Below are 57,671 nucleotides of genomic sequence, written 5' to 3' on the forward strand. Positions count from 1 at the left end.
TAATTTCTGCAGATATACTTTGTATTTATGTTTCGCATACAGGTAGTAAAGGTTTACTAAAGTTTATAGACACACATCCGTCGGTATACATGATTGCCGGTTTTGTAATTTTTATTTACGGATTATACAATATTCTTTCAAAAGGTAATTTGCATATTAAAACAGATGCTAATATTGCGACTACCAATTATTTTAAAACCTATATGAATGGTTTTTTACTTAATTTGGTGAATATTGGTGTTATCGTATTTTGGCTGACAACAGTTGTATTAATATCCGCACAATATTCAAAACCTTCCGATTTTTATTTATACATAACCATTTTATTAATTACTATGGTGTCTGTTGATATGTTAAAAATATTTTTAGCTTCTAAGTTTAAGCATCAGCTGACCGATCAACTTGCCTACAAAATAAAAAAAATTGTAGGTATTGCCCTTATCGTATTTGGCATTATTATCTTTGGTAAAAGCTTTATAAAAACTAAAACAGAAAATCCTTTTGAATTAATCGAAAATAATAACTTCCGAAAGAAAAAGTAACACTAAAAAATAACTCTTCTTATTTACTTTACGATGTAACCTTTCAGTTTTAGCTTTGTCTATACTGAAAATAAAATTAATAAATGACTTCAAGTAAATCCATACTATCAACATTTTGTTTAGTACTATATACCTTTATATTTTCACAAAACATTGTTATAACAGGAACCATAATTACAGATAATAACCGTCCCGTACCCTACAGCAGCATTACTTTAACCAATTTAGAAGATACTTCTAAAGTATTTGGAGGATTGGCTGACGAAAAAGGTAAATTTTCTGTTAAAGTAACACCGGGAGAATATGAATTGGTGATAGATCAGGCGGGATTTGATTCATATGTCGATCAAAAATCGCTTCTTCAATCAACTTCCTTAGGAAATATAAAGATTGAACAAACGGCTAAAGAATTGGAGGGAATTGTTGTAGAAGGAAAAAAGCCCTTATATAAAATTGAGTTGGATAAAAAAATATATGACGTATCTCAAGATTTAACTGCCAAGTCAGGAACTCTTTCAGATGTTATGCAAAATGTTCCATCGGTGACTGTAGATGTAGATGGAACGGTTAGTTTACGAGGTAATGACAATGTTAAAATTTTAGTTGACGGTAAGCCTTCTGCTATGTTGGGAATTAATGATACTGCCGAAGCTTTAAAATCCATACCGGCTGATATGGTTGAAAAAATCGAAGTAGTAACCAATGCTTCTGCTCGTTATGAATCTTCAGGAACTGCCGGTATTATAAACATAATTACCAAAAAAAATAGAAAAAAAGGTGTTACCGGAAGTATTCAAATGTCCGGAGGATCTCCACAATCGTACGGTACATCCATTAATTTAGGATATGGCAAAAAAAAATGGAACTGGTTTACTAATATCGGTTTTAGGTATGGTAAAAATAAAGGTAAAGAGAAAAAAAATTACATTGGTTATGATATGAACCACCTTATGGATGAAAATTCCCTACAAGATTCTAAAAGGAATAGAGAAAGAACTTCCCTAAATGCAAGTACGGGATTTAATTTTACTTTTGACGAACAAAACTCATTATCTACATCTATAGGATATAATTATAATACCAGCAATTATTTAAGTACCACCCATTATAATACTACATTATATCCCTCACTTATACAAAGCCTTACAGAAAGAAAAGAACGAGAAAACAGAAATAATTACGGAATCGACGGAAACCTAAATTTTACGCATAATTTTTTTAAAAAAGGAAATATACTAACCGTTGACGGATACTATTCTTATAATCTAAAAGATTCCGATTCTAAAATTTTTGACCGAATTCCCGGTTTAAATACCAATGATAATACGCAAACCAAAATAATGTTGAAATCTGATTATGTATTGCCTTTTAAAGAAGGTTCTCAATTAGAAGCCGGAATGAGAGCTGATTATTCTAAAATTAAATCAGATTTTTCTTTAAATGAATTTATAAATAATTCGTGGGTAGTGAATCCTGATCAAACAGACAATACGGTTTATCAAGAAAACATTTTATCTTCTTATTTACAATATGGAAATAAATGGGGGGGATTTTCATTTTTAGCAGGATTAAGAGAAGAAACGTCAATTATCAAGGTTGTTTCTCGTCAAGCTAATTCAACCATTACTAAAAATTATACGGACTTATTCCCTACTCTGCACCTAAATTATGATCTAACGGAAAAAAGCCAATTGCAAATCAGTTACAGCCGAAGGATATTTCGTCCGGACAGCAGAATGCTTATCCCCTATAAAAACATTTCTGATGACAGGAATACTCGTCAAGGAAATCCGGACTTAGACCCGTCTTACATCAATTCTTTTGAATTGGGATACAACCTTCAACAAAGTAATTGGGGAATTACTCCTTCTTTATATTATCAAAGAACTCAAGATCCTTTACAATTCATAACTACATCAGACCCTTTAGGAAATTTAAATACCATGCCTACCAATTTAGGACATGAAAATAGATACGGTGGAGAATTGTCTTATTCTGTAAATCCTTATAAATGGTGGAAAATTTTTGGAGATGTAAATTTATTTCAATACGAAAGCTATGGGAATTATTCGTATGAAAAAATTAATACTATAACCGGAAGTACCACCTTAGTTACCGAGAATTTAGATAAAAAAGGGTTTACATGGAGAACTCGTATGAGTATGACAGTAAAACTCCCGGAAAATTTTAATTTTCAATTACAAGGAAATTATATGGCACCTTTTAAAAATGGACAAAATAAAAGTAAAGAAATGTACGGAATGGATTTAGGAATCAGCAAAGATATATTAAAAGGTCAAGGGACATTCCTTTTCAATATTCAGGATGTTTTTGATTCTAAAAAAAGGAAATTTAAAACATACGGAGACGATTTTTACAGATACTCGGAAATGCAATGGCGTCCAAGACAATTTACCCTATCTTTTACTTTTAGATTCAATAATAGTAATGATAAAAGGAGTAATAATAAAAAGAATCGCCAACAAAATAATACTGATACTAATTCCGATTTTGACGATATAAATATGTAATCCTTATTTTTTAAGTATTTACATCACAAAAATCGCATGGGGTGATTTCATAACTTCATAAAAACTATTAGTAGCCCTTTAACTTTTGTAATGCATTATATGCGTTTTCAGTAATGGTTATTTATAAACTAAAAAGTTCTGAACTTTTAATTACTCGAAGGAATCGCCGATATTTATGTAATATAAATCTGTTTCCTACTTATAAATTCATTATAAAAACGATGTAAAGGTGCAATATCACTTAAACAGTATATTCTAATATCAAATCTGTACAATGGAATGATTGATATTCGAAAGTTACTTAATAAACTCCTTTTGCTCTAAATTTACTTATTACTTAGGTATATTTACATAAAAATACAACATATGTTTTTAAAGGATTTAATTTGTGCTAAATTAGAATTAGCAACTCAATATTATACCAGATTATCGGAATTGCTGGAAGTAAAAACATTGTTTAAAAAAGATTTTCTAATAGAAGAAGGAGAAATTTGTTCTTTTATTGGTTTTGTGAAAACCGGAGTTCTAAGATCTTATTTAGATAAAGATGGAAAAGAATTTAATATTGACTTCTATTTCCCAGAATCAATAGTAACTTCATACAGAAGTTTCTTAACAAGACAACCAAGCATTGGCAGTATACAAGCATTGGAAAATTCAACTATTTTATGTCTTTCTCAAACTAATTATGATTTGCTTCTCAATGAATCAAAAGCATGGTTTAAAGTTGCAAAATACATATCAGATATTTTATTCGTTAAAAAATGCCAAAAAGATATTTCTCTTTTAATGAATACTGCTTATGAAAGATATAAATTATTGCTACAAACATATCCAAATGTGGAACAATTGGTACCACAATATCATATTGCTTCTTATATAGGAATTGAACCCGAATCATTAAGCCGTTTAAAATCTCTTAACATAAGTCAATGAAAAAATAATTATATACAACTACCTTTGGATCAAATTAATTTAATAAGCACATAATTACTTAGTGCTTTTTATTTAAATATATAATCATGTTAAAAAGTAATGTTACAAGAAAAGATCTAAAGACTGTTGTATTAAAGAACCAAACCGTTTCAAGAATTGAAATGAAGGAAGTCATCATCCCTCCAAAAGGAAAAGCAGATTATCACCTTCATCCCTGTCCGGTTATCGGACATGTATTATCCGGAACCTTGTTATTCCAAATTGAAGGACATGAACCGGAAATCATTAAATCCGGAAATGTGTTTTACGAACCTAAAAATCAACCTATTAAACATTTTGACAATGCTTCTGATTCAGAAAATCTTATTTTTTTAGCATATTATTTACTGGAAGATAATGAAGATCTAATAACTATATTATAAAAATAGTAGACAATGTTTAATAAACATGTATAAATTATCATAAATACAAGAAAAAAAACACATAAAAATCACTTCTTTCCTATCATGATAATTATTAAGTTTTAAAATTCAACATTTGGAAAAATTATTATTCTCTAATTAGTTGCATTAAAACAATACTTTATATTTTCCTCAAATTATATGATTTGGGGATTTTTAAATATTTATACTATATCTTGTTATTTTATCGTTACTAGTAACATTCCTTTTAAGGATATAATTTTCTTACTATAAAACATTTCATTAACTTAAATATACGCACAAATGATAGGATATTCCTGCAAAAGTTAAAAAATTATTGAAATGTAATTTATTGCTTATTTAATAAAATTAATCTTTAACTTGCGTTAAATCAATTTTAATGAAAAAAATATTTTTTATTTGTTTCCTAACCTTAGGATTACTATCTAATTCACAAATAAATAAATACTATCAACAACAGGCAGATTATAAAATGAATATTGATGTTGATGTTAAAAATTACCAATATAAGGGTCATCAACAAATTACTTATACAAACAATTCCCAAGACACACTTTCTGTTTTCTATTTCCACTTATATTGGAATGCATTTCAACCAAATTCAATGATGGATCAGAAATTACAGGAACTAAATAAGACTGCTGACAAACGAATGATTACCGGTGAAGGGAAATCACGAATCTCATCGTTGAAATCTAATGAAATAGGGTATCAAAAAATTAAATCCTTAAAACAAGAAGGTATACCGGTTACGTTTACTGTTGAAGAAACTATTTTAAAAGTTCAATTGGCAAAACCTATATTACCCCATACCACCACTCATTTTGAAATGGAATGGACCTCACAGACTCCTCCGGTTATTCGAAGAGCCGGAAGAAATAATTCCGAAGGCATTGATTTAACCATGACCCAATGGTACCCGAAAGTAGTAGAATACGATTATGAAGGATGGCATACCTTTGATTATATCGCAAGAGAATTTCAAGGAGTTTTTGGAAATTATGATGTAACGATAGCAATTGATAAAAATTATATTATTGGAGCCGGTGGAGTTCTCCAAAACCCCAAAGACGTTAAAGGATATCTTGCAGATGCTCAACCGGTTGTTAAAAAAAATAAAACATTCTGGCATTTTAAAGCAGAAAATATTCATGATTTTGCCTGGGCTGCCGATCCTGATTATACAGTTGATTCAATCTCCATAAAAAACGGACCTTTGGTTTATTTGATTTATCAGAAGTCTGAGCAAACCAATTATTGGGAAGAATCTAAACCTTATATCAAGAAATACTTTTCTCTTATGAAAGAAAACTTTGGAGCCTATCCCTATCCAACCTATTCTTTTATTCAAGGAGGAGACGGTGGCATGGAATATGGGATGTGTACTATGATCATGGGAAATGCAAAATCTTTGGAAGGACTTGCCGATTTGATGTTTCATGAAGCCTCTCATTCTTGGTTTCAGCATATACTTGCTTCCAATGAAAGTATGAGAGCTTGGATGGATGAAGGATTTACTTCGTATGCAGAACATTTAATGATGGCTAAAATATTTCCTGACTATGTAAAAAATTATCCAACCCCTCATTATAACAGTGTTGAATTTTACACAGAATTTATAAAAACTAGACAGGAAGAAGTAATGGGTATTTTTTCTGATCATTTTTTAACTAATAATGGCTATAGTGTTGCTGCCTATATTAAAGGCGAGTTGTTTTTAGTGCAATTAGAATATATTGTTGGTAGACAAACTTTTTTCAAAATAATGAAAAATTACTTTGAAACATGGAAATTTAAACATCCTACCGACAGGGATTTTATACATATTGCTCAAAAAATATCAGGCATGGATTTAAAATGGTATTGGAACTATATGACTTATACCACTCGAACTATTGATTATGCTATTAAAAGCGTAGAAAAAGAAGGAAAAACCACTAAGGTAACACTTGAAAATCTGGGTTATTTTCCGATGCCGATAGATGTTAATGTAACATATTCAGATGGTTCAAAACAAATATATAATATTCCTTTAAATATGATGCATAATTATAAGAAACAAGAATCTGATGTTAATCAGAAAAATCTACCTTATTGGAAATGGACACAAAAGGAATATGAATTTAGTCTGGATGTACCACCTGAAAAAATTAAATCTATTGAAATTGACACGACCAATCGAATGGCAGACATCAATAGAGAAAACAATATTTATCCTAAATAAAATATACATATGCTTTTAGTAGTAAACATTGGAAATAGCAATATACGTTTTGGAATATTTCAAGAAGAAGAGTGTATTAATTCATGGGTAATGAATACTAAACCTTATAAGAGTGAAGATGAGCTATTTTCTCAATTTAAAATGACTTATCAAAACTATGGGATTAATCCCAATGATATTACCGAAATAGCAGTAGGCTCCGTTGTACCCCATTTAACATATCCTGTAAGAAAATCGCTAACCCGTCTTCATAATATAAAAACGGTTCAAGTAACCAGAAATACCCCTACAGAGTTAACGTCTAGCACCCCGCAAATGGGTACCGATCTTTATGCCAATGCATATTATGCATATAAAAAATATAAGGGGACAAAAATTATCGTAGATTTCGGGACTGCATTAACTTTAACTTGTGTCGATAAAACCGGAGATATAAAAGGGGTAATTATTGCTGCCGGTGTCATCACTTCTTTAAATTCTCTAATTGGAGCAACTGCACAACTTTCAGATATTGAAATGCGCACTCCTAAAAGCGTACTTGGTAAAACCACGGAAGAATCTATGCAAAGTGGTATGGTGTTTGGTTTTTTAAGTATGGTTGAAGGTTTAATTGATCGGATTAATAAAGAATTAGGGGAAGACACTTTTGTAATAGCTACCGGAGGACTCGGCCATCTATTTGCTCCCTTAACAACTAAAATTCATATTTATGATCGTTTCCATACCATAAAAGGCTTACGGGAACTATACTTAAAACAAACCTTAGAAAATGAAAATTCTAAATTTTAGTTACCCATTTTGTATGTATAATTATAGATAATAATGCATACCTTTTTCTATTTTAAACTTTGTGATATATCATAAATCTAAAAATACACACAATACATAAAATAGTTGTAGTATCATTTTATAAAAATATTTACATAAATAAAATTAGAAGTTATCCCCTTTTTTACAGTTACTATTATTATTAATTAATTCTTAAAATATCAATAATTTTAACTCCAAGATTATTTGGTAATATAGGTAAAGCTGTATCGGCTCGAAACATAATCTTATATCCTTGACTAATTGAATTTGAATCGGAAAGTGTAGGAAAAGCTATTTGAAATTTTACACTGCTGCCGACATTAGTTCCTGCGGGAACAATAATTGCATCTGAATAAACCGTTTCTCCGGTAGCATTGGATACAATTGAGACATAAAATATACCATTAGTAATCGGTTGTCTGTTTAAAATTTGATATTCAAAATTAATACGGAAAAAATTGGCTTGATCAGCCAGTTTGTTTTCAAAAAGTAGTGTTCCTGAATCACCATTTTTAGGACTGAGAATATCTATCGGCGAACTTGATGGTGAGGGCCAAGTACCATTTACAAATTGAGGATTTACTGCGACTGAATTATTTTGAAGTAATAATCCGTACGATTGAGTACCTGAAAGTGGAACATACCCCGATTGATTAATGCTTATTTTTACACCTACTAAATTTTTACCATCTGAAGGCGAAATACTATTGTTGTTATTACTGGAATAAAGGCGTTGCCATTCATGTCCATTAAACATATAAACTCCGGCTTCTCTAGTATAAACTTGATTATTAATTGTTTCTGTAAATCCATCCGGATCATAAATAATTAAACCGTTTGCAGGTTTTTTAATTGTAACGGTATCTTTTATAGAAGTAATATTTACTCGAGGAGGTAAAAAACCTTTATTAGAAGATTTTATGTCTAAAATGGAAGAGCTGTCCGGAGTTTCTGTACCTATACCTACTTGTCCAAAAAGAATAATTGCATGCACAACGAAAGCGAAAATTGATAAAATTTTCTTCATAAAATTAAATTTAAAAAATGTTATTTTGGGTAAAAATTGAGAACTTTAAATCTACTCAGACAGATAATTTAGATGTAGAGGCATTTAAATAATTTACAAATATCATGCCCATATAATGCTATGTATGAATTATTTACAATTTACCAACTATACAATTTGAAGTAAAAAAACGTTTCGTTGTAGGATAGATGCAATCCCGCTGATCTTTATTCGATGATGGTATATTTTTTCTAAAAGATATAACTATGAAGTTATGTAAAAACTAATTATTATTTAAGTAATATACAGATTTCAACGATTTATTGCTATTCTTTAAATTCCACAATAGCCTTAATAAAAGCCTCAGCATTTTCTAAAGGGACATTTGGTAAAATTCCATGACCTAAATTGGCTATATATCGTTGAACACCAAAATCACGGATCATTTGTTGTGCTTCAGAATATATTTTTTCAGGAGAAGACAGCAATTTAGCCGGATCAAAATTTCCTTGTAATGTAATTACGCCGCCCGTAAATTCTCTGGCTTTTTGAGGCGTAATAGTCCAATCTACTCCTAAAGCAGAAGCCTTAGATCGGGACATGGTTTGTAATGCATACCAACAGCCTTTTCCAAATACTATAACCGGAACTTTGGGCGCTAAAGATTCAATAATCTGATTTATATAGTACCATGAAAATTCATCATAATCTTTAGGAGATAGCAAGCCTCCCCAACTATCAAAAATTTGTACGGCATCTACACCATATTCAACTTTTTTTAATAAATACCGGATGGTATAATCTGTAATTTTTTGCAATAATACATGAGCCCGTTTTGGATTTTTAAAGCAAAACGATTTAGCTTTATCAAATGTTTTAGAACCTTTTCCTTCGACTGCATAGCATAAAATCGTCCATGGGCTTCCTGAAAAACCGATTAAGGGAATTTGATTATCTAGAAGTTTTTTAGTAAGGGTTATAGCTTCCAATACATATCCTAAACTTTCTTCAATCGGAGGATTTTGCAATCTATCAATATCAGATTCAGAAGTGATAGGATTTTCCAAATAGGGGCCTACGGATTCCTTCATTTCAAAATTCAATCCCATGGCTTGAGGAACTACTAAAATGTCTGAAAATAAAATAGCCGCATCTATAGGAAACCTTTTTACAGGCATTAGAGTTATTTCTGCTGCCAATTCAGGAGTTTGACAACGGGTAAAAAAATCATACTTATCTCGTAAAGCTCTAAATTCAGGTAAAAATCTACCAGCTTGACGCATCATCCACACCGGCGGACGTTCGACATGTTTACCTTTTAAAGCATCCAGAAATAAAGTATTTTTAATCATTTATTTTCTTTTTTATTAGTTCAAGTAAGGATTCCTTTGTTGTATCTTCCGGATAATATATTTTGTATTCTCCCAGTGTACTAACCGTTTCAGCGGTGGTTTTACCGCTTGTAAATATAATAGTTTCCTGCGGAATCTCATTCATGGAACTAAAGGATCTTACTGCAGAAGGACTTGTAAAAACAATAGCATCATATTGCTTATCTATTTTATGAGGAGTTAAAAGGGTTTTATAACATTCTATTCCAACAACTTCCACTCCATTTTTACGTAAAGCGTCCGGTAATATGGTGAGCGACAAATTTCCTTTAAAAAAAACATATTTTTTTATATCTGTTTCCAGCATTCTTTCCAACAAATCTTCAGCATAATTGGTTATAAATGCAATATCTCTGTTCTGTCCGTATAATTCTTTTGCGGTACTTTTTCCTACTACAAAAAATTTACCTTCCAGTTCTATATCCTTGATCGCTTTTGCAGAATTTTTACTGGTTACAATAAACGAATCAACATCTAAAGGAATTTGCTTAATAAATTCATAATAAGGATAGATTTCTACATATATAAAAGGAATATAATCAATTTCATATTCCTGCTCATAATCATCCGGAATTGAGAAAGAAGAAGTAAATAATATTCTTTTCATATTAAATTGATTTATACAAATATACTGTTATTAAATGCACTTAAAAAATCAACAACTAAAAATATCATCGTTTTGTAACAAAATTCATACATTTTATTATTTTTTTATCCTTATTACTGAGTTTTTAAAACAATATTGCTTTTAGAATCATTATTTTTAAAGTATAATTAATAGGAAATTCAACCTACTATACTAAGTGGCTAAGCAATAACGATTATTTGGTAAATCTATAATGAGATTTTTAACTATTAGTTAATTAAATTTATTATCCAATAATTTCTGATATTCATAAAATTGTAAAAAACACCCTTTGCCAATCGGTAATGATTCATCACTAATAAACCAAAATCTTTTAAATTTTGAAATACTTTCCACGAGATAATGACTACCCATAAAATAGCTTCTTATTACTTTTACAGGAATACCCGATTGAGAAATTATAAATTGATGTGGATAAATTAGAATTTCATCTTCTACTAAATCTTCAAACAGGTTCGGAAAATCTGATCTTTTTAAAATGGTATTTTCACCAAATAAATTGGCAACATAGGTATTTTCGGGATTTCGATATATATCATGAGGATTGCCTTGTCGTATAATTTTACCTTCTTTAACAATCATCATTTCATCTGCATATGCCAAAGCGTCTTCTATTTCATGGGTGGCTAAAATAATGGAAATATTATTTTCTTTAGCAAAATCAAAAACAGCTCTTTTTAGTATATTTTTCTTAAAAGTATCGACTTGAGAAAATGGTTCGTCTAATAACAATACTGAAGGAGTTTGAGCTAAGGCTTTCGCCAATGCTACTCTTTGTTTCTGTCCTCCGCTTAGTGAGATAGGTTTTTCATCTACATAATCCGCCATGCCCACTAAATCGAGCAAAAACATAATCCTGTTTTGCTTTTCTTTCAAATCTATATTAGAAAGGAATTTACCCACATTTTCTCCAACGGTTGCATAGGGCATAAGCCCGAAATCTTGTTCCAAATATTTAAATTCAGGTTCTCCGGGAACTAAATTTCCTTTAAATCCTGCTAATTTTTTTCCTCTATAAATAACTTCTCCACTCTCCCATTCCAACAAACCATAAACTAACTTTAAAATGGTACTTTTACCGCTTCCACTTTCTCCTACAAGTGCCAGCATATTTCCTTGCTTTAAAGAGAAAGAAAGAGACTCAATTATTTTTTTATCTTTAGTGTATGAAAAACATAGATTCTTAACTTCTAACATATAGACTTATTTGTAAAATTCTCTGATTATGATTCAATGCTACAAATGATACTGGATTAAGCATAATTTCACAAATTTAAACTATTAATGCTAAAAACATCTTTTAAACTTTTATTTATTTTACTATAAATTTAATGCGATTTCAACTGTTCTTTGGAAAAAATTTTGAATATAATTTTTATAATTAATATCAAATATTGTTTTCAAATCATAAATTATTCAAATGCTAATCCGACCTTTTTTAAAAGATCAATTACTTAGTATACTTAAAAAATTGCAATTTTGCAGGAAAAATCCTTCCATCAGTAATGATTGTATGTATAGCTGAAAAACCAAGCGTCGCTAAAGATATTGCTCAAATTGTAGGGGCAAAAGAGAGAAAAGACGGATTTTACCAGGGAAACGGTTATCAAGTTACCTGGACTTTTGGTCATTTGTGTACATTAAAAGAGCCTCATGATTATAACCCGAACTGGAAGTATTGGTATTTGGAAGACCTTCCTATCATTCCGTCTAATTTTGGGATTAAGCTTATTTCCAACAAAGGGGTGGAAAAACAATTCAAAGTAATAGAAAGCCTGGTTGCTGAATGTGAAGAGGTAATCAATTGCGGGGATGCCGGACAGGAAGGTGAATTGATCCAACGGTGGGTATTGCTTAAAGCAAAATGTAAAGTTCCCATAAAACGATTATGGATATCATCTCTGACAGAACAGTCTATAAAAGAGGGATTTGAAAACCTTAAGGATTCTTCCCAATATGAAAATTTATATGCTGCCGGAAGTGCCCGCGCAATCGGTGATTGGCTTTTGGGAATAAATGCTACCCGACTTTTTACTAAAAAATTTGCCATAAACAAAACTTTGTTATCAATCGGTAGAGTTCAAACGCCAACGTTGGCAATGATAGTACAACGGCAAAAAGAAATTGATTCTTTTGTTATTGAGGAATACTGGGAATTAAAAACCATGTATAAGAATGTGGAATTCATTGCTGATATCGACCGATTGAAAAGCGAAGACCGAGCTAAAAAAGGATTAGAATATTTACAGAAATATCCTTTTGAAATAGTTTCTTTCGAGAAAAAAGAGGGAAAAGAAAAGAATCCTCGTTTATTTGATTTGACTTCTCTACAAGTAGAGGCAAATAAAAAGTACGGTTATTCTGCTGATAATACTTTAAAATACATTCAAAGCCTCTATGAAAAGAAATTCGTTACCTATCCTCGGGTTGATACCACTTATCTTTCGGAAGACTTATATCCTAAGATTTACGGAATTCTTTCCGGCATGAAATATTATGAAAATCTTATTGCTCCTCTTTTAGAAAATCCGATACCAAAATCAAAAGCTGTTTTCGATGACACTAAAGTTACGGATCATCATGCTATTATACCTACCGATATTTTACCCGAAGGTATCTCGACTGATGAAAAAAAGATTTATGATCTTGTTGCCCGAAGATTTATTGCTGTATTTTATCCTGAATGTAAAATTTCCAATACTTTGGTAACTTCAAAAGTTGGTGAAGTACCCTTTAAAGCAAGCGGTAAACAAATTTTGGAACCGGGATGGAGAATCATCTATGAAAAAGATAAAAAAAATGAAAAAGAGGAAAATTTAATTCCGGTTTTTGAAGTTGGAGAAAGCGGTCCTCACGATCCATTCATTCATCAAGGAAAAACTACACCTCCTAAGTATTTTACCGAGGCTACTTTATTAAGAAGCATGGAAACCGCGGGTAAACAAGTAGATGATGAGGAGATGAGGGAAGTAATGAAAGATAATGGTATTGGACGCCCTTCTACTCGAGCAAATATTATTGAAACTTTACTACACAGAAAGTATATCGAGAAAAAAAGAAAAAATATTTATGCCACCTCAACGGGAATGGATCTGATCGACACGATACAAAGCGAAATTTTAAAAAGCGTGGAGCTTACAGGTCTCTGGGAAAAAAAACTCAGACTCATTGAAAAAGGGGAATATTCTTCCGATCTTTTTAAAAAGGAACTTATCGAAATGGTAACCGACCTAACCCAAGAAGTTAAAAGCAGTCAATACAGACGAATATCCATACAAGAGAAAATAAATCCTGAAATAAACGAAAAATCTAAAAAGCAAACCAACCCCCTACGACCTGTAGAAGATTTATTTTGTCCAAAATGTAAAACTCATAAATTGATCAAAGGAAAATCTGCTTACGGCTGTTCCGATTTTAAAAATTGCAGTTTTACTATACCTTTTGAAATATTCGGCAAAAAATTAACTTTAAAACAAATATCCGATCTAATAGGTAAAGGTAAGACAACAAAAATAAAAGGATTTACAGTTCCCGAATCTCAGGAGAAAAGGGACGGTATTTTATTATTTGATGAAAATTTCGGAATAGTATTTGAAACCTAACCAAATCAGCATATATTATGTTAATTTGAAATTTAATTTATTTTTGCAATTATAATTAAAATTATTATTTATGAGTTTAATAAAAGAATTTAAAGAATTTGCCCTAAGGGGAAATGTGGTTGACATGGCTGTCGGTGTAATAATCGGGGGCGCATTTAACCAGATTATCACGTCTTTAGTTGAAGATATTATCACCCCTCTTGTTCTCACTCCTGCATTAAAGATGGCTGATTTGACCGATTTGGCTAAATTAACCATTCCGGGAACAGCTATTAAATATGGTAACTTTTTATCCACTTGTCTATCATTTTTAATTATTGCTTTTTGTTTATTTATGATGATAAAAGTGATCAATAGGCTTAATAAGAAAGACGAAGAGAAAAAAGAACAAGATAACACACCTAAACCACCTTCTCAAGAAGAATTATTAACTGAAATCAGAGATTTACTCAAAAATAAATAAAAAAAAATCCTAACAAAAGTTAGGATTTTTTATTGTGAATATATTTTTAAAACCTCATACCCAAAGTTAATACAAAATTATTTTGGATATTATTAACTTTTCCTAAATACGGTTTATCTAAACTTATTGCAAGATTGGATCCACCTACCGTATAAAAGTCACCGGAAAGGGTCGTGCGATAATCTGTTTTAATATATTGATATCCCAGGTCCACAAAAAATTGACCAATATCATATCCGGCTCCAAAAGATAATTTATTTTTTTCACCTGCCAAGTAATTTTTCACAAATACAGGATCGCTGTTTGTATCCCATATTCCTGATATAGAGTTACTTTTTACAGGAGAAGAAGCATAAGCGTAACCGGCTCGTAATTTAAGTTCTCTAAACCTATACTCAATACCTGCGCGGTATTCTTGGGAATTTCTTACGTAATCATTAACAAAATTATTATTTAACCTATAGTCAACATCTCCTTTAAATTCCATGTCTTTATTAAAGTAATTAATAAAATCAAAATTAAAGGCCAAGGAATTATCATCATCCACGATATTGGAAGCAAAAGCGCCACTTAATACCAATTTTCCAGGAGATACATTTTTATAATGATCATAATAAACATAATCTTCTACGAATTGTCCTTTATCATCGTATCCATATATCCATCGGTAATCATCCATATCAGACCACCAAATAGGAGAATGATAGGCAGCCCCTAAACGAATCTCAGGTGTAATTTTACCGATTACCCCCACATTTAATCCGAAACCGTTGGCTTCTTGACTATAAGGCGTTAATTGCTCATTGAATTTCATATATTCCCCATCTACTGTGTTTCTATGACCATATTCAGAATTGCGATCAATATTTAAATAATGCCAATCTAATCCAATACCGAAATATAATCTATCCATGTAATTGGTTGCCAAACTGAATTTCATTTTTGATTTATATCCATTGGTATACTGATCATAATTGACCATTTCATAAAGTTGATCTACATTATCTTTATTAGGATATAAATAATTTAATTTGGTATTTCTGGAAAAATTTACGTCGTTATCTACTCTTTGATAAGAAAAGTTTACTCCAACGTTTACTTTAAATATATCTGCTTCATCACCTAAAGCCAATGCAACTCCGGCACCGGGAACATTAAAATTGGTATCGGTATTGGAATTTACTCCGTTGCCCATAGTAGCTTTATTTTTATTCGATAAGATACTCATTGAAATATTCGCTACAGAATTTCTAAAAATACCTAGACCGGCAGGGTTTGTTTCAACGGCACTAAGATCACCTCCTAAAGCTCCCATAGATCCCCCCATACCTATATATCTGGCAGTACCTGTTGTATTATTGGAATTATCACCAAAAATGGTAAAAGCATCGGACACATCATTGGGATAAAATCTATTGGTTTGTGATTTACCTATCAAAACCATGGATGAAAGGATAAAACCGTATAATAACTTCTTTTTCATAATTTGAGTTTTATTATTATATATTATCTTCTACCACCTATAACGCCTCCGCGACCACCACCCAGGGAGCCTCCTCCAAAGCCGCCACGACTGCCACTACTTATGGAACCACCTCCAAAGCCTCGATTACCTCCTCCAATTATAGATCCGCGAGAACTTTCGCGACTGCTTGAACTTGGGGTTTGATAGTTCGGTGAAGATATTCTAGAAGAACCTGATTCGTAATTTCTGGATCCTCCCATAATTCCTGTACTGTTTCTAGATCCTCTTATTGTACCTGAATTGGCTGATTCTCTTCCAGTTCCGGAATTTCCAATTCCCACTTGATTTCTTGATCCTTCCAATGTTCCTACACTATTTCTGAATCCTCTAATTATCCCAGTGGATCTTGATCCTTCTGAATTAGTTATCGTATTATTTCTTGAGCCTCCAATTACAGCCCCGGAATTGTTTCTTGAATTTTCGGGAGTAACAACTGCGGCATTAGCTCTTGAGCCGCCTATAATTGAACCGTTTCTTCCACTTTCATTGTTTCTTGAAATAGTGGATGTAGAACCTCTATTGATTCTTGAATTACTTATCCCATTGCTTCTGCTTCCCGAAATAATGGAGTTTCTACTATTTTGTCTTTGTATGTCTTGTATTTGTCTAGAACGAGACGTTCCGTAAGATCTTGAAATATATGAGTTTCCTCTTGAACTATTCAAATAGGAAGATCTTGATCCGTAATTGGCATAATATCTTGAACAACACCAACCATTATCCCAATAATGGTGATGAGGTCTCCAATAACCCGGATAATTCCAACCCCAGGATGGACCCCAATATGAAGGATAATCCCATCCCCAGCCGGACCATCCCCATCCCCAGCCTACTGAAACACCCCAATTCCATCCATAATAGGGACTCCAATAACTTCTCCATCCCCAATATGGGGCGCCCCAATAATAGGAATAATAAGGACTGTAACCTCCGTAATAATAATTATTAACTACTGTTCCGCCATCATCTCCCCAACCGTCTCTGTTATAATTATTGGAATACGATTGATTGATATCATCACTGTAGCGATTGACAGTATTGGAAGAAGCATCACTATGGTTAGAATCATCATCGTATAATAAATCACTGGCATTAGAAGTAGGGTCAATATATTTTTTACCTATTCTTACTTGACTGTCTGAATATGAATTGGATGAGCTTGTACCCTCATCATATACGTAATCATAAGACTTTTGTTTATTATTTTTTCGAGTCTTATTTGAATAATATACACTATCCTCACCGGCATATGAAGACTGGCCGACATAACATGATGTTAAAAAAACCGACACCCATAAGAGAGCACCAACTTTCATGAAAACTCGTCCTAAATTACAACTGATATTCTTCATGATATTTTTTTAGTAGTTTATATATTTATTATAATTTTGTTCTTGAATCATTTTAAATTCGCAAAAGTCGTACCAATTAAGAAATACCTATTTTGCTGCAATAGTAATGTGACAAAGTATCTTAATAATTATGACAGTTATAATTACAGAAAAGTTTAAAACAGTAGAAAAGCATTATGGCAACACTTACATCAAGAGAAGAAGATTATAGTAAATGGTATAACGAACTGGTAATAAAAGCCGATATGGCTGAAAATTCCGGGGTTAGAGGATGTATGGTTATAAAACCTTATGGATATGCTATTTGGGAAAAAATGCAACGTCAATTAGATCAAATGTTTAAAGATACCGGACATGAAAATGCCTATTTTCCTTTGTTTATTCCCAAATCTTATCTGTCTAAAGAATCGGATCATGTGGAAGGTTTTGCCAAAGAATGTGCTGTGGTTACTCATTATCGATTAAAAAATTCTCCTGACGGAAAGGGAGTGATTGTTGACCCGGATGCCAAATTGGAGGAAGAATTGATTGTTCGACCAACTTCTGAAACCATAATTTGGAATACTTATAAAAATTGGATTAAATCTCATAGGGATTTACCTATTTTAATTAATCAATGGGCTAATGTAGTTCGATGGGAAATGAGAACTCGATTGTTTTTAAGAACTGCTGAATTTTTATGGCAAGAAGGACATACCGCCCATGTATCCAAGGAAGAGGCTATTGAAGAAGCTGAAAAAATGTTAAATGTTTATACCGATTTTGTTGAAAACTTTATGGGTATTCCTGTAATTCAAGGGGTAAAATCTCCTGCGGAAAGATTTGCAGGTGCTGAAGAAACTTATTGTATTGAAGCTATGATGCAAGATGGTAAAGCGTTACAAGCCGGAACTTCTCATTTTTTAGGTCAGAATTTTGCTAAAGCATTTGATGTGAAATATCAATCAAAAGAGGGTAAACAAGAATATGTTTGGGCTACCTCTTGGGGAGTATCTACCCGTCTTATCGGAGCTTTAATCATGTCTCATTCCGATGACCATGGATTAGTACTTCCTCCCAATATAGCTCCAATCCAAGTAGTTATTGTACCTATTCATAGAAATGAAGAACAATTAAATGCAATTTCTGAATTAGCAGATGCACTTATCTCTCAACTTAAAAAGTTGGGAATTAGTGTTAAATTTGATGATAGAACTGAATATAAACCGGGTTGGAAATTTAATGAATATGAGTTAAAAGGCGTACCGGTTCGGGTTACCATTGGCCCTAAGGATCTTGAAAATAAACAAGTTGAAATAGCTCGAAGAGATACTTTAGAAAAGCATCAACATTCTGTAGATGGTTTAGCTGAACATATTCAAGATTTATTGAAAGAAATTCAACAAAATATTTTCAATAAAGCAAAATCACACAGAGATTCTTTAATTACCGAAGTAAATTCTTACGAAGAATTTAAAAAAGTATTGGACGAAAAAGGCGGATTTATTTCTGCTCATTGGGATGGTTCGTTAGAAGTAGAAGAAAAAATAAAAGCTGAAACGAAAGCAACCATTCGTTGCATCCCTTTAAATGCTAAAGAGGAAGAGGGAGTTTGTATATATTCAGGGAATCCTTCCAAAAGAAGAGTCTTATTTGCGAGAGCTTACTAACTTATAGTACTTTTTATCGAACAGATATTTGTACTATTTTCAAATATTAATTTATTTTTCAACTCAAATATGAATAAAAATTGCCTTAATTGAATTAAGGCAATTCTTTTTAAACTAGTGTTTTGAAAAAAGTTAAATTTTTAAATAACAGTAACAGATAAATTTTGAATTCATTTTTATATTCTTTCGGCATTAAACTCATGGGAGCAGGAATGAAGATTGCTTCTTTATTTCATCCTAAAGCAAGACTTTGGGTACAAGGAAGGGCTCATGTCTTCTCGGAAATACAAAATAAAATTTCACCAACGGATCAAGTGATTTGGATGCATGCATCATCTCTTGGTGAATATGAACAAGGACTTCCTGTGTTAACTGCTTTAAAGAAAAAATTTCCAAAACATAAATTTGCTATTAGTTTTTTTTCTCCTTCCGGATATGAAGTGGTTAAAAATAATTGCATAGCCGATCTTATATTTTACATTCCCTTAGATACTCCATCAAATGCCAATCAGTTAATTGAACTCTTACATCCAAACTATGCTATTTTTGTAAAATATGATTTTTGGTATCATATATTGCAAGCACTTGCGGCAAAAAAAATACCTACTTTGTTTATCTCTAGTATTTTTCGTCAGGACCAGATATATTTTAAGCCAAACGGAAAATGGTTTGTATCGATTTTAAAGAAAGTAACTCATTTTTTTGTACAGGATGAAAATTCAAAAAAATTATTGAAATCCATCGGCATTCAACAAGTAACGGTTTCAGGGGATACACGTTTTGACAGAGTTAAAATGTTAAGTAAACAGAATAACCACTTAAGCTGGTTGTCTTTGTTTAAAGGAACTAACACCTTAATTGTTGCAGGAAGTACATGGAAAGAAGATGATACGCTGTTAAAAAACTTTATTAATTCTTCTTTCTTTATGAATTGTAAGATACTTATAGCTCCACATAATATGAATCATGAATATTTTCAGAAATTAAAAGCGGAGTTATTACCTAAAACGGTATTATTTTCAGAATTAAGTCACACCCATCCTGCGGACTATCAAGTACTAATTTTAGATACGGTTGGTATATTGACGAAAGTTTATTCCTATGCCGATATTTCTTATGTGGGAGGTGCATTTGGTAAAGAAGGGGTACACAACGTATTGGAGCCGGCCGTTTTTGCTTCTCCAGTTTTATTCGGACCCATTTATGATAAATTTATCGAAGCCGTAGAATTAATCCAGTGTGGAGGAGCAAAAGTAATTCACAATCAAAATGAATTTAATGAAGAACTCGTTGAATTACTTACAGATACAAATAAAAGATATAGAATGGGTGAAAGAGCTCGCGAATATGTCTTTAGTAAACCTGATTCGGTTCAAATTATTGTTGATTATTTGGTTCACTTACAATAATTGACTTAAAACTTAATTTTATAGGTCATAACATTTTATTTAAAATTATAGTCAATAAAAAATTGATCATATAAATTTTAATGATTCTGTTTATGGTTGGTTGTGAAAAAAATAATAACTGGAAGCAATGAAAATTCCGGCAGTTTCTGTCCTCAAACGATTTGCTCCTAAACTAACCCCTATAGAGCCTAAAGAATAAAGCTCTTCTACTTCTTTTTTAGAAAAATCTCCTTCCGGTCCAACCATCAAGGTTATTTCTTTTTCTCTGTTTAACGTTTCGTTTAAAGTGATCTTCTCATATTCTTTATAACAATGGGTAAGGTATAATTTTGTATTCGAAGATTGTATAAAATCCTTCAAAGGTGTCAATGGATAGAGTTCAGGAAAATTTATTCTCAAAGATTGTTTACAGGCGGTTTCAATTTGTTTCTTGATTTTTTCTGTATTTAAAACCTTCCTCTCTGAATTAGTACATAAAAGTGGGGTAATTTTAGATACTCCTAATTCAACTGCTTTTTCTACAAAAAACTCAAATCTGTCTATATTTTTGGTTGGAGCAATAGCAATATGTAATCCATTTTGTCCTCTATTTGAATGGGGGAAAGTTTCAATTATTTGAACCTTAACTTTCTTTCCTGTTATTAGTAATTGTCCTTTTATTAATGCTCCTTTTCCATTAGTCACATAGACCATATCTCCTTCTTTCATTCGCAACACTTTTACTATATGGTGTTCTTCTTCTTCCCTTAGTTGTACTTCATTCGGATGTATCTCTCCTATAAATAATCTCATAAGATCAATCTTATATTTAACAAATGTAATTATTTACCGGTGAATTGAGATGATAGTATTTATTGAATTTAAGTTGTATAAATCTTTTAACCATTTGCTTCAATTTCAACATAATCTCAAATTTCACTTTCTATTATCACTTAAATTTATTCAATTCCACTACTTTTTTAAATTTAGGAAAAAAGGACAGATTAATATAATTAAATCTGTCCTTTACTATCATTTACTTACTATAGTTTAGTTACTTAGCTTTTGTCTTATGATGCTATAAAAGTCCTAAATTAAATTTAGCTTCTTCGCTCATCATATCTTTATCCCAAGTTGGTTCGAAAGTAATTTTTACATTTACTTCTTTTACTTCATCTATAGCACCGATTTTTTCTTCTACTTCCATGGGTAATGTTTCTGCCACGGGACAATTAGGGGTTGTCAAGGTCATCAATATTTCCACGTCTCCATCTGTACTAATCTGTATATCATAAATTAATCCTAGTTCATAAACATCCACGGGAATTTCAGGATCGTAAACCGTTTTTAATTTTTCAACGATTTTTTCGGAAAGGGATTGTATTTGTTCTTCGTTTAAAGACATGTTAGCAAAATTCAGCGTATGCTTGTTTTAAATTTTCAGCAATTATTTCAGGAGAATGACCTTCAATATGATGTCTTTCTAGAAAATGAACCAATTCTCCATCTTTAAAAAGTGCTATGGACGGAGATGAAGGTGGAAAAGGGGCAAGATGTTCTCTAGCGGTTTTAACTGCATCCACATCAAATCCTGCAAATGAAGTTGTTAAATGATCCGGTTTTTTTCCTTCGCCTTCTACAGATAATATTACTCCGGGACGAGCTCCTCCGGCAGCACATCCACAAACGGAATTAATTATTAATAATGTTGTACCGGGTCTTTTTAATGCTTCTTCTACTTTTTCTGATGTATTTAAATCTTCAAAACCTTTATTTGTTAATTGCGCTTTCATTGGCGCAACCATTTCTTCTGGATACATATTTTATATTAGTTTTTATTGTTATACAAAATTAATTAATGTTTATGATTATTACAAATGCCCTATCTTTGACAAAACATTTCTTGAAATTTTATGTAATCAAAAGTCTCAATAATATCATCTTTGGGAATGGTATTGTGATGAAATGCATATTATATGAACCAAAAGTATACGAAAGAAGAACATTTAAAAGGATATAAGCTTATTAAATATTTGTTTGAAAAAGGAACATGGAATAAAAAATATCCTTTAGCTATGGTTTATTGTCCTTCTCCTGAATTTTTGGAAACCCATAAGGTTGGAGTGTCCGTTTCTAAAAAAATTTTTAAACATGCAGTGGATAGAAATCGGGTAAAAAGACTTTTGCGTGAATGTTTCCGCTTGCATAAAAATGAGCTAAACAACACTTTTACAAAATCTCATTTACTAATGATTGTCTATAATGGTAAAGACAAAAAAATACCTGCCTATAAAGAATTGGAGAGTTGTTATTTGAAATTGCTTGAAAAAATTAAATTTTCAGATTAATTTATTTGGTTTGAGATAATTTTTTTAGTCCTTTTATTATGAATACTATTAAAATGCCTACAATAGCAAATAAAATTGAATAAAAATATTTATCGTTTGGATCGGTAGTTATCCCGTAACTATAATTAATTCGCGTTGCATTAAAAATTATTAAGAGGACAAAAGCTAAAAGAGTAAGATTTAAAAAATATTTCATCTTTATATTTTTACAAATATACAAAATGAGATCTTATTTTTTAAGGAGATACTTTTTCTAACAAAGAAGTTATGTTTGCAGTAAATAACTTAATGGAAATAGCTAATAAGATAATACCGAAAACTTTTTTCATAATTGAAATTACTCCTTGTCCTAAAATTTGTTCTAATTTACCCGAATATCTTAATACTAAATATACGACTACCATATTAAGAAGTATGGCTATGATAATATTTTCCGTATGATATTCTGCTTTTAAAGCCAATACGGCGGTTAAAGCTCCTGCTCCTGCTATTAAAGGAAATGCTAAAGGAATTATGGAAGCTGAATGCGGCTCATCGATTTTATTAATTTCAATGCCCAAAATCATTTCCAGTGCAATAACAAATAAAACTAAAGCACCTGCTACAGCAAATGAATATACATCAATTCCTATAAGCTTTAGTAATTTATCTCCAACGAACAAAAAGGATATCATGATTGCACATGCAACCAATGTTGTTTTTTTAGCCTGAAGATAACCAACTTTACTTTTTATGCTTACTATTACGGGAACACTGCCAAAAATATCTATAATGGCAAATAAAACCATAAAACAACTTGCTATTTCCTGGATAGAAAAATGTAAAGGCATAGTAAAATTATATTTTTAAAGAATTTTGTTAATTAAATTACCTAAAAAGTTTTTAGGCGCTCTATTTTTTTATATTTAATTTCTTAATTAAGTCTTTAGCTTTTGTATACACAGATTCTAGGGATTCTTGTTCTGTTACACTTGAATATCGTTCAATTTGAGATTGAATAACCATATTTTTCCATTCTTCTGAAATTTCATCTCCTAATCTTTGAGCTAATTCATCTTCTAAGTCTGAAGTAGAAACAAAACTATCTTTTTCTAAATTTAAAAATTGTTTTGCTGCTTCTATCAAAGTCTTTTCTAAAAGAATGTAAAATTCTTTTTTATCTGTTCCTTCTTGTGCTAAATGATTTAATTGTGATAATTCATTTTTAAAATCATTAGTAATGTTAGAGCTTGTATAAGGTAAATTACGTGATGTAAATTTTTTTTCTTTATTTAATGAATCAAACGATTGTTCTTCTTCTTGTTTTTTTAGCTTATTTTTTTTATTTCTTTTTATTATTAATATACAAATTACCAGAATAACTATAATTGATATAACTCCTGTAAATAATATAATTATCAATATTTTTCCTAAGCTGTTATGGTCTCTTTTCAACACTTCAGTGACCTTATTTTTAATAGCAGATTTGGGATCATATTGGTCGACATCACTAGTGTCCTTTTTGATAACCGTACCGGTTTTTTCATCATTTTTTGCTAAAGTATTAGCTGATACTTTAATAGGAATTGGCTGTACTATTAAACTTTTATATTTCTCATCTATGGGATCAAAATAGCTAATTGATTCTACATTTATATTATAAGTACCCTCTTTTTGAGGAACTAATATGGTAGACGTATTTAATTTTCCTTTTATGCCTTGTACGGTTGCCTCTGAATCAAATTTACTTTTAGGGGTATATTGTTCTATATCATCAGATATTAGAAGTCCGGGAGATTTAAGAAGCGTAAGATTTCCCTTACCATTTATTTCTACATTTACAGTTACAGCTTCTTCTGCTTGTAATTCTTTTTTGTTTGCTGAAGCCCTAATAGTAAATTGACCTACCAGCCCATGAAAATCTTCTGGAGCATTATCAGGAAGTCTCTTAACTTGTAATGTAACCGGTGCCGATTTTATATTTAAGTCGTGTTCATCAAAAAATCCATCCGGAATTGTTAATGTTAAGGTAAACGGATTTATGACAAGGGTTCCCGATTGAGTTGGAAACATAACATAAGTCCCTATAACTCTTGAAAAATAGGATTCTCCATTAATTATTTCTTGTTCGTAGGTATTGCTTCTTTCTTTTACCGGCTGTACAAATACCCCCTGCCAATCCGGAGAAACCAGATTGGTCATACTATTGAGTAATTCAATCCTTCGAGTATAAAATTTTAAATTAGCAACTACCCCTTCATTTTGATACGGATTCTTTTCTGATACTTTAAATTTAAGAAATACTTCACCCAATTTTGAATTAAAAGCTGTGTCATCTTCACTTCCACTAGGATTTCCTGACACAGTTATTACGGTGGGCTTGGTCTCATATTTCCTATTATTAACAGTTATTTGAGCGGCATCTATACGGATATTCCCCTTTTTAACAGCTCTTAATATAATTTCAATTCCATATTCGAAAACACTATTCCCTTCATCATCAAAGCCTTGGTTCTGAATTACCTGCCTGCCAATTACCTGCGTATTTGAAAAAGAAGGTAATTTTAAACGCCCCATATTTTTAATTTCTTCATTTTTTATGGAAAGTAAAAATTGTAAGCGTACAGGTTCGTTGACTCCTACCTCATTTTTTTGGGGTATGAGTTGAAATGAAACCTGAGCTTTTGCCCAAATTCCGCTTAAAAAGATAAGTAAAAAGAGTATTACATATTTCTTCATCACCAATCTTTGTTACTTTGTCCTTGATTTGAATTAGCTCTTTTATTAATAATCTTTTGATGCGCTCTTTTTTCTTGTTCTTCCATTGCTCCTAAAATATTTTCATAATGTTGATTAGAGGCATCTGACAGATTAGCATTATTTGTATCTGCTTGTGATTTCTGATTATTTATTGAATTTTTTTCATTTTTATTGAGCTGTGTTTCTTTATTATTTAAAGAATTATCTTTATCTTTTTTATCGGTTAAATTATCTGTTTTATCTTCTTTAGCATTGGATGAATTCTGATGATCTTTTCCATTTTGCTGAGAATTATCCTTTTTATCTTCTTTATCTCCTTGGTTCTTATCTTGATCTTTGGAATTTTGCTCTTCTTGTTCTTGTTGAGCTTCTTTTACTTTTTGTTTTGACATCGTATAATTATACCTCGCCTTATCATCTTTCGGATTTAATTTCAAAGCATTTTTATAAGCTTCAGCTGCTTTTTCATATTCTCCTTTTTGAAAATAGCTGTTTCCCATATTGAATAAAGCATTGGCTTTTTCCGATTGATTTGCTGCCAATTGGAGTGATTTTTCATATTGAATCAATGCGTCATCATATTTTTTTAGTTTATACATGGCATTTCCTAAATTGTAATTAGATCTATATGAATCTTCTCCGTCTTGTATCGAATATAAATAATTAGCTGCTGCATCCTTATAAGATTCAGCCAAATATTTATTATTACCCGCTAATAAATGCTTTCTTGATGCTTTAGTCTGAGCTTGAAAAATATTAATTAGTGAAATAAAAATTATAACTAAATATTTATTTTTTAAATACATTTTAACAAAGATACTAAGATTAAATCATAAAATCTCTCCTATAATTTGTTAAAGAAACAATAAAAATAACTAAAAATGCGGCTCCTATAAAATAATGAAAATACTGTTTTGTGTCGTAATTAATACTTACGGATTGGTTAGTTTTGTCTAAGGTAGACATGGATTTAAATAACTTAGTAACAACATCTTTTGTATTATGACCGCCATAGAAATATTTACCTCCGGTTCCTGCTGCCAATTGTTTTAATGTACTTTCTTGCAATTTCGTTAATACAATATCCCCATTATCATCTTTTTTGTATTCTGAATATTTACCTTCATAAAATAAAGGAATGGGGGCTCCTTGAGTTGTACCTACCCCTACGGAAAATATAGATATTTTATTTTTCTTTGCCGTATTTATTGCCCGTTTAACGTCTCCTTCGTGGGCTTCTCCATCAGATATTATAAAAATTACTTTGGATGTATTGGAGGTTTGAGATAAAAGAGTAGAAGCTTTTAAAACGGCATCTGCTATATTTGTTCCCTGGGTTGTAATAAGATTAGTATCTATACCATTTAAGTAGAGCTGAGCAACGCTATAATCACTGGATAAAGGCATAATGGGATAGGAATTTCCTGCAAATGCTACTATTCCTACTCGATCCCCACCTAGTTTAGATAAAAAATCACAAACAATTTTTTTGGCTTTTTCCAATCTTGAAGGAGCTATATCTTCTGCATTCATGGATTTTGAAACATCTATTACAAAAACCAAATCAATTCCTTCACTCTTTACTTCTTTTTTCTCTGTTCCTCCTAAAAAGTTAGCTAATCCTAAAATCATCAGGATATAGGCTATAATTATTCCTATATTACTTAAAATAAATTTTGAATAATTTTCCTTTCCAAAAATCATTTTTTGAAAACTTGGTTCAGCAAATTGATTTATTTTGGACTTTTTCCATTTTATGAGATATAGTAATCTCCATAATAGAAAGGGTATGAATAACAATAAATAAAAATATGATATTTTCTCAAACTGCCAATTCATAATATCTTTTTAATTTATACTTCTAACTACAAAGCCTCTTAAGAATAATTCTAGTAACAAAAGTATTAATGCAGGAAATAGAAATATTCTATATTTCTCTTTATAATTATAATATTTTAAATCATTTATATCTGATTTTTCTAATTTATTTATTCTATTGTAAATATTTTGAAGACTTTCCGAGTCAGTAGCTCTAAAATAGGCTCCGCCTGTTTTTTGGGCTATTTTCTTTAATAAATCTTCATCAATTTCCACTTTTTGTTTTTCAAAATAAATTTTTCCGGTAAAGCGGTCTATTTGAGTAGGAAATAATGCGTAGCCATTAGTACCGATACCTATGGTATAGACTTTAATTCCTTCAGCAGCTGCAATATCTGCTGCAACAATTGGCTCTACATATCCGTCATTATTTACTCCGTCTGTCATTAAAATAACTACTTTACTTTTTGCCTTACTTTTTTTAAGATGATTGACAGCTGTAGCTAAGCCCACCCCTATAGCCGTTCCTCCTTCCAATGTCTGCGTTCTTAGATTTTCAATTTGTTGAATAAGAATTTTTCTGTCTACCGTAAGAGGAACCATAGTAAGTGCTTCCCCGGAATAAGCAATTAACCCGATTCGGTCAACATATCTTTCTAATGCAAATTTCTGCGCGACTTTTTTAAGTGCTGATAATCTATCCGGATTCAAATCCTTTGCTAACATACTTAAAGAAACATCTACAGTCAGCATGATATCTATCCCCTTATCGCTCTGGTAAACTTGCGAGGTGCCTATAACTTTAGGTCTTGCCATGGCAAATATTAAGAGCGCTAGGATAAGCAAACGTATCCAAAATAATAAAGGCCTTAAATATGTTTTATAATTTTTTTCAGATTTAAAAGCAGAGACATTCGGTATCGATACGGCCTTTGTCTTAGCTTTCGTTCTAAATTTTAAATATATAAAAATGGGTATTACCAGTAAAAGAAGCAACATCCAAGGATAACCAAACAGTATATTATGATTCATCTTGCAGCTTTATTTTAGGTGAATCTGTTTTAGTAAGATTTATGAAATTAATTGCCTTTTCCATATGTAATTTCGCTTCTTCCGGAGTTGGTTTATATTTCGCAAACTTTGCCAAGTCTGAAGTTTTGAAAATACCGCTCAGATTTTCAATTTCATTTTCATCTATCAATTTTTCTTTTTTTAAATACTCCAACAAATCATCAGATAAAAGTTTGGTTGCCGGAAAATTCCAACGAGCTTCCATATATTCTTTTATTATGGATGTTAATTCTGAATAATATTTTTTATATAAATCCTTAGCTATATAATTAGATTTCTTGAGCTTTTTCAATCTTTTAATGGCTAATACATCCGGTTCGCTTTTATAGGTTTCCGATTTTTTCTTTTTTCTTCTTATAAAATAGATGATTACACAAACTAGGATTACAAGTAATATTAGTACATACCCTAGATAAGGCTGTATATAATCCCATACATTTTTAGGAATCTGTACAATACTATTAATATCGAATAAAGGAGTTTTTACGCTATCCGTAACAACAGGAGCTACCGTGACTTTATAGGAAGGAGTAAAATATTCTTTTGAATTGACTAAAATTCTTTGAGGCGGAACCGAAAAAGTTCCTTCTTCATAAGCTGAAAAAATTATACTGTCATTTATAAAAATAGAATTGTTTTTACTTAACGTATCTTTTTTTTGTCTTAAAACTTCAAATTTTTCACTGAGTGTATCTGTAATCGTTGGAAAAATTATGGTATCCTTTTGACCGGTTTTAACTGTTATTTTTAAAACAATAGGTTCTCCAAATTTTATATAATCTGTAGAAATTTTGGAAACAGGGATTTGTGCATGAATAAGTATTGCTGCTATAAAAAAATATACTATGAAAATTTTAAACTTCACAATTAATGATGTCCTCTAAAATAATTAAACAATATTTTTATATAATCACCTTCGGAAGGAATATTTACAAAACCGGCACCATTTTTAATAAATGCATTTTCTGTTGTAGTAGTTAATCGCTGATAATATGCTGAATATTTATCTCGAACAGTTTTTGAAGAAGTATCTACCCATTGCAATTTTCCTGTCTCTAAATCTTCAAGATAAATTAAGCCCATATCGGGAAATATTTTCTCCCAACGATCGTAAACTCGAATCCCTGTAATATCATGCTTTTTAGTCAATATCCGTAAATTTCTTTCAAAATAGGTGACATCAAAATCAGATATAAGAAAAATGGTAGATTTTCTTTTTATAGTTTTTATAATAAAATCAAAAACTACCGATAAATCTGTTTTAGTATGTTTAGGCTCTGCTTCTAAAATCGTTTTTATGATTCTTACAATATGAGCATTTCCTTTTTTGGGAGCAATAAAATAATCAATTTTATCCGAAAATAAAACCAACCCTACCTTATCATTATTTTTAATGGCAGAAAGAGCAAGAGTTGCTCCTATTTCAGCAACCAATTCTTTTTTTAATTGTTTTTTGGTTCCAAAATTCATCGAGGCGCTAATATCTATTAAAATCATAGATACCATTTCTCTTTCCTCTTCAAATATTTTTACAAAAGGTTCATTAAAACGGGCTGTTTTATTCCAATCAATTTTTCTGACATCATCACCAAATTGGTATTGACGAACTTCTGAAAATGTCATTCCTATGCCCTTAAAAGAACTGTGATATTCTCCTAAGAATATTGAATTAATTCTTCTTTTAGACTTTAGCTCAATAAGCCTTACCTTTTTTAGAAGTTCTTCTGTCGTCAATTTTTTTGTTTTTTATAATACTATGGAGCTTTTACTGAATTGAGAATTTGATCAATAATATCCTCGGAAGTTATATTTTCTGCTTCTGCCTCATAGGTTATTCCGACGCGATGACGAAGGACATCTTTGGCAACGGATTTAACATCTTCTGGTACTACAAATCCTCTTTGGTTTAGAAAAGCATTTGCTTTTGCCGCCAATGCCATACTTATGCTGCCTCTAGGGGAAGAGCCGAAAAGTATGTAAGGTTTAAGATTTGGCATATTATATTTTTCAGGATAACGGGTAGCAAATATCACATTTAGGATATAACTTTCAATCTTTTCATCCATGTAAATTTCTTTCACCAACTCCCTCGCCTCAAATATTTTTTCTAAAGTGATAATTTTCTTAACCTCATGTTTTTCTCCTGAAATATTTTGTCTAAGGATTGTTCTTTCTTGTTCAAAATCAGGATAAGAAACAACGCATTTTAACATAAATCTATCGACTTGAGCTTCAGGGAGTGGATAAGTACCTTCTTGATCGATAGGGTTTTGTGTTGCCAAAACCAAGAAAGGTTCTTTCAATTTAAATGTTTCATCTCCAATGGTTACCTGTTTTTCTTGCATGGCTTCCAACAGAGCTGATTGAACCTTAGCCGGAGAACGATTAATTTCATCTGCCAAAATAAAGTTAGCAAAGATAGGCCCCTTTTTAATAGAAAAATCGTTTTCTTTCATATTATAAATTAAGGTTCCTAAAACATCCGCAGGTAATAAATCAGGCGTAAATTGAATTCGAGAAAACTCTCCATCAAGAGCCTCTGCAAGTGTTTTTATTGCCAAAGTCTTTGCTAATCCGGGAACACCTTCCAATAAAACATGACCGTTACTTAATAAACCAATTAACAGGCGGTTAATCATGTATTTTTGACCAACGATCACCTGATTTATTTCTTTACTTAGCAAACTAAAATCTTTGCTTTTTTCCCGTACTTTTTCAATAATAATTTTTATATCTTCGGAAGTCGATGTATACTCCATGCTTTCTAAAAATTAGCTAGCTGCAAAGTTCACTATTTTATTCTAATTGTTCTGCTAATAAATCGTTAAAATTTATATTAAAACTCCTAATTTTATATATTTATAGCAGTATAATTATATAATTATATTTTTTTTATATTTATAGCTTAAATAATTATCCGTAATAAAGTTACTAACTTTGTACGATATAAATTTGTTTTATGGACTCGTCAACAATAACAAAACCTAAATGGATTCGGGTTAAGCTGCCTTCCGGTAAGAATTATAAAGAACTTAGGGGAATTGTAGATAAATATAAGCTTAATACGATTTGCCAAAGTGGAAGCTGTCCAAACATGGGAGAATGTTGGGGTGAAGGCACGGCGACATTTATGATTTTGGGTAATATCTGTACCAGAAGTTGTGGGTTTTGCGGTGTTAAAACAGGGCGACCTTCCGAAATTGATTGGGAGGAACCCGAAAAAGTTGCGCGTTCAATTAAATTAATGAAAATTAAACATGCGGTATTAACTTCCGTTGACCGTGATGATCTTAAAGACATGGGATCTATTATTTGGGCAGAAACCGTAAAAGCGGTACGCAGAATTAGTCCCGGCACAACCATGGAAACTTTAATTCCTGATTTCCAGGGAATTCACAGGCATATAAATAGAATTCTGGAAGCTGCCCCTGAAGTCATATCTCATAATATGGAAACGGTTAGGAGATTAACCCGTGAAGTACGTATACAAGCAAAATATGATCGAAGTTTGGAAGTTCTCCGATATATGAAAGAACAAGGGCAACGAAGAACAAAAACAGGAATTATGCTAGGTCTTGGAGAAAAGCCTTCTGAAGTTTATGAATCTATTAGAGAAATACATGACGCCCGAGTTGATGTAATCACGATCGGTCAATATTTACAACCTAGTAAAAAGCATCTTCCTGTAAAGGAATTTATTTCGTTGGAACAGTTTAAAGATTATGAAGATTACGCTAAAAGTTTAGGAAATTTCAGACATATTGAAAGCAGTCCACTAGTTCGTTCATCTTATCATGCTGAAAAACATGTAAATTAAACAACCCCTTAAGATAATGTATATAGAGTATGAAATGATGTGTTTTTCTAAAATTATATTTCAGCTATAATCACGATCCACTAAAAAATCATTTCACTTACTTCGTAAATTCAACTTTGTAAATTTTAGACCATAGTTTTCCGGTAATTAAGAAAGTATCACCATCAACATAGGCAATCCCATTCAAAACAGCCTCCTCATTGGTTTGGTTCATTTTAACTAAATCCGAAAAATCTGCTTTAGCAACCACAATTCCTGTACTAGGATCAATTTTTAAAATGATCGGTTCATCAAAAACATTGGCATAAATAAATCCGTTAGCGTATTCCAATTCATTAATCCTAGAATAAATATTTTCATAACCAATTACTGAAATACTCTTTTTTAAATTAAAATCTTTATCATAAAATTTTAATTCTGAAGATCCATCAGAAACAACCATTTCATCTCCTATGGTTGTTGCTCCCCAACCTTCATATAAAGTCCCCGGATAGTTGAATTCTTTTAAAAGTTTAAAATCTGATGCATTATAAATGAATCCTTTTTTCTCCCTCCAAGTAAGTAAATATAATTTCTCATTTAGCAAAGCAAACCCTTCTGCAAAAAATTTAGGGTCTATTTTAACGCTTTGAGAGTAAGAAGTTGAGCCTAATTTATATTTAACTAATAATGATTTTCCATAGAGTCCTGAACTTTCCGTAATCCATCCGTCTTTATAGATAAATCCTTGTGTAAATAATTCCGGATTGTGTGGAAATTCTTGGATCAATTTATAATGTAGATCCTTTTCTTTTTCGTTTGGAAACACGGTAAAAGTTGCATCAATTTCTTTTTTATATTTTCCGTTATAATTGATCGTGAGTACTATATAATTTGTACCCAACTTAGCATTGGATTCATTTAAAGTAATATTTTTTTTATCGTATGTTTGATTATTCAACTTAATACTATACGAATCAATAATTCCATCTTGTGTATTAAATTCTAAAGGTAATTTATCTCCTATGTGTAAGGGTTTATCATCTAATTTATCGAAATTGGTACTAATACTTATATTCTTAGGATCTTTACAACCCACTATACTTATAACAATCAGCAAACATAGTATTAATTTTGTTATTAGATTTTTCATTTTATATTGCTTTTGATGTATAAATCCTATTTTTTGCGGTCACTAGTATGCAAATTCCTGCGATAATAAAGGGTACACTTAACCATTGTCCGGTATTTAATCCCAGCCAATTAATATATTCTTCTCCCTGCGGTTCCTTAAAAAATTCTACGATAAACCTGATACCGAAAAGTACAATTAAAAAATACCCAAATATCCAACCCGAATATTTCTTTTTATCGGTTTTTAAATAGATAAACATAAGGGATATAAACAAAAGTAAATAGCCAAAGGCTTCATATAATTGAGAGGGATGGCGTGGAACAATACTTCCGTATTCATCGGTATCCTGTTGTATAAAAAGTACAGCCCATGGAAGTGAAGAAGGCTTTCCAATAATTTCCGAATTAAAAAAATTTCCAAAACGTATAAACATTCCTCCTATGGAAACCGGAATAACTATTCTGTCTAATATCCAATAAAAAGTTCGTTTTAAATATTTTCTTGTAAATAGATATAAAGAAATTAGAATTCCTATAGCAGCTCCATGACTGGCTAATCCTGAATAGCCTGTAAATTCAAAATGAGGTTTAGTTCGTATGGGTAAGAAAACCGCTAATGGATCTTGTATAAATAATTGTTTTTGATAAAAGAGTACATGCCCCAATCTAGCTCCTATTATAACGGCCAGAAACATATAGATGAACAAGGGATCTAATAATTTTTTATCTTCCTTATCTTTTTTAAAAATAAACTCCATGAGATAAAAACCTAAGCCAAAAGCAATAACATACATCAAGCTGTAGTATCTTAAGGTAAAGCTGCCTATATGTATACCTAAACTCGGATCCCAAGTAATATATAAAAGTTGATTCATCTAGTTTTAATTATGTTTTTTATGTGGCACCGGATCGTACCCCTCTCCTCCCCAAGGATGACAACGAAAAATACGTTTACTTCCCAACCAAAATCCATAGAACAGTCCATGAATTTTTAATGCTTCCAACATATATGCGGAACAGGTGGGAGTAAACCTGCAATTATTTCCCATCCAAGGAGATATAGCGATCTGATAAAAGCGTATTAATACAACTAGTGGGAATATTGCTATTTTCCTTATCATTATATCAATTTCTTTACAAAGATACGGTTTTCTCTAAGATGATATTATGCGTTAATAAATATTTAACAGGCTAAAATTAACCGGGAAATATTGAAAGGTTTTAATCATGGTTTACCAACCTAAATAAAGGCTTCTTTTTATATAGGTTATATTTATTATTTTTGCGTAAAATTTTAATTCAGTAATGACAGAAAGTGGAAAGATAGAATTGATGTGTCCGGCAGGTAATTTTGAATCATTGCAAGCAGCTTTGGATAATGGTGCAGATTCAATTTATTTTGGAGTCGAGCAATTAAATATGCGTGCGCGTTCATCTGTTAATTTTACTTTAGACGATTTGGAAGAAATTTCCAAAAGATGTTCTCAAAAAGGGGTACGAACGTACTTGACCTTGAACACAATTATTTATGATCACGATTTATCCATAATAAAAACTGTCTTGGATCGAGCAAAATCTGCTTCTATAACAGCAGTTATTGCCATGGATCAAGCGGTTATTGCATATGCAAGACAAATTGGAATGGAGGTTCATATTTCAACTCAAATAAACATTACCAACATTGAAACGGTAAAATTTTATTCTTTATTTGCCGATACTATGGTTTTAAGCAGAGAATTGAGCTTAAGCCAAGTTAAAAAGATCACTTCTCAAATTAATAAAGAACAAATTAAAGGCCCGGGTGGAAAATTAGTTGAAATTGAAATTTTTGGACATGGCGCTTTATGCATGGCTGTATCGGGGAAATGTTATTTGAGTCTACATTCTCATAATTCTTCTGCTAATCGGGGGGCTTGTAAACAAAATTGCAGAAAGAAATACACCGTTATCGATCAAGAATCCGGTTTTGAGATTGAAATCGATAATGAATATATGATGTCCCCTAAAGATTTATGTACAATTGATTTTCTTGATCAAGTTATTGATTCCGGGTTAAAAGTATTGAAAATAGAAGGTAGAGGAAGAGCACCGGAATACGTGGCTACTGTAACTAAATGCTATCGTGAAGCCATTGATGCCATTGCTTCTGGATCTTTTACTAAAGAAGCTGTAGCCGAATGGATGAAAAAGTTAGAAACTGTTTATAACCGAGGATTTTGGAGCGGTTATTATCTTGGGCAAAAATTAGGGGAATGGTCTGATAATCCGGGATCTAATGCTACACAAAAAAAGGTTTATATTGGAAAAGGTCGACATTTTTACCCTAAAACTAAAATTGGTGAATTTGAGATTGAGGCTTATAGTTTAAATGTTGGTGATAAAATATTAATTCAGGGACCTACTACCGGTTCACAAGAAGCTGAAGTTTCTTCGATGATGGTCGATGATATACCCGCTCAGGAAGCTAAAAAGGGAGATATACTTACTTTACCTATTGGTTTTAAAATACGTCCGTCCGATAAATTATATAAAGTTGTTAAAGCGTAGATTTTCGATTTTTTTAATTAAAATATGGTAATCATTACATTGCAAAGAGATAAATGCATAGGATGCAATTATTGTTCGGAGTTTGATCCTGAAAATTTTCGCATGTCTAAAAAAGATGGAAAATCTGTTTTACTTAGGTCTATTGAAAAAAAGGGTTTTTTCACTTTAAAAAATCCTGATAACTATTGTTTTGAGGCTGCAGATAAAGCGGCTAAAGCCTGTCCTGTTAAAATTATTTCTGTAAAAAAAATATGATTCATGTTAAAAAAAGAGGCTCGTAAGAATTTTCTAATGTTAAGATCTTTGCTTACGAAAAAGCAGGTATTATCTAAATCTGAGCAAATTTTTTTACAGTGGAAAAATTCTATTTTGTCCGACTACAATTCTTACCATATTTTCTTAACTATTTCTGATAAAAAGGAGATTGATACTTCTTTTATACTAAATTATTTGTGGGCTAATCAAAAAAAGGTTTATTGCTCCAAAGTACATCATAATTCTTTATTACATTTTGAACTTACTCCTGAAACTAAACTTGAAAAAAATTTGTGGGGAATCCCTGAACCGATAGATCAAGATAATATACAGATTATGAATATAGATTGCATTTTTACTCCTTTATTGGCTTATGATATTTTAGGAAACCGCGTAGGATATGGTAGAGGATATTATGACAACTTCCTTATAAATCACCTTTCCTCTACTAAAGTTGGACTTTCTTTTTTTGAACCCTTGGATTCAATTAACGATATTTCAAGATCGGATATACCTTTGGATTATATTATAACTCCCAATTATTGTTCGGTTTTTCCAATTGAGGTAAAGTAAAATTTAAATTCCGATTTAAATTTTTCCGGATTCTTTTTTAAAATATAATTTGCTTGGGATCTCTGAGTAGAGAAATATTTTTTCTTATTATTATAATAATGAACCTTATAATGTACTACTCCTATTGAATCATTAAGAATCGTAGTGGTATCAGATTTTTTCTTTTCAAGTTCAATTGTAACATATTTTACCTTTAAAGAATCCAAATTATTCACAATTTTACTCACATACACCGTGTCTTTTTTAGGAAAATACCCTTTTAATTGTGAAACTATAAGTGTATCAATCTCTTTGTTTGATTTATTTTCAGTTGCTAAAATAGCTAAATCATAAACTTCTTGTAACTTTTGTTCTGTTATATGTGATATTACTGCCAATGAATCCATTTTTTCAGAAGCATAATAATTTTTATTGTTATATTCTTTTATTTTAATAGGATCTTTTTCTCCTTCGTAATATTTTTCCTTCTTACAAGCTACAAAACCTATTATCAGAAAAACTATAATAATTTGAATTATATGCTTATTTTTCATTTTTTTGTATTTTGAATTTTATTAAATCTATTTTTTTGTTCTTATTAATCTGGCTGTTAATCAGAATATAATTTTTGAGTGAGGTAGTAGGTGTAGTCATAAAGTCAATGTATTTTTTCTTATCCAGCACTTCAACACCAAATAATTCGTTATCGTAAACCTGATAAATAAGTGCATCATCAGCAATTAATTTATTTAACTCTTCTTTTCTTTGTTTTATTAATTGCGATTTTTTATTTTCATCTGCATCATTTACACCAGTTGAATAATAATATAACATGATAGCATAATCATCAGGCCTCAATTTGAAGTTTCTATTATTCTCTTCTCCCTTATCTCTTATTTCTTTAAGTCCGACTACAAAAGATTCCCTTTTATACATAGGTGAACTTATAGTCATTTTGAGAGTATCTGTTGATGATCGATAGGTAAAACAACCATTAGAAACGGTATAATATTCAGGAGATACTCCATTTTTTTGGATAATTATTTCTAATTTGGATTTTATTAAAGAGCTTCTATCGGCATCATAAAAACAAAATTTGAAGGTATTTCTATATTCGTAATATTTATCAATTGAAAAAACCACAACTAATAATGCGATCAATCCTAACAGTATATATATTAATTTTTTAATGCCAAACGAATGATTTTTATTTTTAGTTACGTTTATGCCTAAAGATTCTGTATGTATAGCTTCATCATCATAACCATTAGTTTTTACCTCTACATTTTCTAATGAATTTTTTTTATCACCTCCAACAGTTTTATTTATCAATGGCTCATTCGACACATGTGAATTAAGATTGCCTTGAGATATTTTAGATTGATATTTTTCCTGAAATTCTGTCCATCCCCTCTTATATCCACAATATTGAGTTAATAAATTGAGCATATCAATTCTGGGTAATTTTTCAAATGAAGATTTAAAATAGGTATAGAACCATTTTTCGCTAACGTTTCCTCTAACTTTCTGTCTTAAATGTTCTTGAAAATATATAATGTCTAATCCTTTCCATTTTGAGATGTCAGGATTTAAGGTAGGAAAATCTTCTAAAAAGGTTTGGGTAACCTCCTTTTTTAATTGCTCAAAAAGTATTTTTTCCTGACCCTTCATTTGTAAAATAATTTTAACACACTGATAATCAGTATATATTTTTTGTAAAATTCAAAAAACAGTTTTTACAAAAATATTACAAGCATTTGAATCTTGCAACAAAGTTTAACTCTCCTATCTTTGTTTCTCTAATTTAAATTATATATAATTAAAAAAACTAAAAAATGAAAAAACTAATTTTAAACATTGCAGCTGTAACTGTTATTGCAACAACTTCTTTTATCGCATGTGATAAAAAACAAGCTAGTAGTGATGCTGCTGCTACAACTGATTCTACAGAAACTGCTGCTCCAGCGGTTGATTCTACTGCGGTTGAAGAAGCTCCTAAAGCTCCTGCAACAGATACAGTTAAAGCTGAAGCTCCTAAAGCTGAAGAAGCTGCTGCTCCTAAAGCTGAAGAAGCAAAATAATTTGTTTAAATTAAACAAAATTCACAAAAGGTTACAACTTTTTTGTAGCCTTTTTTCCGAAAGTAAATTTTTACTTTTTTAAAACTTAACAAAAAAAACCTCAAGTGATGAATAAAAATTTTTTAAAATTTACTGCCATCACGTTACTTAGTATAACTAGCTCCTTCATTGCATGTGAAAATAATCATAAAAATAAAACCAATGAAATAAATTCCGTGCAAGGTCTAAATGCTCAGCCTCAGCAAGAAATTGCGCCGGCACCTCCTATAGACAGTTCTGCTAACCTTAAGAACAATAACAATCCAGCTATCCCGGGCATGAATGCTCAACCACAGCAAGAAATTGCTCCCAGCTCAGCATTAGATGAGAGCAACTAAAAAATAAATTAAATTTCAAAAAAAATCATTTAAAAATTTATCGTTATGAAAAAAACAATTTTAAACATCTTAACTATTGCTACTATTACTTCTATTTCTTTTATTGCTTGTGAAAAAAAACAAGTTAATCATGTAGATGCGTCCAGTTCTACTGCTGATTCTCTTGCAAAAGATACAGCGACTTTAGGTGAAAAAATTGGAAATTTCACCGATTCTGCTACCGCTCATATAAAAGAAACAGCTCATGAAGCTAAAGAAAGCTTAGACAAGACTGTAGATAAAGTTAAGGACGAAGCAAACGATCAAAACCATAATATCAAAGAAACAGCTAATAACGCTAAAGAAGGCGTAAAAAATGCTGCTGAGGATTCTAAAAATGATATTAAGGAGGCCACTAAAAAATAATTTTTGGATAAATATCTAATATATTTTCATAAAAAAAGGCATTGAAAATCAATGCCTCTTTTTTTATTTTTATATTCTTTAATTAATTTTATTACTCGGATTGTTTATCATTTAATTGATCACCAATTTTTTGTGAAGCTACAAAAGAAGTAATTGTATTAGTTAACATATCACTTGCTGCACTCGGATTATTGGGCAGCAATATTAAATTAGATCGAGAACTGGCTCCTATGGAGCTTAATGTATCGTAATGTTGAGTAACCACAATTAAAGAAGAGGCTTCTTGTGAGTTTATATTTACTCCGTTTAATACTTTAACAGATTCTTCTAAACCTCGTGCGATTTCTCTCCTTTGATCGGCAATACCTTTTCCTTGTAATTGTTTACTTTCTGCTTCCGCTTTGGCTTTAGCTACAATTTTAATACGCTCTGCTTCCGCTTCATATTCTGCGGCAACCTTTTCTCTTTCTGCTGAATTTATTCGATTCATTGCTTGTTTAACCTGTTCATCGGGATCAATATCTGTAACTAAGGCTTTCACAATGCTGTGTCCATAGCTCTGCATCGCTTCTTGCAATTCACTTTTAACAGCTATTGCTATGTCATCTTTTCTTTCAAATACATCATCTAAACGTAATTTAGGAACTTCAGCCCGAACTACATCAAAAACATAAGAAGTGATTTGTTCGTATGGATTTTGTAATTTATAAAATGCATCATACACAGCTGTCTGAACTACTTGATATTGAACTGAAACTTTAAGATGGACAAATACATTATCTTTTGTTTTAGTTTCAATCATAACATCCAATTGCTGGATTTTTAAATTTACTTTTCCTGCAATCTTATCTATGAAAGGGACTTTAAAATTAATTCCTGCATTTCGTGAGGAATTAAATTTTCCAAATCTTTCAATAATTACTGATGTTTGTTGCTTTACAACAAATATAGGCGCGCCTAAAAAGAATAATATAAACAGAACAAATAGTAGTATAATACCCATAATTTATCAAATATTTTTAGTTTTATTAAAAGCAAATATAAATAATTTTATTTTATCGTATCTTATTGAGGTCTCTGTCCCATCAACATTAAATATGACTTTAAAAAATCATCTATATTACCATTCATAACTGAGTCAACATCTGAAGTTTCAGTGCCTGTTCGAACATCTTTAATCAATCGATAGGGCTGCAATACATAATTTCTTATCTGACTTCCCCATTCTATCTTCATTTTACCCGCCTCTATTTCGTCGCGTTTCGCATTTCTTTTTTCAAGTTCAATTTCAAATAAGCGTGATTTTAATAATTGCAATGCTTTTTCCTTATTTTGTAGTTGGGATCTACTTTCAGTATTTTCAATGATGATTTCTTTTTCTTCTGCTGTGTCTTCATCTTTATATTTATAGCGTAATCTAACTCCTGTTTCCACTTTATTAACATTTTGTCCTCCGGCTCCACTGGAACGAAACGTATCCCATGAAAGCGAAGCTTGATTAATCTGGATCTCAATAGATTCATCTACTAAAGGATATACATACACAGAAGCAAAAGACGTATGTCTTTTTGCATTAGAATCAAACGGTGAAATTCTAACCAATCGATGCACTCCGTTTTCTCCCTTTAAATAACCAAAGGCATAGTCTCCTTCAATCTCTAATGTTACTGTTTTTACACCTGCTACATCTCCGGCCTGATAATTAAGCTCTTTTACTTTAAAATTATGTTTTTCAGCCCACATAATATACATACGCATGAGCATACTCGCCCAATCACAGCTTTCGGTTCCACCTGCTCCTGCCGTTATTTGTATCACAGCGTTTAAATCGTCACCTTCAGATGATAACATATTTTTAAACTCTATATTTTCTAGCAAAGCTACTACTGCTTGGTAATGAGAATTTATTTCATCTTCGGAAACATCTCCTGATTTAAAAAAATCGTATAAAACCACTAAGTCTTCATATTGTGCGTTGATTTCCTGGTACTCTTCAACCCATTTTTTTTTGGCTCTTAATTGTTTTAATATTTTTTCTGCTTCTTTTGGATCTTCCCAAAATGAGGGATCTGCAGATTTTTCTTCTTCATTTTGTATTTCTACTTGCTTTTTTTCTATTTCCAAGTATTCATACAAATCGTTTATCCTTGTCTGTAATTCTTTTAGATTTTCTTGAGTAATCATAAGTAGTACAAAAATACAATGTAAAATTTTATAATTAAAATACCGTATTAAATAATATAATTCAACGTATCCCGGAATTAATTTTTTTTATAATCTGATAAAATAGTTCTAATTTAAATAAAAATTGATGAATTTTGTTTGTAAATTTGCCTTCGTTTTAACAGAGTTCATAATAATTATATACCTTAATGCCGAACATAACATTAATAATAAAAAATGTATTGTAAATAAGACATTTCATCCATGTATATATTAGGAGAATATATCTTTTCTTTTTTTTAATGAGCCTTAAAACTTATGTGTATATATGAAGTAAGCTAAACACTTTTTTCTAAAAAGTAGTAGAGATCTTTCTATTTTGTGAAAAAATGCCATTCCAATTGAACAAAACTAATTTACTAAGAAGATTTACGAACAAATTAAATGATATAATATAAAATGGAATTATTAAGTAAATTTTTTAAAGATTATCACCTTCAATTAATAGCAACTATAATTGTTATTATAGCGATATATTTTTTAAAACTTATTATAAATAAAATAATTTTAAAATATGGTAATCATACCCATATTAAAGAATTACGAACACGAGTAGTGATTAAATATTCAAGTATATTAATTAATATTTTGGGCTTTGTTCTTCTTATAACCATTTGGGGAGTTACTCCGGAATGGATATTTGCTACATTTGCCTCTTTTTTTGCAATTGTAGGTGTCGCTTTTTTTGCCCAATGGTCATTATTAAGCAATGTAACTGCGGGTTTTATCATCTATTTCACTGTTCCATTTAGGATAGGAGACATTATAAAGATTATTGACAAAGATAATCCAATCACCGCAACTGTTGAAGATATTAAGGCTTTCTATGTTGTGTTACGTACCGATGATGGATTACCGGTAACTTTTCCGAATAATTTAATTTTACAAAAAGCCATATTAACTTTAAACGCATCCTAATGAAATCTTTAAAAACCTTTAAATATGAGAAATTTTTTAAATCAATTATTAATTGTATTTACCCTTTTTATTACCGGGGTAACATCTGCTCAAAATTTTAATTATTCCGGTTTCCAAAATTTGAAAATCGGTGATATTCAAGGAGTATTACTTACCGATGGCTATTTTTACAATCCTTCTGTACAACCCGAAATGGCGCCTGTAGCAAAAGCCGATGAGGTTAATAAAATACTTTTAGACAATTATTTACCAACCGATAAATTAGAATTGGCCTTAAATGTATTATTATTAAAAAAGGATAACCATTTAATTTTATTTGATACCGGAACGGGAGAGATTAATGGTAATGGCGGAAAATTGCTTAATGCCCTATCTGTGGTCGGTATTAAACCGGATCAAATTACAGATATTGTGATTACTCATGCTCATTTAGATCATATTGGAGGGTTGGTTGCCAATAATAAACCGGTTTTTCCGAATGCCACTATTTATTTAACTAAAAAAGAATATGATTTCTGGACAGGCAAAAAACAAGATTTTTCAAAGTCTAAACGTTCAGGAAATGAAGCTGAATTAAAAGAAAGTATTAAAGTAATCAGTACTAAATTAAAATCGATAAAATCGAAAATTAAATTTATTAAGGATAAGGAAACTATTTTAAATTGCATTACTTTTTCATTAGCTCCGGGACACACTCCGGGACATATTATTTCAACTATTCGCTCCAACAATGAATCATTGGTGCATATTGCTGATTTAGTTCATTATGGAGCATTATTATTCCCACATCCTGAATGGGGAACATCTTTTGACTGGAATTTTGATTTGGCAGTTAAAACACGTATTTCCTTTCTTGATACTTTAAGCAGGGATAAAACCCTTGTTTTGGGTTATCATCTTCCTTATCCGGGTATTGGTTATGTCAAAAAAACAAATTCCAATAGCTTTCAATGGTTAACTTATCCCTTTTTGACTCCTTTACAATAATTATAAAGAAAGGCTATCCATTGATAGCCTTTTTTATTATTTATTTTTTAAGATTATGCTAAAGCTTTAGTAACCTCATTTGCCGCATCTTCTAAGGTAATAGCAGATATAACTTTTAATCCACTTTCATCAATCATTTTTTTAGCTATTTCTGCATTAGTTCCCTGTAATCGTACTATGATTGGCACTTTTATAAAATCACTCATATTTTTATAGGCATCTAAAATGCCTTGTGCTACTCGATCGCAACGAACAATACCTCCAAATATATTTACGAGTATCGCTTGTACTCTATCATCTGCTAAAATTATTCTAAATGCTTTTTCTACTCTTTCAGCGTCAGCAGTTCCCCCAACATCTAAAAAATTTGCCGGGTCTCCTCCTGAAAGTTTAATAATATCCATCGTTGCCATAGCTAATCCTGCACCGTTTACCATACAACCTACATTGCCTTCTAGTTTTACAAAATTTAATCCTGCCTCTCCTGCTAGTACTTCGGTCGGATCTTCTTCTCTTATATCTCTTAATTTTACATATTCGGGATGCCTGAAAAGAGCGTTGTTATCAATGGTAACTTTTGCGTCTACTGCCGCAATTTGATTATCTGATGTTTTTAAAACGGGATTTATCTCGAATAAGGTAGCATCGCTTTTTATATAAGCATTATATAATGCAGTCACAAATGTTACCATATTTTTAAATGCCTCTCCGGATAATCCGAGATTAAAAGCAATTTTTCTTGCTTGAAAATTTTGTAAACCAACCGATGGGTCAATTTCTTCATTAAATATAAGTGACGGAGTTTTTTCTGCTACCGTTTCAATGTCCATCCCTCCTTCTGTAGAATATATAATTACATTTTTTCCTTTCACTCTGTCTAATAAAACAGACATATAAAATTCTTCAATTTTACCCTCTCCGGGATAATACATATCTTCCGCAATAAATACCTGATGAACTTTCTTACCATTTTTAGGTGTTTGAGGAGTGATTAGATTCATTCCTATGATTTCAGAGGAGATTTCTTTAACTTCATCCAAAGATTTTGCCAATTTAACTCCTCCTCCTTTTCCTCTTCCTCCTGCATGAATTTGAGCTTTTACCACCCACCATTTAGTACCTGTTTGATCATTAATGTCTTTAGCTGCTGCAACGGCTTTCTCCGGTGTAGTAGCAACTATTCCCCTTTGAACTCTTACTCCAAATGATGAAAGTATTTCTTTTCCTTGATATTCATGTAAATTCATGGCTTATTACTTTAGATTTATATTAATCTACTTCAATTTATTTAAATGCTATAAGGACAAATATACAGATTTTTTAAATGAGATATTTTATTAATTAGTAATGCAGGGGTATAAATAGAATTCAAATAGTAAGAAAAATTAAAATTGATGTTTTGGCTATCTGAATTTTTCATCAAAATTATATATAGCTATTTTAAAATAGAAAAGCGTTTCCTTTAGATTATTGGGAAACGCTTATTTATATATTAAATTTTATGAATTATTTTTTAATAAATCTATATTTTTTTATTCCGTTAGAGGTATTCATTTTTAGAACATATGAACCTGATTTCAAATGACTCACATTGATTTCATTGGATGATTGAATAGTTCTATTGATTACTTCTTTACCTGTAAAATCATATATGGTAAGGGATTTTACGATTAGATCTGTATTAAATTTTATGTGTAATACATCCTCAACCGGATTTGGATAGATACTAACTTCGTCGCCATTATTTGCATTTTCTTCTAATGAACGACTTTTAACATTTGTTACAGTAATAGGAAGATAATTTACTTTAGCTCCATCCAAAGTTTGCCATTGTTGATTTTCATTTTCGCGGGCAAAAATTCTAATTCGGTAATTTCCATTTGAAACATTATTAGGAATAGTTAGATATAATGAATAGGAAGGATAGTAATATCTCGCTCCTAAGTTTATAGTTTGTTGAGAAAGAACATATTTTATCTCATCATTTTCATTAGTTAAAGTGATTGCAATTTTCCCTATAAAATCTTTACATCCACTATTTCCGAAAGAAAATTTGGTATAAATGGTATTACCAGGATTTACTTGATTTTTATCCACATAAAAAGGAGTTTTATCTAACATAGAAAGATTATGTGATTTTACGCCATTTAAAACTTCAATTATGCTGGTATTATTTACGTTCGTTGCTATTCTTATAGCACTATATTTATCTCCTTTTTTCTCAACAACTTTTAGTTGATATTTTCCAGATGGTATATCACTATCTATTGAATAATAATTATAATTAAAATTAAGTGGATGAGTACCTTCATTTAATATTGATACAATATTCCCATTTAAATCACATAGAGCCATATAAAAATTTAGGTTATTTATTGTTTTTTCAATTCCTATATTATATATTTTATGTAATTCAGTAAAACATTCTTCTTTATAAACTTTATTTTTTGAAATGGTAAAATCGTTTACAAAATATCTGGCAACTATACTTCCACCTTCATTAGGTTTTATATTAATTCCTATCGATTGCTGATATTTATATTCTAAGGGCGCGTTGGAATTATAATATCCGTTTTGATATCCTCCCCATCCAAAATTAAAATGTAATAATCCGTTTGAATCGTATCCGTCACAAACAAATGAATGTCCACCATTTCCACTTTGTCCGGAGTAAATAATAGGTCTATTATTATTTAACTCTTGAGTTATAATATTATCCCATTCTTCATCACTTATAATTATCTCATTTACATTAGAGTAGTATTTACCTCTTACAATATAATCTATACTTTGGTCATAATCAAAAAAGGTGTATAAAGCTTTTAATGCATCTTCAGTATATGCTCCACTTTCATTTACTCCATACTGCATTTTGGCACTAGCTCCTACATGATACATTAAAAGTGCAACAGCATTAGCTTGTTGGCTAGTATATGAACTGTTATAATTATTTAGCATATTTGCCCATTGGTAAGTATATTTTGAAAGGTCAATTTCAGGAATATTATATACCTGTTTATTGTAAGAATCTGTGGTTTGATACGCAGGAATTTTACCTATACCTGATTTAGGGTGTTGGTGAAATTTCATGATCTGAGCTGTAGCTGTTGCTACACAACCGGTATAAACTTTATAAGGAATTAAGTTATTAAAAGGCGCATCTTGATTCCAATTGGTTTTAATTAGAGGTTGCAATTCTATAGATTTATTGATTTTAAAAGTTTTTTTACCACTTCTATATTCCTCCCATTCCAACTTTATTTCTTTTGATGCTTCTGTTGATTTATTAAACGCTTGTTGCATACCCATTTCTATAGATTTCATCCAAGATTTAAAATTTCCCGGAAGATGGTTTACATCATAAGATCCGGTTTTTGAATACCCGATGATGGGATAATTAATGTCGTCTGCTGAGATAATTATAAAGCCTTGATTATTTCCTATATTATACACGTAATAATACTTGTCTGTTAAACCTTTCTTATTTTTTACATCATTATTTAAACTTGTATATACTAAATTAATTTTTAATCTAGAGATCTTTTGACTTACATATACATTATTACTTAAAAAATTTTCAGCAACATGTTTTGCTTCTATTTGATCTATTTGTTTAGACCATAGCAGTAAATTACCTAATGCAAATAGTAGTAAAAAAGATATAAGTTTTTTCATAATACATTTTTTAATTATATTCAAATATAATAAATAAATTATTAATTACTTCATTAAAAAAAATAAAATATTTATTTTATAATATTTTAATAATAAAATAGGCTTATGATTATTAATAAGTATTGTTTTTTTTATTAGATTTTTATACAAAAAAGGGTGAAGAAAATTCTTCACCCACTTAAATTTTATAAATTTTATTGAAAATTTAAGTAAAATTATTTTTTAATAAATTTATATTTTATTATTTCTTTAGACGTTTGGATTTTTATTATGTAAGCTCCCGAAATTAATGAACTCACATTTACCCCGTTAGAAGGATCTATATTACCTTGCAATACTTCTTTACCTGATAAATCATAAATTGAAATGGATTTAATTTGCTGTTCTAAATCAGATTTGATGTACAAAATATTTTTAACGGGATTAGGATAGATTACAATTTCATTCGCTTCATTTTTCAGCTCTTCTATTCCCAGTTTACCATTTTCTATGGTCAGAGGAAGATAATTAACAGTTGCTCCTTCCAACAATTGCCACTCTTGCCCTTCATTTTCACGTGCAAAAATTCTGATTCGATACTCCCCACTAGCAGCATCATCTGGTATATAATCTGAAATTATATAGGATTTAAAGTAATAACCCTCTTTTAAATTATTTATTGAATCTTTCCCAACTATATATATTAGTTTATCCTTCTCATTAGTCAAAGCCAAAGCTATCATTCCATTAAAAGGTTTACATCGATTATTCCCAAATGAAAATTCTACTTGCAGGTAATCTTTAGGCATAGCTTTTCTTATGTTGGCCGTAAGATCTTTATCATTTAATAAATTAAGGTTATGCGATTTAACACCATCCAGTAATTCAATTATACTTGTATCATCTACATTTTGAGCCGTTTTAATTGGTATATACGCATCTCCTTTCTTTTCCACTACTTTTAAACAATACTTCCCTGCTTTAATAGTACTGTTTAGCGTATAATAATTATTTTTAAAATTATACGGATTTGTACTTTCATTAAGTAGCGTTACCATTTTATTGTTAAGATCATATAAAGCCATGTATTGATTTTTTAATATAATGGTATCTTCTACACATATGTTGAATAAGTCATGTTTTTCAGTAAAACATTCATCTTTATATACTTTATTAGTTGAAATCGTAAGCTTATTTACAAAATATCTATTGACTTTTTCTCCTCCTTCATTGGGTTTTATATTTATGCCTATACTTTGGCCATATTTATATTCTAAAGGGGCATTTGAATTGTAATATCCGTCTTGATGTCCTCCCCATCCAAAATTAAAATGCAAGAGTCCGTTGGAATCGTATCCATCACAAACAAATGCATGTCCCGTTCTATTTTCTGTGCTTCCTGAATAATAGATAGGCCTACCTTCATTTAATTCTTTTATTATGATAGTATTCCATTCTTCATCACTGATAGGTATTTCATTTAAATTAGTAAAATATTTGCCTCGAATTATATAATCTATACTTTTGTCATAATCATAATAAGTATACAATGCCTTTAAAGCTTTCCGGCTAGAAGTCCCGCTTTCTTTTACTCCATATTTCATTTGGGCACTTGCTCCTATATGATACATTAAGAGCCCTACAGCCTTTGCTTGTTCATTGGTATAATTCGGACTAGGTGAATTATAATATTCATTTAACATATTTGCCCAATCATACTCGTATTGCTTTAAATCTATCTGCGGTATATTATAGGTTACATTGTTACTGGGGTCTATGGTCTGATAAGCCGAAATGATACCAGTTCCTTTTTTAGGGTATTGATGAAATTTCATAATCTGCGCGGTAGCCGTTGCTACACAACCGGTAAGAACTTCATAAGGAATTTGACTACTAAAAGGTGTTCTTTGATTCCATTTTGTTTTAATAAGCGGTTCTAGTGCGGTAATTCTGGTTTGGATGCTTTTTTTTGAACTTCTATATAATTCCCATTCTTTTTCAATTTCTTTGGTAGGTTTGGTTGAGTTATCAAAAGCTTGTTGCATGCCTAATTCTACGGTTTTCATCCAAGATTGGAAATTATCAGGAAGATTAGCAACATCATAATACCCTGAGTTGGAATATCCTATGATTGGATAATTTATATCATCTGCTGAAATAATTATAAAACCTTGCTTTGTTCCAATGTTGTAAACATAATAGTACTTTTGTGAATGATTTTTCTTTAATTTATTTACCTCACTCTCTGCAGTATAAACTAATCTTAATTGGCTACTTATTTCTCTATGTTGAATGGAATTAATGTTTTTTTTTATAAATTTTTCTGCAACTTGTAAAGCCTCTGCTGGATCTACTTGTTTTGACCATAATTGAATATATGTCAAAACAAAAAGAATAATAAATATATGTTTTCTCATGATAATATTTTTAATATATTAAAATTTGACAATAAAATTACATTAATATTTACAAATTATCTATATTATTAAAAAAAATATTTAAATTAAAATATATTTTTTTTAGATAAATTATATATATTATATATCACTTTATTATTCACATATTCATTCGACCATTTTTTAAAATTTTATGTATATGAAAATTTTACTCTTTTTGTATAAAATAAAAGGTTGAAGATAAAACTTCAACCTTTTAAAAAAATAATTTTTAATAGTAATTTATTGCTATTTACATTTAGTAAAATTATAAAATTATTTATCCTTTCTGCTTATGCTTACTATCTCAAAGTGTCTCTTTTAACCATTTAAAAAATTCTTTTTGCCAGATTATCCCATTTTGGGGTTGTTGAACCCAATGGCTTTCTTCTGGAAAATACAAAAGTCGACTTTTTATACCCTTCAATTGCGCTGCTTGAAAAGCTTCCAGCCCTTGAGTATAAGGAACTCGATAATCTCTTCCCCCGTGAATAATCAATATAGGAGTATCCCAATTAGAAACTAATTTAATAGGATTAAATTCTTTGTAAGCTTTGGGTTGAGGATTTTCCCAATAAGATCCTCCAATATCATAATTGGGAAAGAATATTTCTTCGGTTGATCCATACATGGATTCTAAGTCAAATACCCCACAATGTGAAATAAAAGTTTTAAATCTTTTCTTATGAATACCTGCTAAATAATAAACCGAATAACCGCCATAACTGGCTCCTACAGCACCTAAACGATTTTTGTCCACATAGGGTTCTTTTGAAACTTCATCAATAGCAGATAAATAGTCTTTCATAGGTTGTCCACCCCAGTCACCTGATATCTCTTCGTTCCATTTCACGCCGAAAGAAGGCAATCCTCTTCGATTGGGGGCTACAACAATATAACCATTGGATGCCATAATCTGAAAGTTCCAACGGAAACTGTAAAATTGAGATACCGTACTTTGAGGCCCTCCTTGACAGTATAATAAAGTAGGGTATTTTTTATTTTCATCAAAATCAGGAGGAAATATTACCCAAACCAACATTTTTTTTCCATCAGTAGTGTCAATCCACCTTTCTTCAACTCTACAACTTTTTATCTTTTGATAGAGGTCATCATTTACTGAAGTTAACTTAGTTTCAACTCCGGTTTTAATATTTACTTTATAAATTTCAGAGGCATGATTCATGTCTTGACGCTCTCCAACCAAATAATCTCCGGTGATACGTATACTAACATAATCATGCTGACCGTTGGTAATTTGTCTGATTTTTTTTGTTCTAACATCTAACTCAAAAAATTGTTTAGTAGCATTGATACCGGCCAAAAAATAAATTTTCTTTCCATTTTTAGCCCAAACATAGTCGATTACCGTATTATCCCAAGTTGAAGTTAAATTTATTGTTTTTTGAGTAGCCAAATCATAAATTTTCAGATCATTTTTATCTGCCTCATATCCGTCTGTCTTCATTGACAACCACGCCAACATTCCACCTTGTGGACTAAACTTAGGGTTAGTATCGTATCCTTTATTATCAACAGTTAAATTTTGCGTTTGTTGTGAAAATATATCATAAAGGTATATATCGGTATTGGTAGAAATTGCATCTTGAGTTCCGAAAAGTTTTTTGGATTGGTAAACTAAATATTTACTATCCGGAGAAAAAGAATAATCTTCGGAATTATATTTTTCATCCTTATTGATATCCACCAAACTTCCGTTTGTACTACCAATGAATATATGTTTAAATTTTCCGTCTTTCCAGGTATCCCAATGTCTATACATTAAATGATCATACACTTTCACATCTGATTTTTCCATTATTGGATATATATCTGTGCCTAAAACTTTTTCTAATTTCACCGGTTTAGATATAGCAAAATAGTTGGAATTATTAGCATAAAGTAACCCGGAAAGAATTTCGTTTTCTTTATTTATTTTTTCTGTTTTCTTAGTTTTTAGATTATAAGAATAGATATCATCTCCCACTGAATATATAAATTCATTTTGTGAATGAATAGATAATGCTTTTTCCTTGTCTTTACTTTCAGTAAGTCTGATAATTTGCCCATCTAAATTTAGATGATATAAATCTCTGGTACTGCTGTTTTCATCAACATTATAATATTGAACTCCATAAATAATGTCTCCGGTATCATTTACAGCGTCTATAGATACCCTACCTAAACTCCAAAGTAATTCAGGAGTCAAATTTTGTTTTTGTGCCATAGTAAAAATCCCAATTAGAATTGATACAAGTAAACTACTTTTTCTCATTACTAACTCTTTCCGTTTTTTGAAATAATTTCAAAATTAACATTTTCTTAAACACTTATTTCATTACTTCTTAATTTTAATCAGATTTATGGGTAAATTAATAGTCATTATTTTTATATTGGCACAATTATTTCAAGATAATATAGTTAATATAAATTTTTTGTAATCATGGCAATTTTAGTATTACTGAGACACGGTCAGAGTGTTTGGAATCTGGAAAATAAATTTACCGGTTGGGTTGATGTAGAATTATCCGACAAAGGAAAAGAAGAGGCTAAAAAAGCCGGCGATCAGCTTAAAGGTTTACATTTTGATTATGCGTATTCATCTGCTTTGAAAAGAGCTCAAGAAACTTTACAAATCGCGTTGAATGAAGCCGGAATAAAAAATGTACCCACGAAATTTGATAAGGCGTTAAATGAAAGAATGTATGGAGATCTACAGGGTTTAAATAAGGCTGAGACAGCTAAGAAATTCGGAGATGAGCAAGTTCATATTTGGCGAAGAAGTTACGATGTCGCTCCACCTAATGGAGAGAGCCTTAAAGATACTGCAGAAAGAGTAATTCCTTATTTTGAAAGTGAGATAGTTCCAAAAATTAAGGCTGGAAAAAATATAATCATAGCGGCACATGGAAATAGTTTACGTGCATTAGTTATGTATTTAGAAAAAATGACTCCCGACGAAATTATAAAATTTGAATTAGCTACAGGAGTGCCCAGACTTTATGAATTAGATTCCAATTTACATGTTTTAAAGGTTAAAAATCTCTAATATGTGTAAACTTCTTATGAAATTAACAAAATTATATTTTTTAAGCTAGCTTAAAATAAAAATATTAAAAAAAGTTCTTTTCATAGTAAGTTATTCTCTTCGAATAGCTTTTCTCAAATATTTAACTAAACATATGGTCCTGATTTCAATTGAAATCAGGACTTTTATTTTATTCTTTTATTCCTTAAAAGTTTTAATTTTTAATGAAAATTTCATTAACAAACTATTCAAATTTAAAGCTTTTATATACATATTTTTAATAAAAAAAGTAAGTTTTTATATATTCATAAAACAATATTATACACCGATATTTATGTTGTTATATATAATATTAATGTACATGTATTTTTATTCAATATATATTTGAAATTTACTATATCTTTTTATACATTTACAAAATATAAAAACTTTATCATACTACAATAGATTACATACTTTTGAATAACCTAATATTGTCTAATTAGGTGTCTCCAACAATTACTTAGTAAAAAACGAAAGTCCTATCTTATAACCATCTAATTCACCTCCTTATCATAGTTGAAAATTTATAAGTACTGCATTGATCCGTGTACTTTTTAGTGATTGATATGAATTGACTATGGTAGTGATTGGATTAGACATGTAAACAACTAGTTACGAATTTTAAATAATATTCAGTGACTTTGAATAAAAATAATCATTCTAATGATGATGTAGTTAAAATTAGAGGCATCTTAAATTTAATAAATATGGTTGATCACAAATTACAATTATTTTTAGAAAAAGTTTTATTAACCCAATGGGAGAATAAAATACAATTTAAACCCGAAATGAAATTATATGAAGATTTTGGATTAATTGGACATGATGTAGATGATTTTCTTACACATTTTACAAAAGAATTTAATGTAAGAATTAGCAATGAGTTTAAATTTAACGAAAGGTTTTATCCTGAAACCTATTCTGTGCTGGATATAATAAAAAGTATATTTAATAAAACCGTAAATATTTTTCTTCAACGATCAATTTATGAAAAAGAATTAAAGGATCTAAGTATCCAAGAATTAGAGCTAGCTATTAAAAGAGGTGTGCTATCATAATAGATTTTACTAGTAACTATATATTATTAATAAATTATTTTTTCTTCAATTATTGTTATTCTAAACTTTTTAAATAGCAAAAGGTCTCTATATTATAAAGCATTAGAGCATTGGAGAATTATAAGAGGTCATTAAATCGAATAGTAAATAAACATTAAAAATATTACAATTAATTTATTCATAATTTTTTCTTGCTTTCTGAAATGACAATTTAATTTACATAAAAAAAGGCTTAAATTACTAAAAGTAACTTAAGCCTTAGATTAGTAGCCCGTAGGGGAGTCGAACCCCTCTTGCCAGAATGAAAATCTGAAGTCCTAACCGATAGACGAACGGGCCTACTATTATTTTTTTTTACGCTAACGCGTTAACGTGCTTGTTTAATTTAGATTTCAAGTTAGACGCTTTATTCTTATGAATAATATTTCTTTTAGCTAACTTATCAATCTGAGAAAAAACAGCCGGTAATTTACCTACCGCTACAGTTTTATCTGTCTCAGCTCTTAATTCTTTAATAGCTGTACGAGCTGATTTATGATAATACTTATTACGCAATCTTCTTACGTGATTCTGTCTTATTCTTTTTATTGCTGACTTATGATTTGCCATTTTTAATTCTTTCTTTTCATTATCTATTTGCGGTGCAAATGTAATTATTTTTTACAATCCTACAAATATACTTTTTCATTTAATTTGTTGTAGACCCACAGGGATTCGAACCCCGACAAACGGTACCAAAAACCGGTGTGCTACCGTTACACCATGGGTCTGTACCAACAAAAAAACCTTAACTGAAAAAATCAAGGTTTTTCTTGTTGTGGGCGATGCAGGATTCGAACCTGCGACCCCCTGCTTGTAAGGCAGGTGCTCTGAACCAGCTGAGCTAATCGCCCCTTTAAAACAAAGATATTTAAGAACTTTTCTTTATTACTTTGTTCCGTAATTGGATTGCAAATATACGCTCATTTTTTATACTTGCAAATATTTTTTTAAAAAATTTCTGCTACCACAAAATTACTTCCTCCTATAAAAATCAAATCTTCTTTGTCAGACTGGGTTTTAGCGGCATCAAATCCTTCTGCTACACTATCGAATTTTTGATAATTTTTGAAGTATAAATCTATTTTTTCGGTATATTCATTGGGATGTAGTCCTCTTTGAATAGCCGGTTTTACAAAATAATAGAGGGCATCAATCGGCAACAGTGGAAATATTTTATCTAAATCTTTACCTTTCACAAAACCGATTACAATTCTCAGTTTTTTATAGGTTATCCGTTTAAATTGTTCGGTCAATTGTTTAAAGCCATCCTCATTATGGGCCGTATCGCAGATAATCACTGGATTCTCACTTTGCAAAATCTCCCATCTTCCTCTAAATTTCATTGAATCTTTTACATGCAAAAGGCCCTTTTTAACCTGATCAACAGATATTGTAAATCCTTTATCATTTAAAACATCGATGATACTTACTACCGTTTTTTTATTTTTTTCTTGATATATACCTTTTAAATCTGATGGATAGTTTACCTTATTTTTTGTCGCATCTATATATTCGGCATTACGCTCTTGAGCAATATGTATTAGTAATTTTTTTACCTCTTCCTTATCTTCTCCAATAACTACAGGAATTCCGGGTTTAATAATCCCCGCTTTTTCTGTGGCTATTTTTTCAAGGGTATCTCCCAATAAATCCACATGATCCATCGATATACTGGTTATTGCACATACTTCAGGAGTAATGATATTTGTTGAATCTAACCTTCCGCCTAAACCAACTTCTATTACGGCTATATCAACTTTTTCTTTAGCAAAATAGCTAAAAGCCATAGCGGTTGTCAATTCAAAGAAGGAAGGATTAAAATGCTTAGTAAAATGATCTCTAATATTAATTAAAAAATTATATACAAACTCTGCGGGACATTCTTTTCCGTCAACCCTTATCCGTTCAGTGAAATTTTTAAGATGAGGAGAAGTAAATAATCCCACTTTATACCCGGCTTCTTTTAAAATGGAGGCGGTCATATTGGAAACACTTCCTTTTCCATTAGTTCCCGCAATATGTATGGATTTAAATTTTCTGTGAGGATTTCCTAAAATCTCACTCATTTTCATTATATTTTCAAATCCGGGCTTATATGCAGAATTCCCGACATTTTGATAATTTGAAACTTGGGTATACAACCACTCTAAAATTTCTTCATATGTCTGCATGACTAAAAATAATACGATTAATATTATTAAAAATTAAAATACACTTGAAGTAATCCGTAAAATTTTAAATAACCATTTTTTAATAAAGAAATTATTTTTCTATACTTTTTTTACAATTCCCACATATTTTCCTTCAAATTCGACAATTACCGTTTGTAAATGATTTTGATTTACCCAATCCATAAAAGCGGAATTATCTCCGATATCATCACTGATAAAAAAGCCGTTTTTTTCTATTCTTTCCCATAGTAAAGGATAGGCCCACATTCTACCTTTATAACTTTTATCGCTATCATAATGAGCTATCTCAAAAGTCTGTTGTTCTTTGAATATTTTAGGCAGGGATTCTTTATCTGCTTGTCTAAATAATTTCCAATAGTTTCTAAGATTATCAGGAACTACACATCCAACAAATTTATCATTATTCCTGTCCAAATAAGGCATATCTGAACTATACAAATTTCCACCTCTTTTTTGTAAAGACAATAAAGCCGCCAGAGAACTCCATCCGTAAGCTACTCCGGTTTCTATAACATTTTTAGCCTGAGTATATTCACATAATGCGTAGATAAGATTTAGTGCTCCGGCTCCACCCATTTTGACCGGACAAGCCGCCTCAATTTTTTTTGACTCCTCCATTGGTCCTGCAAAATCTTTATATAAAGAGTATTCATTTTTTGTAATCTGGTAAATTGCATCTTGCTGACTGATTGCTCTTTCTGCACACCATATTTCGGATTCTTTTTTTCCTTTTAAAGCACTTCCTCTGTCGAAAATATTTTTATAAATTTTTCTTACTAATTCCGGATATAATTGTGGTCTGGCTAAATAACCGAAAAATGTTCTTAAAACTGATTGCATTTATATTTTACTTTTTATTATACTGATATGATGCAAATGTAGTTAAAATACTTATACCATTAGATTGCTAACTATTTTGGACATACAGAGTGTTATTACAGATGAAAAGGTTCGTTTTATCTTTTTTTTCAATTTTATAATTAAATAGTTAATAGTATACCGTTAGATTTATAAGTCAACATAAATTTAAAAATTATATTTTAGCTATATATATATTATCCTCGATAATTCAAATCTTAATAATTCAATACAGTAATTAGCAATAAATGAGTATAATGCGAAAAACGATTAAAGATTTTATGAATAATGAGAAGTCCGTAGGAATACTTCTTATCTTGTGTACAATCTTTTCCATAATATTGTCAAATTCAACTTTCCACACTTTCTATCATAATTTTTGGGAAACATCGGTATCTTTCAAATTAGGAAATGAATATCTTTTTAGCACCCAGGGGAACCCTTTAACTGTATCTGAACTAATAAATGATGGGTTAATGAGTATATTTTTTTTAATGGTGGGATTAGAACTTATCCGTGAAATACATATTGGAAAACTTTCCAATCGTTCGCAAGCCCTTTTACCTGTTTTGGGTGCTATAGGCGGAATGATTATTCCTGCGG

54 protein-coding genes and 3 tRNA genes (2 of these 57 cut by a window edge) are annotated in these 57,671 nt (G+C 30.6%); 23 read left to right on the top strand and 34 right to left on the bottom strand.

Going from position 1 to position 57,671, the window contains the following annotated elements:
* The 6 genes from GFV00_RS05460 to GFV00_RS05485 form a co-directional block, all read left to right on the top strand.
* Positions 1–542, top strand: partial view of a LysE family translocator gene (locus tag GFV00_RS05460; RefSeq protein ID WP_105296795.1) — the 3' portion only. Its footprint begins 136 nt before the window's first position; only the last 542 of its 678 coding nucleotides appear in the window; its start codon lies off the left edge, out of view; the stop codon is at positions 540–542.
* An 83-nt stretch (positions 543–625) separates the two neighbouring features.
* Positions 626–3,073, top strand: a complete 2,448-nt coding sequence (locus tag GFV00_RS05465) for a TonB-dependent receptor domain-containing protein (RefSeq protein ID WP_160556921.1) — start codon at positions 626–628, stop codon at positions 3,071–3,073.
* A gap of 366 nt (positions 3,074–3,439) precedes the next feature.
* A complete protein-coding gene (locus GFV00_RS05470; RefSeq protein ID WP_160556920.1) occupies positions 3,440–4,009 on the top strand; it encodes a Crp/Fnr family transcriptional regulator in 570 nt (189 codons plus the stop codon).
* Between the two features lie 86 nt (positions 4,010–4,095).
* Complete coding sequence (locus GFV00_RS05475; protein ID WP_160556919.1) at positions 4,096–4,431, top strand: cupin domain-containing protein; 336 nt, start codon at positions 4,096–4,098, stop codon at positions 4,429–4,431.
* A gap of 400 nt (positions 4,432–4,831) precedes the next feature.
* Positions 4,832–6,676: a M1 family metallopeptidase gene (locus GFV00_RS05480; protein ID WP_160556918.1), complete on the top strand. Its 1,845-nt coding sequence runs from the start codon at positions 4,832–4,834 to the stop codon at positions 6,674–6,676.
* Between the two features lie 9 nt (positions 6,677–6,685).
* Positions 6,686–7,465, top strand: coding sequence for a type III pantothenate kinase (locus GFV00_RS05485; protein ID WP_105296798.1), 780 nt, complete (start codon positions 6,686–6,688; stop codon positions 7,463–7,465).
* Positions 7,466–7,646: 181 nt separating this feature from the next.
* Here GFV00_RS05485 and GFV00_RS05490 read toward each other — a convergent pair whose 3' ends face one another.
* The 4 genes from GFV00_RS05490 to GFV00_RS05505 form a co-directional block, all read right to left on the bottom strand.
* On the bottom strand, positions 7,647–8,513 hold the full coding sequence (locus tag GFV00_RS05490; RefSeq protein WP_160556917.1) for a hypothetical protein: 867 nt from the start codon (positions 8,511–8,513) through the stop codon (positions 7,647–7,649).
* Between the two features lie 305 nt (positions 8,514–8,818).
* Positions 8,819–9,844, bottom strand: a complete 1,026-nt coding sequence (gene hemE / locus GFV00_RS05495) for a uroporphyrinogen decarboxylase (protein ID WP_160556916.1) — start codon at positions 9,842–9,844, stop codon at positions 8,819–8,821.
* Positions 9,837–10,490, bottom strand: a complete 654-nt coding sequence (locus GFV00_RS05500; RefSeq protein WP_160541683.1) for a uroporphyrinogen-III synthase — start codon at positions 10,488–10,490, stop codon at positions 9,837–9,839. The genes hemE and GFV00_RS05500 overlap by 8 nt, the downstream gene beginning before the upstream one ends.
* A 252-nt stretch (positions 10,491–10,742) precedes the next feature.
* On the bottom strand, positions 10,743–11,726 hold the full coding sequence (locus GFV00_RS05505) for an ABC transporter ATP-binding protein (protein ID WP_160541682.1): 984 nt from the start codon (positions 11,724–11,726) through the stop codon (positions 10,743–10,745).
* Between the two features lie 308 nt (positions 11,727–12,034).
* On the opposite strand from GFV00_RS05505, the gene GFV00_RS05510 reads away from it, so the two are divergent.
* Together GFV00_RS05510 and mscL are read left to right on the top strand one after the other, a co-directional pair.
* On the top strand, positions 12,035–14,131 hold the full coding sequence (locus GFV00_RS05510) for a type IA DNA topoisomerase (RefSeq protein WP_160556915.1): 2,097 nt from the start codon (positions 12,035–12,037) through the stop codon (positions 14,129–14,131).
* 70 nt (positions 14,132–14,201) lie between these two features.
* Complete coding sequence (gene mscL, locus GFV00_RS05515; protein ID WP_160541680.1) at positions 14,202–14,594, top strand: large-conductance mechanosensitive channel protein MscL; 393 nt, start codon at positions 14,202–14,204, stop codon at positions 14,592–14,594.
* Between the two features lie 46 nt (positions 14,595–14,640).
* Here mscL and GFV00_RS05520 read toward each other — a convergent pair whose 3' ends face one another.
* Entirely contained in the window at positions 14,641–16,077 is a 1,437-nt protein-coding gene (locus GFV00_RS05520; protein ID WP_160556914.1) for an OmpP1/FadL family transporter, read from the bottom strand.
* A gap of 23 nt (positions 16,078–16,100) precedes the next feature.
* Entirely contained in the window at positions 16,101–17,471 is a 1,371-nt protein-coding gene (locus GFV00_RS05525; RefSeq protein WP_160556913.1) for a hypothetical protein, read from the bottom strand.
* A gap of 176 nt (positions 17,472–17,647) precedes the next feature.
* On the opposite strand from GFV00_RS05525, the gene proS reads away from it, so the two are divergent.
* Entirely contained in the window at positions 17,648–19,120 is a 1,473-nt protein-coding gene (gene proS / locus GFV00_RS05530) for a proline--tRNA ligase (RefSeq protein WP_185149987.1), read from the top strand.
* A gap of 164 nt (positions 19,121–19,284) precedes the next feature.
* On the top strand, positions 19,285–20,529 hold the full coding sequence (locus GFV00_RS05535; protein ID WP_255448779.1) for a 3-deoxy-D-manno-octulosonic acid transferase: 1,245 nt from the start codon (positions 19,285–19,287) through the stop codon (positions 20,527–20,529).
* 90 nt (positions 20,530–20,619) lie between these two features.
* Here GFV00_RS05535 and GFV00_RS05540 read toward each other — a convergent pair whose 3' ends face one another.
* The 3 genes from GFV00_RS05540 to GFV00_RS05550 all read right to left on the bottom strand — a co-directional run bounded on the left by GFV00_RS05540 (position 20,620) and on the right by GFV00_RS05550 (position 22,328).
* On the bottom strand, positions 20,620–21,321 hold the full coding sequence (locus tag GFV00_RS05540) for a 16S rRNA (uracil(1498)-N(3))-methyltransferase (protein WP_160556912.1): 702 nt from the start codon (positions 21,319–21,321) through the stop codon (positions 20,620–20,622).
* 265 nt (positions 21,322–21,586) lie between these two features.
* Complete coding sequence (locus GFV00_RS05545; protein ID WP_160556911.1) at positions 21,587–21,913, bottom strand: DUF59 domain-containing protein; 327 nt, start codon at positions 21,911–21,913, stop codon at positions 21,587–21,589.
* A gap of 1 nt (position 21,914) precedes the next feature.
* A complete protein-coding gene (locus tag GFV00_RS05550; protein WP_160541676.1) occupies positions 21,915–22,328 on the bottom strand; it encodes a BrxA/BrxB family bacilliredoxin in 414 nt (137 codons plus the stop codon).
* 156 nt (positions 22,329–22,484) lie between these two features.
* On the opposite strand from GFV00_RS05550, the gene rnpA reads away from it, so the two are divergent.
* On the top strand, positions 22,485–22,856 hold the full coding sequence (gene rnpA, locus GFV00_RS05555; protein WP_160556910.1) for a ribonuclease P protein component: 372 nt from the start codon (positions 22,485–22,487) through the stop codon (positions 22,854–22,856).
* Positions 22,857–23,092: 236 nt separating this feature from the next.
* On the opposite strand, the gene GFV00_RS05565 is transcribed toward rnpA, so the two are convergent.
* From GFV00_RS05565 to GFV00_RS05600, 8 genes are all read right to left on the bottom strand, one after another.
* On the bottom strand, positions 23,093–23,686 hold the full coding sequence (locus tag GFV00_RS05565; RefSeq protein WP_105296814.1) for a MarC family protein: 594 nt from the start codon (positions 23,684–23,686) through the stop codon (positions 23,093–23,095).
* Between the two features lie 61 nt (positions 23,687–23,747).
* The gene (locus GFV00_RS05570; protein WP_160556909.1) at positions 23,748–25,574 is read right to left on the bottom strand and encodes a BatD family protein; all 1,827 of its coding nucleotides are present in this window, start codon (positions 25,572–25,574) and stop codon (positions 23,748–23,750) included.
* A complete protein-coding gene (locus tag GFV00_RS05575; protein ID WP_160556908.1) occupies positions 25,574–26,401 on the bottom strand; it encodes a tetratricopeptide repeat protein in 828 nt (275 codons plus the stop codon). The genes GFV00_RS05570 and GFV00_RS05575 overlap by 1 nt, the downstream gene beginning before the upstream one ends.
* A gap of 19 nt (positions 26,402–26,420) precedes the next feature.
* A complete protein-coding gene (locus GFV00_RS05580; protein ID WP_160556907.1) occupies positions 26,421–27,434 on the bottom strand; it encodes a VWA domain-containing protein in 1,014 nt (337 codons plus the stop codon).
* Positions 27,435–27,443: 9 nt separating this feature from the next.
* Positions 27,444–28,445: a VWA domain-containing protein gene (locus GFV00_RS05585; RefSeq protein ID WP_160556906.1), complete on the bottom strand. Its 1,002-nt coding sequence runs from the start codon at positions 28,443–28,445 to the stop codon at positions 27,444–27,446.
* The gene (locus GFV00_RS05590) at positions 28,435–29,349 is read right to left on the bottom strand and encodes a BatD family protein (protein ID WP_160556905.1); all 915 of its coding nucleotides are present in this window, start codon (positions 29,347–29,349) and stop codon (positions 28,435–28,437) included. The genes GFV00_RS05585 and GFV00_RS05590 overlap by 11 nt, the downstream gene beginning before the upstream one ends.
* Before the next feature lie 2 nt (positions 29,350–29,351).
* Positions 29,352–30,218: a DUF58 domain-containing protein gene (locus tag GFV00_RS05595; protein WP_160556904.1), complete on the bottom strand. Its 867-nt coding sequence runs from the start codon at positions 30,216–30,218 to the stop codon at positions 29,352–29,354.
* A 20-nt stretch (positions 30,219–30,238) separates the two neighbouring features.
* The gene (locus tag GFV00_RS05600) at positions 30,239–31,243 is read right to left on the bottom strand and encodes a MoxR family ATPase (protein ID WP_160556903.1); all 1,005 of its coding nucleotides are present in this window, start codon (positions 31,241–31,243) and stop codon (positions 30,239–30,241) included.
* 200 nt (positions 31,244–31,443) lie between these two features.
* Here GFV00_RS05600 and lipA point away from each other — a divergent pair, with 200 nt between their 5' ends.
* Positions 31,444–32,301, top strand: a complete 858-nt coding sequence (lipA, locus tag GFV00_RS05605; protein ID WP_160556902.1) for a lipoyl synthase — start codon at positions 31,444–31,446, stop codon at positions 32,299–32,301.
* A 97-nt stretch (positions 32,302–32,398) separates the two neighbouring features.
* Here the strand turns inward: lipA and GFV00_RS05610 are convergent, their stop codons facing one another.
* Genes GFV00_RS05610 through yidD form a run of 3 tightly spaced genes read right to left on the bottom strand, consistent with a single transcriptional unit; the run spans position 32,399 to position 34,535 of the window.
* Positions 32,399–33,433 (bottom strand): glutaminyl-peptide cyclotransferase, encoded by a 1,035-nt coding sequence (locus GFV00_RS05610; protein WP_160556901.1) that lies wholly within the window; start codon positions 33,431–33,433, stop codon positions 32,399–32,401.
* A gap of 1 nt (position 33,434) precedes the next feature.
* Entirely contained in the window at positions 33,435–34,289 is an 855-nt protein-coding gene (lgt, locus tag GFV00_RS05615) for a prolipoprotein diacylglyceryl transferase (protein WP_160556900.1), read from the bottom strand.
* 6 nt (positions 34,290–34,295) lie between these two features.
* Positions 34,296–34,535, bottom strand: coding sequence for a membrane protein insertion efficiency factor YidD (gene yidD / locus GFV00_RS05620; protein ID WP_160541664.1), 240 nt, complete (start codon positions 34,533–34,535; stop codon positions 34,296–34,298).
* Between the two features lie 184 nt (positions 34,536–34,719).
* Between yidD and GFV00_RS05625 the strand changes: the two genes are divergently transcribed.
* Genes GFV00_RS05625 through GFV00_RS05635 form a run of 3 tightly spaced genes read left to right on the top strand, consistent with a single transcriptional unit; the run spans position 34,720 to position 36,789 of the window.
* Complete coding sequence (locus tag GFV00_RS05625) at positions 34,720–35,961, top strand: U32 family peptidase (protein WP_160556899.1); 1,242 nt, start codon at positions 34,720–34,722, stop codon at positions 35,959–35,961.
* 24 nt (positions 35,962–35,985) lie between these two features.
* Entirely contained in the window at positions 35,986–36,216 is a 231-nt protein-coding gene (locus GFV00_RS05630) for a ferredoxin (RefSeq protein ID WP_160556898.1), read from the top strand.
* Between the two features lie 3 nt (positions 36,217–36,219).
* On the top strand, positions 36,220–36,789 hold the full coding sequence (locus GFV00_RS05635; protein ID WP_160556897.1) for a 5-formyltetrahydrofolate cyclo-ligase: 570 nt from the start codon (positions 36,220–36,222) through the stop codon (positions 36,787–36,789).
* Here GFV00_RS05635 and GFV00_RS05640 read toward each other — a convergent pair.
* Together GFV00_RS05640 and GFV00_RS05645 are read right to left on the bottom strand one after the other, a co-directional pair.
* Positions 36,756–37,322 carry a hypothetical protein gene (locus GFV00_RS05640; RefSeq protein WP_160556896.1) on the bottom strand — a complete coding sequence of 189 codons (567 nt, stop codon included), beginning with the start codon at positions 37,320–37,322 and terminating at the stop codon, positions 36,756–36,758. The genes GFV00_RS05635 and GFV00_RS05640 overlap by 34 nt on opposite strands.
* The gene (locus GFV00_RS05645) at positions 37,312–38,439 is read right to left on the bottom strand and encodes a hypothetical protein (RefSeq protein ID WP_160556895.1); all 1,128 of its coding nucleotides are present in this window, start codon (positions 38,437–38,439) and stop codon (positions 37,312–37,314) included. Before GFV00_RS05645 ends, GFV00_RS05640 begins: the two co-directional genes overlap by 11 nt.
* Positions 38,440–38,603: 164 nt before the next feature.
* On the opposite strand from GFV00_RS05645, the gene GFV00_RS05650 reads away from it, so the two are divergent.
* The 3 genes from GFV00_RS05650 (at position 38,604) to GFV00_RS05660 (ending at position 39,631) form a co-directional block, all read left to right on the top strand.
* Positions 38,604–38,849: a hypothetical protein gene (locus tag GFV00_RS05650; RefSeq protein ID WP_160556894.1), complete on the top strand. Its 246-nt coding sequence runs from the start codon at positions 38,604–38,606 to the stop codon at positions 38,847–38,849.
* A 107-nt stretch (positions 38,850–38,956) separates the two neighbouring features.
* The gene (locus GFV00_RS05655) at positions 38,957–39,226 is read left to right on the top strand and encodes a hypothetical protein (protein WP_160556893.1); all 270 of its coding nucleotides are present in this window, start codon (positions 38,957–38,959) and stop codon (positions 39,224–39,226) included.
* 45 nt (positions 39,227–39,271) lie between these two features.
* Positions 39,272–39,631: a hypothetical protein gene (locus GFV00_RS05660; protein ID WP_160556892.1), complete on the top strand. Its 360-nt coding sequence runs from the start codon at positions 39,272–39,274 to the stop codon at positions 39,629–39,631.
* Positions 39,632–39,722: 91 nt separating this feature from the next.
* Here GFV00_RS05660 and GFV00_RS05665 read toward each other — a convergent pair whose 3' ends face one another.
* Together GFV00_RS05665 and prfB are read right to left on the bottom strand one after the other, a co-directional pair.
* Positions 39,723–40,634 (bottom strand): SPFH domain-containing protein, encoded by a 912-nt coding sequence (locus tag GFV00_RS05665; RefSeq protein WP_160556891.1) that lies wholly within the window; start codon positions 40,632–40,634, stop codon positions 39,723–39,725.
* Between the two features lie 62 nt (positions 40,635–40,696).
* Positions 40,697–41,815: a peptide chain release factor 2 gene (gene prfB, locus GFV00_RS05670; RefSeq protein WP_160556890.1), complete on the bottom strand. Its 1,119-nt coding sequence runs from the start codon at positions 41,813–41,815 to the stop codon at positions 40,697–40,699.
* A 438-nt stretch (positions 41,816–42,253) separates the two neighbouring features.
* Here prfB and GFV00_RS05675 point away from each other — a divergent pair, with 438 nt between their 5' ends.
* Both GFV00_RS05675 and GFV00_RS05680 read left to right on the top strand, forming a co-directional pair.
* Positions 42,254–42,772 (top strand): mechanosensitive ion channel domain-containing protein, encoded by a 519-nt coding sequence (locus GFV00_RS05675; RefSeq protein ID WP_160556889.1) that lies wholly within the window; start codon positions 42,254–42,256, stop codon positions 42,770–42,772.
* A 24-nt stretch (positions 42,773–42,796) separates the two neighbouring features.
* The gene (locus GFV00_RS05680) at positions 42,797–43,759 is read left to right on the top strand and encodes an MBL fold metallo-hydrolase (protein WP_160556888.1); all 963 of its coding nucleotides are present in this window, start codon (positions 42,797–42,799) and stop codon (positions 43,757–43,759) included.
* Between the two features lie 53 nt (positions 43,760–43,812).
* Here GFV00_RS05680 and sucC read toward each other — a convergent pair whose 3' ends face one another.
* The 4 genes from sucC to GFV00_RS05700 form a co-directional block, all read right to left on the bottom strand.
* On the bottom strand, positions 43,813–45,006 hold the full coding sequence (gene sucC / locus GFV00_RS05685; RefSeq protein ID WP_160556887.1) for an ADP-forming succinate--CoA ligase subunit beta: 1,194 nt from the start codon (positions 45,004–45,006) through the stop codon (positions 43,813–43,815).
* Positions 45,007–45,265: 259 nt separating this feature from the next.
* Positions 45,266–47,434 (bottom strand): thiol protease/hemagglutinin PrtT, encoded by a 2,169-nt coding sequence (locus tag GFV00_RS05690; RefSeq protein ID WP_160556886.1) that lies wholly within the window; start codon positions 47,432–47,434, stop codon positions 45,266–45,268.
* Positions 47,435–47,649: 215 nt separating this feature from the next.
* On the bottom strand, positions 47,650–49,830 hold the full coding sequence (locus tag GFV00_RS05695; protein WP_160556885.1) for a thiol protease/hemagglutinin PrtT: 2,181 nt from the start codon (positions 49,828–49,830) through the stop codon (positions 47,650–47,652).
* 325 nt (positions 49,831–50,155) lie between these two features.
* The gene (locus GFV00_RS05700) at positions 50,156–52,123 is read right to left on the bottom strand and encodes a S9 family peptidase (protein WP_160556884.1); all 1,968 of its coding nucleotides are present in this window, start codon (positions 52,121–52,123) and stop codon (positions 50,156–50,158) included.
* Between the two features lie 168 nt (positions 52,124–52,291).
* Between GFV00_RS05700 and GFV00_RS05705 the strand changes: the two genes are divergently transcribed.
* On the top strand, positions 52,292–52,897 hold the full coding sequence (locus GFV00_RS05705) for a 2,3-diphosphoglycerate-dependent phosphoglycerate mutase (RefSeq protein WP_185149988.1): 606 nt from the start codon (positions 52,292–52,294) through the stop codon (positions 52,895–52,897).
* A gap of 656 nt (positions 52,898–53,553) precedes the next feature.
* Entirely contained in the window at positions 53,554–53,976 is a 423-nt protein-coding gene (locus tag GFV00_RS05710) for a DUF1493 family protein (RefSeq protein WP_160556883.1), read from the top strand.
* A gap of 267 nt (positions 53,977–54,243) precedes the next feature.
* On the opposite strand, the gene GFV00_RS05715 is transcribed toward GFV00_RS05710, so the two are convergent.
* From GFV00_RS05715 to GFV00_RS05740, 6 genes are all read right to left on the bottom strand, one after another.
* Positions 54,244–54,315: transfer RNA gene (locus GFV00_RS05715), tRNA-Glu, on the bottom strand.
* Between the two features lie 15 nt (positions 54,316–54,330).
* Entirely contained in the window at positions 54,331–54,585 is a 255-nt protein-coding gene (gene rpsT / locus GFV00_RS05720) for a 30S ribosomal protein S20 (RefSeq protein WP_105296844.1), read from the bottom strand.
* Between the two features lie 90 nt (positions 54,586–54,675).
* Positions 54,676–54,746, bottom strand: a tRNA-Gln gene (locus GFV00_RS05725).
* 48 nt (positions 54,747–54,794) lie between these two features.
* A tRNA-Val gene (locus GFV00_RS05730) sits at positions 54,795–54,869 on the bottom strand.
* 96 nt (positions 54,870–54,965) lie between these two features.
* The gene (locus GFV00_RS05735) at positions 54,966–56,189 is read right to left on the bottom strand and encodes a folylpolyglutamate synthase/dihydrofolate synthase family protein (protein WP_160556882.1); all 1,224 of its coding nucleotides are present in this window, start codon (positions 56,187–56,189) and stop codon (positions 54,966–54,968) included.
* A gap of 99 nt (positions 56,190–56,288) precedes the next feature.
* A complete protein-coding gene (locus tag GFV00_RS05740; protein WP_160556881.1) occupies positions 56,289–57,050 on the bottom strand; it encodes a class I SAM-dependent methyltransferase in 762 nt (253 codons plus the stop codon).
* Between the two features lie 299 nt (positions 57,051–57,349).
* On the opposite strand from GFV00_RS05740, the gene nhaA reads away from it, so the two are divergent.
* Positions 57,350–57,671: the 5' portion of a Na+/H+ antiporter NhaA gene (gene nhaA, locus GFV00_RS05745; RefSeq protein WP_255449740.1), read on the top strand. 842 nt of this gene lie beyond the right edge of the window; only the first 322 of its 1,164 coding nucleotides appear in the window; it begins with the start codon at positions 57,350–57,352; its stop codon lies off the right edge, out of view.

Source organism: Apibacter sp. B3935, assembly GCF_009827705.1.
Taxonomy (GTDB): Bacteria; Bacteroidota; Bacteroidia; order Flavobacteriales; family Weeksellaceae; genus Apibacter.

Bases quoted from the DNA above. Each gene is read 5' to 3' on its own strand.
- GFV00_RS05585 (WP_160556906.1), bottom strand. From the start codon at position 28,445: ATGAATCATAATATACTGTTTGGTTATCCTTGGATGTTGCTTCTTTTA.
- GFV00_RS05640 (WP_160556896.1), bottom strand. From the start codon at position 37,322: ATGAAAAATAAGCATATAATTCAAATTATTATAGTTTTTCTGATAATA.
- GFV00_RS05675 (WP_160556889.1), top strand. From the start codon at position 42,254: ATGGAATTATTAAGTAAATTTTTTAAAGATTATCACCTTCAATTAATA.
- GFV00_RS05665 (WP_160556891.1), bottom strand. From the start codon at position 40,634: ATGGGTATTATACTACTATTTGTTCTGTTTATATTATTCTTTTTAGGC.
- yidD (WP_160541664.1), bottom strand. From the start codon at position 34,535: ATGATAAGGAAAATAGCAATATTCCCACTAGTTGTATTAATACGCTTT.
- GFV00_RS05525 (WP_160556913.1), bottom strand. From the start codon at position 17,471: ATGAAGAATATCAGTTGTAATTTAGGACGAGTTTTCATGAAAGTTGGT.
- GFV00_RS05610 (WP_160556901.1), bottom strand. From the start codon at position 33,433: ATGAAAAATCTAATAACAAAATTAATACTATGTTTGCTGATTGTTATA.
- lipA (WP_160556902.1), top strand. From the start codon at position 31,444: ATGGACTCGTCAACAATAACAAAACCTAAATGGATTCGGGTTAAGCTG.
- GFV00_RS05655 (WP_160556893.1), top strand. From the start codon at position 38,957: ATGAATAAAAATTTTTTAAAATTTACTGCCATCACGTTACTTAGTATA.
- GFV00_RS05650 (WP_160556894.1), top strand. From the start codon at position 38,604: ATGAAAAAACTAATTTTAAACATTGCAGCTGTAACTGTTATTGCAACA.
- GFV00_RS05545 (WP_160556911.1), bottom strand. From the start codon at position 21,913: ATGTCTTTAAACGAAGAACAAATACAATCCCTTTCCGAAAAAATCGTT.
- GFV00_RS05540 (WP_160556912.1), bottom strand. From the start codon at position 21,321: ATGAGATTATTTATAGGAGAGATACATCCGAATGAAGTACAACTAAGG.
- lgt (WP_160556900.1), bottom strand. From the start codon at position 34,289: ATGAATCAACTTTTATATATTACTTGGGATCCGAGTTTAGGTATACAT.
- hemE (WP_160556916.1), bottom strand. From the start codon at position 9,844: ATGATTAAAAATACTTTATTTCTGGATGCTTTAAAAGGTAAACATGTC.
- GFV00_RS05500 (WP_160541683.1), bottom strand. From the start codon at position 10,490: ATGAAAAGAATATTATTTACTTCTTCTTTCTCAATTCCGGATGATTAT.
- proS (WP_185149987.1), top strand. From the start codon at position 17,648: ATGGCAACACTTACATCAAGAGAAGAAGATTATAGTAAATGGTATAAC.
- GFV00_RS05470 (WP_160556920.1), top strand. From the start codon at position 3,440: ATGTTTTTAAAGGATTTAATTTGTGCTAAATTAGAATTAGCAACTCAA.
- GFV00_RS05680 (WP_160556888.1), top strand. From the start codon at position 42,797: ATGAGAAATTTTTTAAATCAATTATTAATTGTATTTACCCTTTTTATT.
- GFV00_RS05600 (WP_160556903.1), bottom strand. From the start codon at position 31,243: ATGGAGTATACATCGACTTCCGAAGATATAAAAATTATTATTGAAAAA.
- mscL (WP_160541680.1), top strand. From the start codon at position 14,202: ATGAGTTTAATAAAAGAATTTAAAGAATTTGCCCTAAGGGGAAATGTG.
- GFV00_RS05690 (WP_160556886.1), bottom strand. From the start codon at position 47,434: ATGAAAAAACTTATATCTTTTTTACTACTATTTGCATTAGGTAATTTA.
- GFV00_RS05475 (WP_160556919.1), top strand. From the start codon at position 4,096: ATGTTAAAAAGTAATGTTACAAGAAAAGATCTAAAGACTGTTGTATTA.
- GFV00_RS05550 (WP_160541676.1), bottom strand. From the start codon at position 22,328: ATGTATCCAGAAGAAATGGTTGCGCCAATGAAAGCGCAATTAACAAAT.
- GFV00_RS05695 (WP_160556885.1), bottom strand. From the start codon at position 49,830: ATGAGAAAACATATATTTATTATTCTTTTTGTTTTGACATATATTCAA.
- GFV00_RS05700 (WP_160556884.1), bottom strand. From the start codon at position 52,123: ATGAGAAAAAGTAGTTTACTTGTATCAATTCTAATTGGGATTTTTACT.
- GFV00_RS05625 (WP_160556899.1), top strand. From the start codon at position 34,720: ATGACAGAAAGTGGAAAGATAGAATTGATGTGTCCGGCAGGTAATTTT.
- GFV00_RS05565 (WP_105296814.1), bottom strand. From the start codon at position 23,686: ATGCCTTTACATTTTTCTATCCAGGAAATAGCAAGTTGTTTTATGGTT.
- GFV00_RS05465 (WP_160556921.1), top strand. From the start codon at position 626: ATGACTTCAAGTAAATCCATACTATCAACATTTTGTTTAGTACTATAT.
- GFV00_RS05740 (WP_160556881.1), bottom strand. From the start codon at position 57,050: ATGCAATCAGTTTTAAGAACATTTTTCGGTTATTTAGCCAGACCACAA.
- rpsT (WP_105296844.1), bottom strand. From the start codon at position 54,585: ATGGCAAATCATAAGTCAGCAATAAAAAGAATAAGACAGAATCACGTA.
- GFV00_RS05660 (WP_160556892.1), top strand. From the start codon at position 39,272: ATGAAAAAAACAATTTTAAACATCTTAACTATTGCTACTATTACTTCT.
- GFV00_RS05485 (WP_105296798.1), top strand. From the start codon at position 6,686: ATGCTTTTAGTAGTAAACATTGGAAATAGCAATATACGTTTTGGAATA.
- GFV00_RS05705 (WP_185149988.1), top strand. From the start codon at position 52,292: ATGGCAATTTTAGTATTACTGAGACACGGTCAGAGTGTTTGGAATCTG.
- GFV00_RS05490 (WP_160556917.1), bottom strand. From the start codon at position 8,513: ATGAAGAAAATTTTATCAATTTTCGCTTTCGTTGTGCATGCAATTATT.
- GFV00_RS05520 (WP_160556914.1), bottom strand. From the start codon at position 16,077: ATGAAAAAGAAGTTATTATACGGTTTTATCCTTTCATCCATGGTTTTG.
- GFV00_RS05630 (WP_160556898.1), top strand. From the start codon at position 35,986: ATGGTAATCATTACATTGCAAAGAGATAAATGCATAGGATGCAATTAT.
- sucC (WP_160556887.1), bottom strand. From the start codon at position 45,006: ATGAATTTACATGAATATCAAGGAAAAGAAATACTTTCATCATTTGGA.
- GFV00_RS05575 (WP_160556908.1), bottom strand. From the start codon at position 26,401: ATGTATTTAAAAAATAAATATTTAGTTATAATTTTTATTTCACTAATT.
- GFV00_RS05570 (WP_160556909.1), bottom strand. From the start codon at position 25,574: ATGAAGAAATATGTAATACTCTTTTTACTTATCTTTTTAAGCGGAATT.
- GFV00_RS05480 (WP_160556918.1), top strand. From the start codon at position 4,832: ATGAAAAAAATATTTTTTATTTGTTTCCTAACCTTAGGATTACTATCT.
- GFV00_RS05510 (WP_160556915.1), top strand. From the start codon at position 12,035: ATGATTGTATGTATAGCTGAAAAACCAAGCGTCGCTAAAGATATTGCT.
- rnpA (WP_160556910.1), top strand. From the start codon at position 22,485: ATGAACCAAAAGTATACGAAAGAAGAACATTTAAAAGGATATAAGCTT.
- prfB (WP_160556890.1), bottom strand. From the start codon at position 41,815: ATGATTACTCAAGAAAATCTAAAAGAATTACAGACAAGGATAAACGAT.
- GFV00_RS05505 (WP_160541682.1), bottom strand. From the start codon at position 11,726: ATGTTAGAAGTTAAGAATCTATGTTTTTCATACACTAAAGATAAAAAA.
- GFV00_RS05580 (WP_160556907.1), bottom strand. From the start codon at position 27,434: ATGAATTGGCAGTTTGAGAAAATATCATATTTTTATTTATTGTTATTC.
- GFV00_RS05645 (WP_160556895.1), bottom strand. From the start codon at position 38,439: ATGAAGGGTCAGGAAAAAATACTTTTTGAGCAATTAAAAAAGGAGGTT.
- GFV00_RS05635 (WP_160556897.1), top strand. From the start codon at position 36,220: ATGTTAAAAAAAGAGGCTCGTAAGAATTTTCTAATGTTAAGATCTTTG.
- GFV00_RS05735 (WP_160556882.1), bottom strand. From the start codon at position 56,189: ATGCAGACATATGAAGAAATTTTAGAGTGGTTGTATACCCAAGTTTCA.